General features: G+C 56.5%; 52 protein-coding genes and 1 pseudogene (2 of these 53 cut by a window edge). 25 read left to right on the plus strand and 28 right to left on the minus strand.

Going from position 1 to position 57,671, the window contains the following annotated elements; genetic code table 11:
- The 3 genes from argF to QRN24_RS13530 all read left to right on the plus strand — a co-directional run.
- Positions 1-215, plus strand: the 3' portion of a protein-coding gene (argF, locus tag QRN24_RS13520; RefSeq protein WP_020885389.1) for an ornithine carbamoyltransferase. It extends 790 nt beyond the left edge of the window; the window shows 215 of its 1,005 coding nt (coding positions 791-1,005); its start codon lies off the left edge, out of view; the stop codon is at positions 213-215.
- Between the two features lie 46 nt (positions 216-261).
- Entirely contained in the window at positions 262-1,665 is a 1,404-nt protein-coding gene (locus QRN24_RS13525) for a YfcC family protein (protein WP_020885390.1), read from the plus strand.
- Between the two features lie 80 nt (positions 1,666-1,745).
- Positions 1,746-2,225, plus strand: a complete 480-nt coding sequence (locus tag QRN24_RS13530) for an arginine repressor (protein ID WP_025205741.1) — start codon at positions 1,746-1,748, stop codon at positions 2,223-2,225.
- A gap of 3 nt (positions 2,226-2,228) precedes the next feature.
- On the opposite strand, the pseudogene QRN24_RS22840 reads toward QRN24_RS13530, so the two are convergent.
- Positions 2,229-2,346, minus strand: a pseudogene (locus tag QRN24_RS22840) (hypothetical protein).
- On the opposite strand from QRN24_RS22840, the gene QRN24_RS13535 reads away from it, so the two are divergent.
- The 4 genes from QRN24_RS13535 (at position 2,326) to ridA (ending at position 4,332) form a co-directional block, all read left to right on the plus strand.
- Positions 2,326-2,430 carry a pyrBI operon leader peptide gene (locus tag QRN24_RS13535; protein ID WP_168769597.1) on the plus strand — a complete coding sequence of 35 codons (105 nt, stop codon included), beginning with the start codon at positions 2,326-2,328 and terminating at the stop codon, positions 2,428-2,430. The pseudogene QRN24_RS22840 and the gene QRN24_RS13535 overlap by 21 nt on opposite strands.
- Positions 2,431-2,464: 34 nt before the next feature.
- Positions 2,465-3,397: an aspartate carbamoyltransferase gene (gene pyrB / locus QRN24_RS13540; RefSeq protein ID WP_014168402.1), complete on the plus strand. Its 933-nt coding sequence runs from the start codon at positions 2,465-2,467 to the stop codon at positions 3,395-3,397.
- A gap of 12 nt (positions 3,398-3,409) precedes the next feature.
- Positions 3,410-3,871, plus strand: a complete 462-nt coding sequence (pyrI, locus tag QRN24_RS13545; protein ID WP_025205744.1) for an aspartate carbamoyltransferase regulatory subunit — start codon at positions 3,410-3,412, stop codon at positions 3,869-3,871.
- 74 nt (positions 3,872-3,945) lie between these two features.
- Positions 3,946-4,332: a 2-iminobutanoate/2-iminopropanoate deaminase gene (gene ridA, locus QRN24_RS13550; RefSeq protein ID WP_014168399.1), complete on the plus strand. Its 387-nt coding sequence runs from the start codon at positions 3,946-3,948 to the stop codon at positions 4,330-4,332.
- 66 nt (positions 4,333-4,398) lie between these two features.
- Here ridA and QRN24_RS13555 read toward each other — a convergent pair whose 3' ends face one another.
- Positions 4,399-6,783: a beta-N-acetylhexosaminidase gene (locus QRN24_RS13555; protein ID WP_284942801.1), complete on the minus strand. Its 2,385-nt coding sequence runs from the start codon at positions 6,781-6,783 to the stop codon at positions 4,399-4,401.
- A gap of 149 nt (positions 6,784-6,932) precedes the next feature.
- Entirely contained in the window at positions 6,933-9,641 is a 2,709-nt protein-coding gene (gene mgtA / locus QRN24_RS13560) for a magnesium-translocating P-type ATPase (RefSeq protein WP_284942802.1), read from the minus strand.
- Between the two features lie 392 nt (positions 9,642-10,033).
- Here mgtA and treR point away from each other — a divergent pair, with 392 nt between their 5' ends.
- The 4 genes from treR (at position 10,034) to QRN24_RS13580 (ending at position 15,116) form a co-directional block, all read left to right on the plus strand.
- Entirely contained in the window at positions 10,034-10,981 is a 948-nt protein-coding gene (treR, locus tag QRN24_RS13565; RefSeq protein ID WP_014168396.1) for a trehalose operon repressor TreR, read from the plus strand.
- Between the two features lie 128 nt (positions 10,982-11,109).
- A complete protein-coding gene (gene treB, locus QRN24_RS13570) occupies positions 11,110-12,528 on the plus strand; it encodes a PTS trehalose transporter subunit IIBC (protein WP_020885395.1) in 1,419 nt (472 codons plus the stop codon).
- A 51-nt stretch (positions 12,529-12,579) separates the two neighbouring features.
- Positions 12,580-14,235: an alpha,alpha-phosphotrehalase gene (gene treC, locus QRN24_RS13575; protein ID WP_284942803.1), complete on the plus strand. Its 1,656-nt coding sequence runs from the start codon at positions 12,580-12,582 to the stop codon at positions 14,233-14,235.
- A gap of 134 nt (positions 14,236-14,369) precedes the next feature.
- A complete protein-coding gene (locus QRN24_RS13580) occupies positions 14,370-15,116 on the plus strand; it encodes an oligogalacturonate-specific porin KdgM family protein (RefSeq protein WP_284942804.1) in 747 nt (248 codons plus the stop codon).
- Between the two features lie 8 nt (positions 15,117-15,124).
- Here QRN24_RS13580 and QRN24_RS13585 read toward each other — a convergent pair whose 3' ends face one another.
- Positions 15,125-15,784 (minus strand): MurR/RpiR family transcriptional regulator, encoded by a 660-nt coding sequence (locus QRN24_RS13585; protein WP_014168392.1) that lies wholly within the window; start codon positions 15,782-15,784, stop codon positions 15,125-15,127.
- A 179-nt stretch (positions 15,785-15,963) separates the two neighbouring features.
- Between QRN24_RS13585 and QRN24_RS13590 the strand changes: the two genes are divergently transcribed.
- From QRN24_RS13590 to nrdG, 5 genes are all read left to right on the plus strand, one after another.
- Positions 15,964-17,361, plus strand: a complete 1,398-nt coding sequence (locus QRN24_RS13590; RefSeq protein ID WP_244047618.1) for a PTS fructose transporter subunit IIC — start codon at positions 15,964-15,966, stop codon at positions 17,359-17,361.
- A gap of 10 nt (positions 17,362-17,371) precedes the next feature.
- Positions 17,372-19,969 carry a glycoside hydrolase family 38 N-terminal domain-containing protein gene (locus QRN24_RS13595; RefSeq protein ID WP_284942805.1) on the plus strand — a complete coding sequence of 866 codons (2,598 nt, stop codon included), beginning with the start codon at positions 17,372-17,374 and terminating at the stop codon, positions 19,967-19,969.
- A 1-nt stretch (position 19,970) separates the two neighbouring features.
- Positions 19,971-20,543 (plus strand): PTS sugar transporter subunit IIA, encoded by a 573-nt coding sequence (locus QRN24_RS13600; RefSeq protein WP_284942806.1) that lies wholly within the window; start codon positions 19,971-19,973, stop codon positions 20,541-20,543.
- A gap of 367 nt (positions 20,544-20,910) precedes the next feature.
- Complete coding sequence (gene nrdD, locus QRN24_RS13605; RefSeq protein WP_032679516.1) at positions 20,911-23,049, plus strand: anaerobic ribonucleoside-triphosphate reductase; 2,139 nt, start codon at positions 20,911-20,913, stop codon at positions 23,047-23,049.
- Between the two features lie 138 nt (positions 23,050-23,187).
- The gene (nrdG, locus tag QRN24_RS13610) at positions 23,188-23,652 is read left to right on the plus strand and encodes an anaerobic ribonucleoside-triphosphate reductase-activating protein (protein WP_284942807.1); all 465 of its coding nucleotides are present in this window, start codon (positions 23,188-23,190) and stop codon (positions 23,650-23,652) included.
- A gap of 3 nt (positions 23,653-23,655) precedes the next feature.
- Here nrdG and QRN24_RS13615 read toward each other — a convergent pair whose 3' ends face one another.
- The 14 genes from QRN24_RS13615 to pmbA form a co-directional block, all read right to left on the minus strand.
- Complete coding sequence (locus QRN24_RS13615) at positions 23,656-23,940, minus strand: type II toxin-antitoxin system RelE family toxin (RefSeq protein ID WP_284942808.1); 285 nt, start codon at positions 23,938-23,940, stop codon at positions 23,656-23,658.
- A complete protein-coding gene (locus QRN24_RS13620; RefSeq protein WP_020885404.1) occupies positions 23,930-24,172 on the minus strand; it encodes a type II toxin-antitoxin system RelB/DinJ family antitoxin in 243 nt (80 codons plus the stop codon). Before QRN24_RS13620 ends, QRN24_RS13615 begins: the two co-directional genes overlap by 11 nt.
- 77 nt (positions 24,173-24,249) lie before the next feature.
- A complete protein-coding gene (locus QRN24_RS13625; protein WP_284942809.1) occupies positions 24,250-26,160 on the minus strand; it encodes a BglG family transcription antiterminator in 1,911 nt (636 codons plus the stop codon).
- 19 nt (positions 26,161-26,179) lie between these two features.
- Complete coding sequence (locus tag QRN24_RS13630; protein ID WP_284942810.1) at positions 26,180-27,316, minus strand: lactonase family protein; 1,137 nt, start codon at positions 27,314-27,316, stop codon at positions 26,180-26,182.
- Positions 27,317-27,434: 118 nt separating this feature from the next.
- A complete protein-coding gene (gene dagF / locus QRN24_RS13635; RefSeq protein ID WP_047355607.1) occupies positions 27,435-28,175 on the minus strand; it encodes a 2-dehydro-3-deoxy-phosphogluconate aldolase in 741 nt (246 codons plus the stop codon).
- Positions 28,172-29,290, minus strand: a complete 1,119-nt coding sequence (locus QRN24_RS13640; protein ID WP_104440427.1) for a DgaE family pyridoxal phosphate-dependent ammonia lyase — start codon at positions 29,288-29,290, stop codon at positions 28,172-28,174. The genes dagF and QRN24_RS13640 overlap by 4 nt, the downstream gene beginning before the upstream one ends.
- Positions 29,274-30,407: an amidohydrolase/deacetylase family metallohydrolase gene (locus QRN24_RS13645; protein ID WP_284942811.1), complete on the minus strand. Its 1,134-nt coding sequence runs from the start codon at positions 30,405-30,407 to the stop codon at positions 29,274-29,276. The genes QRN24_RS13640 and QRN24_RS13645 overlap by 17 nt, the downstream gene beginning before the upstream one ends.
- A 42-nt stretch (positions 30,408-30,449) precedes the next feature.
- Positions 30,450-31,091: a DUF4310 family protein gene (locus QRN24_RS13650; RefSeq protein ID WP_014882285.1), complete on the minus strand. Its 642-nt coding sequence runs from the start codon at positions 31,089-31,091 to the stop codon at positions 30,450-30,452.
- 13 nt (positions 31,092-31,104) lie between these two features.
- Complete coding sequence (locus QRN24_RS13655; RefSeq protein ID WP_014168378.1) at positions 31,105-31,881, minus strand: DUF4311 domain-containing protein; 777 nt, start codon at positions 31,879-31,881, stop codon at positions 31,105-31,107.
- A 22-nt stretch (positions 31,882-31,903) separates the two neighbouring features.
- Positions 31,904-32,203 (minus strand): DUF4312 family protein, encoded by a 300-nt coding sequence (locus QRN24_RS13660; RefSeq protein ID WP_006810338.1) that lies wholly within the window; start codon positions 32,201-32,203, stop codon positions 31,904-31,906.
- A gap of 2 nt (positions 32,204-32,205) precedes the next feature.
- Complete coding sequence (locus QRN24_RS13665) at positions 32,206-32,568, minus strand: SFCGS family glycine-rich protein (RefSeq protein WP_003830384.1); 363 nt, start codon at positions 32,566-32,568, stop codon at positions 32,206-32,208.
- A gap of 10 nt (positions 32,569-32,578) precedes the next feature.
- Positions 32,579-32,917, minus strand: a complete 339-nt coding sequence (locus QRN24_RS13670; protein ID WP_014168376.1) for a glycine dehydrogenase — start codon at positions 32,915-32,917, stop codon at positions 32,579-32,581.
- A gap of 318 nt (positions 32,918-33,235) precedes the next feature.
- Positions 33,236-33,622: a cytochrome b562 gene (cybC, locus tag QRN24_RS13675; RefSeq protein ID WP_284942812.1), complete on the minus strand. Its 387-nt coding sequence runs from the start codon at positions 33,620-33,622 to the stop codon at positions 33,236-33,238.
- Positions 33,623-33,663: 41 nt separating this feature from the next.
- Entirely contained in the window at positions 33,664-35,016 is a 1,353-nt protein-coding gene (gene pmbA, locus QRN24_RS13680) for a metalloprotease PmbA (RefSeq protein WP_020882904.1), read from the minus strand.
- Between the two features lie 95 nt (positions 35,017-35,111).
- Between pmbA and yjgA the strand changes: the two genes are divergently transcribed.
- On the plus strand, positions 35,112-35,663 hold the full coding sequence (yjgA, locus tag QRN24_RS13685; RefSeq protein WP_014168373.1) for a ribosome biogenesis factor YjgA: 552 nt from the start codon (positions 35,112-35,114) through the stop codon (positions 35,661-35,663).
- 92 nt (positions 35,664-35,755) lie between these two features.
- On the opposite strand, the gene mpl is transcribed toward yjgA, so the two are convergent.
- Entirely contained in the window at positions 35,756-37,132 is a 1,377-nt protein-coding gene (gene mpl / locus QRN24_RS13690; protein WP_014168372.1) for a UDP-N-acetylmuramate:L-alanyl-gamma-D-glutamyl-meso-diaminopimelate ligase, read from the minus strand.
- A gap of 197 nt (positions 37,133-37,329) precedes the next feature.
- Here mpl and fbp point away from each other — a divergent pair, with 197 nt between their 5' ends.
- Together fbp and QRN24_RS13700 are read left to right on the plus strand one after the other, a co-directional pair.
- A complete protein-coding gene (gene fbp / locus QRN24_RS13695) occupies positions 37,330-38,328 on the plus strand; it encodes a class 1 fructose-bisphosphatase (RefSeq protein ID WP_020882906.1) in 999 nt (332 codons plus the stop codon).
- A gap of 148 nt (positions 38,329-38,476) precedes the next feature.
- Entirely contained in the window at positions 38,477-38,833 is a 357-nt protein-coding gene (locus QRN24_RS13700) for a helix-turn-helix domain-containing protein (RefSeq protein ID WP_025205788.1), read from the plus strand.
- Here QRN24_RS13700 and QRN24_RS13705 read toward each other — a convergent pair.
- The 5 genes from QRN24_RS13705 to ytfQ form a co-directional block, all read right to left on the minus strand.
- Positions 38,805-40,376 (minus strand): methyl-accepting chemotaxis protein, encoded by a 1,572-nt coding sequence (locus QRN24_RS13705; RefSeq protein ID WP_025205790.1) that lies wholly within the window; start codon positions 40,374-40,376, stop codon positions 38,805-38,807. The two genes, QRN24_RS13700 and QRN24_RS13705, sit on opposite strands and share 29 nt — an antisense overlap.
- Positions 40,377-40,469: 93 nt before the next feature.
- Complete coding sequence (gene yjfF / locus QRN24_RS13710; protein WP_020882909.1) at positions 40,470-41,471, minus strand: galactofuranose ABC transporter, permease protein YjfF; 1,002 nt, start codon at positions 41,469-41,471, stop codon at positions 40,470-40,472.
- Positions 41,458-42,483, minus strand: a complete 1,026-nt coding sequence (gene ytfT / locus QRN24_RS13715; RefSeq protein ID WP_025205793.1) for a galactofuranose ABC transporter, ATP-binding protein YtfT — start codon at positions 42,481-42,483, stop codon at positions 41,458-41,460. The genes yjfF and ytfT overlap by 14 nt, the downstream gene beginning before the upstream one ends.
- Positions 42,484-42,493: 10 nt before the next feature.
- Positions 42,494-43,996 (minus strand): galactofuranose ABC transporter, ATP-binding protein YtfR, encoded by a 1,503-nt coding sequence (gene ytfR, locus QRN24_RS13720; protein WP_032681853.1) that lies wholly within the window; start codon positions 43,994-43,996, stop codon positions 42,494-42,496.
- A 124-nt stretch (positions 43,997-44,120) separates the two neighbouring features.
- The gene (gene ytfQ, locus QRN24_RS13725) at positions 44,121-45,077 is read right to left on the minus strand and encodes a galactofuranose ABC transporter substrate-binding protein YtfQ (protein ID WP_020882912.1); all 957 of its coding nucleotides are present in this window, start codon (positions 45,075-45,077) and stop codon (positions 44,121-44,123) included.
- 309 nt (positions 45,078-45,386) lie between these two features.
- On the opposite strand from ytfQ, the gene ppa reads away from it, so the two are divergent.
- Positions 45,387-45,917 carry an inorganic diphosphatase gene (ppa, locus tag QRN24_RS13730; RefSeq protein ID WP_020882913.1) on the plus strand — a complete coding sequence of 177 codons (531 nt, stop codon included), beginning with the start codon at positions 45,387-45,389 and terminating at the stop codon, positions 45,915-45,917.
- A 511-nt stretch (positions 45,918-46,428) separates the two neighbouring features.
- Entirely contained in the window at positions 46,429-46,722 is a 294-nt protein-coding gene (locus QRN24_RS13735; RefSeq protein WP_032669643.1) for a hypothetical protein, read from the plus strand.
- 42 nt (positions 46,723-46,764) lie between these two features.
- On the opposite strand, the gene QRN24_RS13740 is transcribed toward QRN24_RS13735, so the two are convergent.
- The 3 genes from QRN24_RS13740 to tamA are packed head-to-tail and all read right to left on the minus strand — an operon-like array spanning position 46,765 to position 52,618.
- Entirely contained in the window at positions 46,765-47,109 is a 345-nt protein-coding gene (locus tag QRN24_RS13740) for a gamma-glutamylcyclotransferase family protein (RefSeq protein ID WP_014168360.1), read from the minus strand.
- Between the two features lie 2 nt (positions 47,110-47,111).
- The gene (gene tamB / locus QRN24_RS13745; RefSeq protein WP_284942813.1) at positions 47,112-50,888 is read right to left on the minus strand and encodes an autotransporter assembly complex protein TamB; all 3,777 of its coding nucleotides are present in this window, start codon (positions 50,886-50,888) and stop codon (positions 47,112-47,114) included.
- Positions 50,885-52,618, minus strand: coding sequence for an autotransporter assembly complex protein TamA (gene tamA, locus QRN24_RS13750; RefSeq protein ID WP_020882918.1), 1,734 nt, complete (start codon positions 52,616-52,618; stop codon positions 50,885-50,887). The genes tamB and tamA overlap by 4 nt, the downstream gene beginning before the upstream one ends.
- Before the next feature lie 225 nt (positions 52,619-52,843).
- Here tamA and msrA point away from each other — a divergent pair, with 225 nt between their 5' ends.
- Positions 52,844-53,485 (plus strand): peptide-methionine (S)-S-oxide reductase MsrA, encoded by a 642-nt coding sequence (gene msrA / locus QRN24_RS13755; RefSeq protein ID WP_050737587.1) that lies wholly within the window; start codon positions 52,844-52,846, stop codon positions 53,483-53,485.
- Here msrA and QRN24_RS13760 read toward each other — a convergent pair whose 3' ends face one another.
- A complete protein-coding gene (locus QRN24_RS13760) occupies positions 53,486-54,544 on the minus strand; it encodes a LacI family DNA-binding transcriptional regulator (RefSeq protein ID WP_014168356.1) in 1,059 nt (352 codons plus the stop codon).
- Positions 54,545-54,737: 193 nt separating this feature from the next.
- On the opposite strand from QRN24_RS13760, the gene QRN24_RS13765 reads away from it, so the two are divergent.
- The 3 genes in view from QRN24_RS13765 to QRN24_RS13775 are tightly spaced (at most 16 nt apart) and all read left to right on the plus strand, a layout consistent with a single transcriptional unit that may run on beyond the window.
- On the plus strand, positions 54,738-55,889 hold the full coding sequence (locus QRN24_RS13765; protein WP_284942814.1) for a Gfo/Idh/MocA family protein: 1,152 nt from the start codon (positions 54,738-54,740) through the stop codon (positions 55,887-55,889).
- A 16-nt stretch (positions 55,890-55,905) separates the two neighbouring features.
- Positions 55,906-57,084 (plus strand): Gfo/Idh/MocA family protein, encoded by a 1,179-nt coding sequence (locus QRN24_RS13770; RefSeq protein ID WP_196356058.1) that lies wholly within the window; start codon positions 55,906-55,908, stop codon positions 57,082-57,084.
- A gap of 2 nt (positions 57,085-57,086) precedes the next feature.
- Positions 57,087-57,671: the 5' portion of a Gfo/Idh/MocA family protein gene (locus QRN24_RS13775; protein WP_284942815.1), read on the plus strand. The gene runs 483 nt beyond the window's last position; 585 of the gene's 1,068 nt are visible here — the first part of the coding sequence; it begins with the start codon at positions 57,087-57,089; its stop codon lies off the right edge, out of view.

The raw sequence follows: 57,671 nt of genomic DNA on the forward strand, positions 1-57,671 counted from the left end.
CCACCGGCAACCCGAACGTCAAGTTCATGCACTGCCTGCCGGCGTTCCACAACGAACACACCAAAGTCGGCCGTGAAATCGAGATGGCCTACGGCCTGAAAGGGCTGGAGGTGACGGAAGAGGTCTTCGAATCACCGAACTCAATCGTCTTTGACGAAGCAGAGAACCGCATGCACACCATTAAAGCGGTCATGGTGGCGACACTCGGCGACTAATCACCGCCCGGCGCGCCACGGGGTGCGCCGGGTACAGGAGAACATCATGGGCAAGTTCAAGTTTCCCTCCGCTTACACCATTCTCTTTTTTCTGATTGCCGTTGTAGCGGCACTGAGCTGGGTCGTACCTGCCGGTCAGTATCAGATGGCAATGAATGAAACCCTCGGTAAAGAAGTGCCGATTGCCGGAACGTACGCGCACGTGGCGGCGCATCCGCAGGGGCTGGTTTCCGTACTGATGGCCCCCATTGCCGGGCTGTACGATCCCGTTTCCGGCCAGGCCGGAGCGATCGACGTCGCGCTGTTTATTCTGATCATCGGGGGATTTCTCGGGATCGTCACCAAAACCGGGGCGATCGACGCCGGGATCGAGCGCGTAACCACCCGCCTTCGCGGACGTGAAGAGTGGATGATCCCGATCCTGATGGCGCTGTTCGCGGCTGGCGGCACCATTTACGGCATGGCCGAAGAGTCCCTGCCCTTCTATACCCTGCTGGTCCCGGTAATGCTGGCCGCTCGTTTCGATCCGGTTGTCGCCGCATCCACCGTGCTGCTCGGGGCGGGGATCGGCACGCTCGGCTCCACCATCAACCCGTTTGCCACGGTGATCGCCGCTAACGCCGCCGGGATCCCGTTCACCAACGGTATCGCCCTGCGCGTGGCGCTGCTGGTGATCGGCTGGATCATTTGCGTGGCATGGGTGATGCGCTATGCCCGTAAAGTGCGGCTGGATCCGTCATGCTCCATCGTCGCAGACAAGCAGGAAGAGAACCTCGCCCACTTCCTCGGCAATAAAGGCGAGCAGTCGCTGGAATTTACCCCGGTGCGCAAAATCATTCTGCTGATCTTCGCCCTCGCCTTCGCGGTGATGATCTACGGCGTAGCGGTGCTGGGCTGGTGGATGGCGGAGATCTCGGCGGTATTTTTGGCCAGCGCCATTATCGTCGGGCTGATTGCCCGTATGAGCGAAGAGGAGCTGACCTCGACGTTTATCAACGGCGCGCGAGATTTGCTGGGCGTCGCGCTGATTATCGGCATTGCGCGCGGTATCGTAGTCATTATGGATAAGGGCATGATTACCCACACCATTTTGCACAGCGCGGAAGGGCTGGTCAGCGGGTTGTCCACGGTGGCGTTTATCAACGTGATGTACTGGCTTGAGGTCGTGCTGTCGTTTCTTGTGCCTTCTTCGTCCGGCCTGGCCGTTCTGACGATGCCGATCATGGCACCCCTTGCTGATTTCGCTAACGTCAACCGCGACCTGGTGGTTACGGCTTACCAGTCGGCCTCCGGCATCGTTAACCTGGTCACGCCGACCTCAGCGGTTGTGATGGGCGGTCTGGCGATTGCCCGTGTGCCTTACGTGCGTTACCTGAAATGGGTTGCGCCGCTGCTGGCGATCCTGACGGTGGTGATTATGGTGGCGTTAAGCCTGGGTGCCTTGTTGTAATTTGCCGGCTGGCACTGCGCCTGTCCGGCCTACGGACCGGTGCGGTGCCACCGGTTATGTCGGGAACTGATATGGGAAATATGATGGATTACGAAGACTGCTCTCCCAGAGAACAACTGCAGCTAACGGTGTGCCAGCAGCTGATCGCCGAAAAGAGTTATCTCTCCCAGGAAGAAATCCGCCGCGATTTGCAGGAGAGAGGGTTTGACAGCATCAGCCAGTCGACCGTTTCGCGTCTGCTGAAATTGCTCGGTGTCATAAAAATTCGAAATGCCAAAGGGCTAAAGATTTATTCGTTGAATCCTCAGTTGCGCCCTGCCCCCGATGCCGCGCGTACCGTTTCCGAAATGGTGGTGAGCGTGGAGCATAATAGCGAATTTATCCTTGTTCATACCGTGGCCGGATATGGCCGTGCGGTGGCGCGAATTCTGGATTATCACCAGTTACCGGAAATTTTAGGTGTGGTTGCCGGAAGCAGTATCGTCTGGGTCGCACCCCGGGTGGTGAAGCGTACTGCGCTGGTGCATAAACAAATTAATTATTTACTCAGAACGAATTAATATTCATAAAGAACCGTTTGCATTGAGTAAAGTGTGCATTAAACCCCTTGATCCGAAAATCGAGCTGCGTATAATGCCCGACAATTTGCCGGGAGGAAGCATGGTCAAGCGTGTACGACATAACGTCTTACCGCGTCTGAAATCAGACGCTGGCCTGCCGTTTTTCTTCCCGTTGCACAATCTATTCCCAGAGCCCCTCATTTGAGGGGCTTTTTTTTGCCCGGCGTCAGGAGATAAACATGAATCCGCTTTATCAAAAACACATCATTTCCATAAACGACCTCAGCCGCGAAGAGCTGGAACTGGTTCTGGAAACCGCGGCAAAACTGAAGGCAAATCCGCAACCGGAACTGCTGAAGCACAAGGTGATTGCGAGCTGCTTCTTCGAAGCGTCGACCCGCACCCGCCTCTCCTTCGAAACCTCCATGCACCGCCTCGGCGCGAGCGTGGTGGGGTTTTCAGACAGCAGCAACACCTCGCTGGGTAAAAAAGGCGAAACGCTGGCGGATACCATTTCAGTTATCAGTACCTACGTTGACGCGATTGTGATGCGCCACCCGCAGGAAGGCGCGGCGCGTCTGGCGACCGAATTTTCCGGCGGTATTCCGGTGCTGAACGCCGGAGACGGGGCCAACCAGCATCCGACGCAGACCCTGCTGGATCTGTTCACCATTCAGGAAACGCAGGGCCGTCTGGAAAACCTGAACATCGCCATGGTGGGTGACCTGAAATATGGCCGTACCGTTCACTCGCTGACCCAGGCGCTGGCGAAATTTAACGGCAACCACTTCTTCTTCATCGCGCCGGACGCGCTGGCGATGCCGCAGTACATCCTCGACATGCTGGACGAAAAAGGGATCCCGTGGAGTCTGCATGCCAGCATCGAAGAGGTGATGGGCAACGTTGATATTCTGTATATGACCCGCGTGCAAAAAGAGCGTCTGGATCCGTCTGAATACGCCAACGTGAAGGCACAGTTTGTGCTGCGCGCCAGCGACCTCGACGGCGCACGCGAGAATATGAAGGTGCTGCACCCGCTGCCACGTATCGATGAGATCACCACAGACGTGGATAAAACGCCGCACGCCTGGTACTTCCAGCAGGCCGGAAACGGCATCTTCGCCCGCCAGGCGTTACTGGCACTGGTTCTGAATCGCGAATTGGCTCTGTAAGGGGAAATGACAATGACACACGATAACAAACTCCAGGTTGAAGCCATCAAACGTGGCACCGTGATTGACCACATCCCTGCCCAGATCGGCTTTAAGCTGCTGACGCTGTTCAAGCTGACCGAAACCGACCAGCGCATCACCATCGGCCTGAACCTGCCGTCGGGTGAAATGGGCCGCAAAGACCTGATCAAGATTGAAAACACCTTCCTGACCGACGAGCAGGTTAACCAGCTCTCTCTGTACGCGCCGGATGCCACCGTGAACCGCATCGACGAGTACGAAGTGGTCGGTAAATCCCGTCCCAATCTGCCGGATCGCATTGAAAATGTGCTGGTCTGCCCGAACAGCAACTGCATCAGTCATGCTGAGCCGGTTTCGTCCAGTTTTGCAGTGAAAAAACGTGCCGATGACATCGCACTCAAATGCAAATACTGCGAAAAAGAGTTTTCTCATTATGTGGTGCTGGCCAACTAATTGAGGTTGGTAAAGGATCCCGGCCTCCCTATAATGGCCGGGAACATTTAATCAGCTGTTATTCTGGAGAAATCATGACCAAAGTACTCGCGACGGAAAATGCACCAGCGGCTATCGGCCCATACGTTCAGGGCGTTGATCTGGGTAGCATGATTATTACCTCTGGCCAGATCCCGGTGAACCCAAAAACGGGTGAAGTGCCAGAAGACGTGGCGGCGCAGGCGCGCCAGTCGCTGGAAAACGTACAGGCTATCGTGGAGTCTGCGGGTCTGAAAGTGGGCGACATCGTGAAAACCACCGTGTTCGTGAAAGATCTGAACGATTTCGCGACCGTTAACGCCACGTACGAAGCGTTCTTCACTGAGCACAACGCCACTTTCCCTGCACGCTCCTGTGTGGAAGTTGCGCGTCTGCCTAAAGACGTGAAAATTGAAATCGAAGCGATCGCCGTACGTCGCTAAGTTTCAGTCAGGGGGCAGCCGAGGCTGCCTTTGCGCCCGGCAGGCAACGCGCTACCGGGCGTTTTGCTACTGATTCCGCGTCGCCCGTAGTAGCGTCTCCAGCGGATACACCGCCGCAATCACCACTTCATCCTGTATTTTCGCCGCGTTATCCAGCTCGCCCTGAATAGAGGCAATCTCGTTGTCATCCAGCGTCCCCTGACGCGCCACCAGATCCGTCAGCCGCAGGCCAATCGAGGCCAGCTTATCCACCTCCTGAATAACCGGTTTAATCGCCTTCAGTCCGTAGCTGTTTTCGCTTAATGCCAGCGCATCGCTGGTGTTGCTTTGCCAGCGGTTGAAGACGTGGCGCAGCGCGTCGGCGCTTTCCGTGTCTTCCGCGTCGCTGACCAGGCGGTCAGCCCATTTGTTCATCTGGCGCACCGTGGCACTTTCGGCGTTGAGCGCATCAGCAAACCGATTGAGCGGTTCGAACTGATGGTAATTTCCGGCCTGGAACTTAAGATGCTGACGGGTGTAATACTGCGCCGGCTCGATTGCCTGCGCGAGGATTTGCAGCGGAAGGGTATCGGCGTTATTCGCCAGACGCGTGAACTGCACCTGCTGCTGAGTATGCTGCTGCAGCCCGACCGAGACCGTCGACCAGCTGTCCATCGCCTGCAGGCGGGTGTACATATTGTCGACATCGTTAACGTCCTGCGCGGACCATAACCGCTCCGCCACCGCAAAGGTGCGCGGCCACAGGCGGATATCCAGCACCGGTGCGACCACGTTTTCCGCCCACAGCGCGGCTTCCCCGCCGAGCAGGTTCACCTGATGAGCGGCGTCCGGTACCACCGGCGGGATGCCTTTGGGGATATCGTCCAGGCGCTTGCCGCTAATGGGATAGCGGGCATTGCCCACCAGGAAATAGCCGCTCAGCTTATCGTTGTCCACCGACACCACCGGGCGCGTTTCGCCCATCCAGGTATCGACGGTAAACGTCACCTGATTGTCGTCGCGCCACGCAATATCCTGTACCGCACGACGGGATTTCCCGGCGAAATCAATAAATCCACGCCAGCCGGAATCCCCTTTCACCAGGGTGAAGCTCCCCTCCACCGGCTTGCCTTTCAGACGCGGCATGGTGAATGTCCAGCTTTGAGCGCTGTCGGTGTCGCCAATCACATCCTCGCCGTTTAACCCCTGCGGCACAATTTCATTGCGGTAGTGATAGGCAGTGGACTGGGGCTGATCGAGGTAAAAACCGGTCGAGAGAATGCCTTTATAGCCATTTTGCGCCACCTGCCCCAGCGCGTCCTGGCCCTGCCAGGACTGGATCAAGATGCTTTTTGGCAGATCAGGATGAGCAATTTCATCCCAGCCCACCATCTGCCGGTGGTATTTTTCGAGGATATTTTCCAGCTTGCGGTTGAAATAGGCCTGCAGGGCGTGGCTGTCTGCCAGTGTGTTGTCGCGCATAAACTGCTGAATGGCGGCGTTCGCTTTCCACTGGGTGTCATCCACCTCATCGCCGCCGATATGCAGATACGGATCGGGGAAGATCGCCGCCAGTTCACTGACCATCGCCTCCGCAAACTGATAGGTCGCCGCTTTTGTCGGATCCAGGACCGGTTTCAGCACGCCCCAGTGGCGCGCCATCTCATACGGTCCCGGGGCGCTCATCAGTTCCGGGTAGGCCACGGCAATCGCCGAGGCGTGGCCCGGCATGTCGATCTCCGGCACCACGCGGATGCCGCGCTCGGTAGCATAGCGCACAACGTCGCGCATCTGTTCCGGCGTATAAAACAGCCCGTCGCTGGCGAGCTGCGTGAGCTTTGGATAGCGTGTCGAGCTGAAGCGCCAGCCCTGATCGTCGGTCAAATGCCAGTGCAGCACGTTGAGTTTTGCCGCCGCCATACCGTCAATCTGCCGTTTGATATCCGGCAGCGGGATAAAGTGTCGTGCCGAGTCAAGCAGCAGCCCACGCCACGGGAAGCGGGGGGAATCCTCAATAGTGACCCACGGCAGAGAGGTGTTTTCCGCCCCGTTTTGTATCAGCTGCAGCAGGGTTTCCATGGCGCGCAGCGCGCCAAAACGGGTGTTGGCGGTGATATCCACGCCACTGGCATCGACCGTGAGCGTATAGCGCTCATCGCTGTCCGGCAGCGGCTGCGGCTTCACTTTTTTGGTAATGACAATGCGGATAGTGGGCTTGTCCGGTTTAACGACCTGCGGCTGTAGCGTCCAGCCGGTTTGCAGGGCGATGCGCTGGCGCAGACGGTTGACCGCGTCGCCGAGGTCGTCTCCGGTAACGCTGACGGAAAGGGTGTTGTTGAGTACCAGTGCGCCCTGCGTCGCGGGACGTTCAACCTTCGCAGGCCAGGGCATCAGGGGAAGGTCGCCTGCCGGAGCGGCAAACGCTGACGCGCCGAGCATCAGCCCGGCGGTTAAGAGACTGTACCGTAACATGAATGTTCCTTATCTGACGGGCCAAATAAAGGCAAAACATTCAGTTAACATGCGCTCATTTTGTCGTCAAGCGAATGCGCTGACGGAGATCACAGGTTGTTGAATTTGGGAAGAAACGTACCCTCTCCCGTGCCGGGAGAGGGGAGAAATCACTGCCACCCATACCGACGGCTATAGAAGCCTTTGACCATCTGCGTCAGCACCATATAGCCCGCGAGGATCGCCACCAGCCACGGGAAGTAGCTCAGCGGCAGCGCCTGCAGCTGGAGGTAGCTGGCCAGCGGCGAGAACGGCAGTGCAATGCCGAGTGCCATCACGATGCCGGTCATGACAATCAGCGGCCACGCGGCCCGGCTCTGGATGAACGGGATGCGACGCGTACGGATCATATGCACAATCAACGTTTGCGACAGCAGCCCTACCACGAACCAGCCGGACTGGAACAGCGTCTGGTGTTCCGGCGTGTTGGCATGGAACACAAACCACATCAGGCAGAAGGTCAGAATGTCGAAGATGGAGCTGATCGGGCCAAAGAACAGCATAAAGCGCCCCAGATCGGACGGATTCCAGCGCTGCGGCTCCTGGATCTGCTCGTCGTCCACGTTATCAAACGGGATGGCAACCTGAGAGACATCGTACATCAAGTTCTGGATCAGCAGGTGCAGCGGCAGCATCGGCAGGAACGGCAGGAACGCACTCGCCACCAGCACGCTGAAAACGTTACCGAAGTTGGAACTGGCGGTCATCTTGATGTACTTCAGCATGTTGGCGAAGGTACGACGTCCCTCGATAACGCCCTCCTCCAGCACCATCAGGCTCTTTTCCAGCAGAATGATATCCGCCGCTTCACGGGCAATGTCCACCGCACCGTCTACAGAGATACCAATATCCGCCGCACGCAGGGCGGGCGCATCGTTAATGCCGTCGCCCATAAAGCCCACCACATGCCCTTCGCGACGCAGCAGGGTGACAATGCGCTCCTTGTGCATGGGTGTCAGCCGGGCGAACAGCGTGGTGCGCTGCGCAAGCGTCGCCAGCGCATCATCGGAGAGGTGCTCAATATCACTTCCCACAACGACGTCACCCGCATCCAGCCCCACTTCATGACACACTTTGGCGGCCACCAGCTCGCTGTCGCCGGTAAGGATTTTCACGGTGATCCCGCTGGCCTTTAACGCTTTCAGCGCAGGCGCGGTGGTCTCTTTCGGCGGATCGAGGAATGCGATATAACCCTCGAGGATCAGATCGGATTCGTCGATACGCTGATAGTCCCCTTCGCGTGCAGGCAGGAATTTGCTCGCCACCGCCACCACGCGCAGCCCCTGACGATTCAGGTTATCGGTGACGCGCTTGATACGGCGCAGCATGGTTTCATCCAGCGGCACAATGTCGCCGTTATAGCGCACCTGGGTTGAGACATTGAGGATCTCCTGCAATGCGCCTTTGCAGATCAGCTGATGCACGTCCGGATGCTCGCTCACCACCACCGACATGCGGCGGCGCTCGAAGTCGAACGGGATCTCATCCACTTTCTGCCAGCGCCCGGAGAGCGTGCGGGCAGATTCTTCATCCACGCCTTCGAGCACGGCGACGTCGAGCAGGTTTTTCAGCCCGGTCTGGTAGTGGCTGTTCAGCCAGGCGCTGTGCAGCACGCGATCGCTGGTTTTGCCGGCGATATCGGTGTGGTTCTCCAGCACAATTTTGTCCTGGGTCAGCGTGCCGGTTTTATCGGTGCAGAGAATGTCCATCGCGCCAAAGTTTTGAATGGCATCCAGGTGTTTGACGATCACTTTTTGTTTTGACAGTTTGACCGCCCCGCGCGCCAGCGTGGAGGTGACAATCATCGGCAGCATTTCAGGCGTTAACCCCACGGCGACGGAGAGTGCAAACAGCGCCGCTTCCCACCAGTCGCCCTTGGTATAGCCGTTGATCAGCAGCACAATCGGCGTCATCACCATCATAAAGCGGATCAGCAGCATGCTGACGCGGCCAATCCCCTTCTGGAAGGCATTCGGTTCGCTCTCCTGCTCGCTCACGCGCCCGGCTAACTGTCCAAACCAGGTGTTGCCGCCGGTAGCGATGACCATTGCCTGCGCCGTGCCGCTGACCACCGTAGTGCCCATAAAGCAGAGGGTGTCACACTCGAGCGGGTTCATCTGCTGCGGGTCGCGGGTGCGCGCCACTTTTTCTACCGGCAGAGATTCGCCGGTCAGCGAGGCCTGCGCCACGAACAGATCCCGCGCCTGAAGAATACGTAAATCCGCGGGGATCATGTCGCCGGCCGCCAGCTTCACCAGATCGCCCGGCACCAGCTGGTCGATGGGCAGCTCAACCCAGGCGTTCTCCCCGAGATCGTTAATGACGCGCGAGACGGTTGCGGTGTTGCTTACCATCGCTTTCAGGGCGTCTGCCGCGCGGGTAGAGCGGGCCTCCTGAATAAAGTTCAGCAGCGTGGAGATCCCCACCATCAGGGCGATAACCCCGGCGGCAAACAGATCTTCAGTGGCATAGGAGATAATGCCAAGCACGGTCAGCAGCAGGTTGAACGGGTTACGGTAGCAGGTCCACAGATGCACCCACCACGGCGCCGGTTTTTGCGCCGGAATTTGGTTATCGCCATGCACGGCACGGATTTTTTCCACTTCCGCCGCGTTCAGCCCCTCCGGATGCCCGCCAAAGGCACGCCAGACTTCGTTTTCATCCATCGCCGCCACGTTCAGGCAGCGTTGGCTCAGGGAAGCAGGGATCGCTGCAGAGGCCATATTTTTGGCATTTGGCAGCGGGTCGCGCTGAACAAGACGATGTGGCAGGTGGCGGCTCAGCATCGCCTGCAGCTGCCGGGTGATATTTTTAAACATAGTCATTCCCCCGCGCCCGCAAACGCGGACACAGTATTTCCTGCAGGCGTGGCAAGGCCGTACCTGACAGGCACTTAATGTTTTAAGCAGGAACGTGCAGGACGTTGCTGCCTCACATACCGGTGAGACAGCACAAAGGCTGGCTTACCGGAAAGAAAGAACGCTCCCGTTCAGGAGAAGCGTGGGATCGGGATCCATGTCACCTCCGGTAAGTAAAAAAGTAGGGTGCCGCCGCGCAGTATAAGGATTTAACCGTACCGTTTGCGGCGATTCGGGCGGTATTATACTCCCCCGCAAATAAACCGAACGTAAACCAGACTTTGCCCATAGCGAAAACACGCTATAGCATTAGGCTCTACTGACCACGTTGTCATTGTTACAGGGAATACAGCATGCAGAACCGCCTTACGATAAAAGACATCGCGCGTTTAAGCGGCGTGGGGAAATCCACCGTATCGCGCGTGCTCAACAATGAGAGCGGTGTCAGCGAACGCACCCGCGAGCGCGTCGAGGCGGTAATGAATCAGCACGGTTTTTCCCCTTCCCGCTCTGCGCGCGCCATGCGCGGGCAAAGTGACAAAGTGGTTGCCATTATCGTCTCGCGTCTGGATTCCCTGTCCGAAAACCTCGCCGTTCAGACCATGCTGCCCGCCTTTTATGAGCAGGGCTACGACCCGATCATGATGGAGAGCCAGTTCTCCACGCAGCTGGTTGAAGAGCATCTGGGTATGCTCCAGCGGCGCAACATTGACGGCGTGGTGTTGTTCGGATTTACCGGCATCAAAGAGGAGATGCTGAAGCCCTGGCAGGCGTCGATGGTGATGCTGGCGCGCGATGCCCACGGTTTTGCCTCCGTCTGTTACGACGATGAGGGGGCGATTATTACCCTGATGCAGCGTCTTTACGATAAAGGCCATCGCCATATCAGCTACCTCGGCGTACCGCATGCAGACGTTACCACCGGCAAGCGGCGTCACGAGGCCTACCTGACCTTCTGTAAACAGCACAACCTTTCCGCCGTCGCGTCTCTGCCGGGGCTGGGAATGAAACAGGGCTACGAGCAGGTCGCCAGCGTGCTGACCCCGCAGACCACGGCGCTGGTGTGCGCCACCGATACCCTGGCGCTGGGCGCGAGTAAATATCTTCAGGAGCAACGCATAGAGGGACTGCAGATCGCGAGCGTAGGCAGTACGCCGCTGATGAAGTTTCTGCACCCGGAGATTATCACCGTCGATCCAGGCTACGCCGAGTCAGGCAGGCAGGCCGCTGCACAGCTGATCGAGCAGATCAACGGGCGTGCTGAGCCGCGTCAGATCGTGATTCCTGCCCACCTTTCATAACCCCCGTTTATCAGTTTATTGTGATCTTCGCCCGATTTCGGGAACGTTCCCATTTTCGCCGTCACGCTGAAGGAGTAGGCTTGCGCTCAGGTCATTACCCCCCTCACCATCGGTCATGAGGTTTCATGATGAGTAAAGTCAAACAAGAAGATATCGACCAGTTGATTGTCCTGGTAGGCGGCCGTGAAAACATCGCGACCGTCAGCCATTGCATTACCCGCCTGCGCTTCGTGCTGAACGATCCGTCCAAAGCCGATCCGAAAGCCATTGAAGCGCTTTCCATGGTTAAAGGCTGCTTTACCAACGCTGGTCAGTTCCAGGTCGTCATTGGTACCGAAGTGGGCGATTACTATCAGGCTCTGCTGGCGACAACCGGGCACAGTTCAGCCGACAAAGAGCAAGCCAAGAAAGCTGCACGCCAGAATATGAAATGGCACGAGCAGTTAATTTCCCACTTCGCGGAGATTTTCTTCCCGCTGCTCCCGGCGCTGATCAGCGGCGGTCTGATTCTGGGCTTCCGCAACGTTATCGGTGATGTGCCGATGAGCGACGGCAAAACCCTGGCGCAGATGTACCCGGCGCTGAAAACCGTTTACGACTTCCTGTGGCTGATTGGCGAAGCGATCTTCTTCTATCTGCCGGTCGGGATTTGCTGGTCAGCGGTGCGCAAAATGGGCGGCACGCCGATTCTGGGTATCGTGCTGGGCGTCACGCTGGTCTCCCCGCAGTTAATGAACGCTTACTTACTTGGTCAGCAGGTGCCTGAGGTGTGGAACTTCGGTCTGTTCACCATTGCGAAGGTGGGCTATCAGGCACAGGTGATCCCAGCCTTGCTGGCCGGTCTGACGCTGGGCTTTATTGAAACGCGCCTGAAACGCATCGTACCGGATTACCTCTATCTGGTGGTGGTGCCGGTTTGCTCCCTTATTCTGGCCGTCTTCCTCGCCCATGCGTTTATCGGTCCGTTTGGCCGCATGATTGGCGACGGCGTTGCCTTCGCGGTACGTCACCTGATGACCGGCAGCTTCGCGCCGATTGGTGCCATGCTGTTTGGCTTCCTGTACGCCCCGCTGGTGATCACCGGCGTGCACCAGACCACGCTGGCAATTGATATGCAGATGATTCAGAGCCTGGGCGGTACACCGGTCTGGCCTATCATCGCGCTGTCTAACATTGCGCAGGCCTCGGCGGTCACGGGCATTATCCTGGTCAGCCGCAAGCATAACGAGCGTGAGATTTCTGTTCCGGCCGCCATCTCCGCCTACCTCGGCGTCACCGAACCGGCGATGTACGGTATCAACCTGAAATACCGCTTCCCGATGCTGTGCGCGATGATCGGCTCCGGTCTGGCAGGCCTGGTATGCGGTCTGTACGGTGTGATGGCGAACGGGATCGGTGTCGGCGGTCTGCCTGGTATTCTCTCCATCCAGCCCGCATTCTGGCAGGTGTTTTCCCTGGCGATGGTCATCGCGATTGTCGTCCCAATGGCTCTCACCACCGTGGTTTACCAGCGTAAGTACCGTCAGGGCGCGCTGCAGATTGTTTAACTTCATCTTTCGGGGCGCAGTTGCGCCCCTTCGCATTTGCAGGAACGCATTATGAATACCCTTCCTCACTGGTGGCAGAACGGCGTTATCTACCAGATCTATCCAAAGAGTTTTCAGGACACGACGGGCAGCGGCACCGGCGATTTACGCGGCGTCACGCAGCGGCTGGACTACCTGCAAACCCTCGGCATCGACGCCATCTGGCTGACGCCGTTTTATATTTCCCCGCAGGTAGATAACGGGTACGACGTGGCGAATTACACCGCCATCGACCCGGCCTACGGCACGCTGGATGATTTTGACGAGCTGGTCGCGCAGGCCCATCAACGCGGCATTCGTATCGTGCTGGATATGGTGTTCAATCACACCTCAACGCAGCACGCCTGGTTCCGGGAATCGCTGAATAAAGAGAGCCCGTATCGCCAGTTCTACATCTGGCGCGACGGTACGCCGGAACAACTGCCCAATAACTGGCGCTCAAAATTTGGCGGCAACGCCTGGCGCTGGCACGCCGAGAGCGAGCAGTACTATCTGCACCTGTTCGCCCCCGAGCAGGCGGACCTCAACTGGGAAAACCCGCAGGTGCGCGCCGAGCTGAAAAAGGTATGCGAGTTCTGGGCCGACCGTGGCGTGGACGGTTTACGCCTCGATGTGATTAACCTGATTTCTAAAGACCAGGATTTCCCGGATGACGCCGTGGGCGATGGCCGTCGCTTCTATACCGACGGACCGCGCATTCATGAGTATCTTCAGGAGATGAGCCGCGACGTCTTTACCCCGCGAAACCTGATGACGGTAGGTGAGATGTCGTCGACCTCGCTGGAAAACTGTCAGCAATACGCCTCTCTCGACGGGCGCGAGCTGTCGATGACCTTCAACTTCCACCACCTGAAAGTGGATTACCCCGGCGGCGAAAAGTGGACCCTGGCCAGGCCGGACTTCGTGGCGCTGAAAACCCTCTTCCGCCACTGGCAGCAGGGCATGCACAACAAAGCCTGGAACGCGCTGTTCTGGTGTAACCACGATCAGCCGCGCATTGTGTCGCGCTTTGGCGATGAAGGGGAGTACCGTCCCCACGCCGCGAAAATGCTCGGCATGGTGCTGCACGGAATGCAGGGCACCCCGTATATTTACCAGGGCGAAGAGCTGGGTATGACCAACCCACACTTCAGCCGTATAACCGATTACCGCGACGTTGAAAGCCTTAATATGTTCGCTGAACTGCGGGCCAACGGTCGCGCCCCTGAAGAATTGCTGGCTATTCTGGCGAGTAAATCCCGCGATAATGGCCGCACGCCAATGCAGTGGGATGCCACACACAGTGCGGGCTTTACCGAGGGTGAGCCGTGGATTGGCGTTTGCGACAATTACGAGACGGTCAATGCCCGTGCGGCGCTGGACGATACTGATTCGGTGTTTTACACCTACCAGACGCTGATTCGCCTGCGCAAAACCCTGCCGGTGCTGACGTGGGGAGATTATGAAGACCTGCTGCCTGACCACCCTTCCCTGTGGTGCTATCGCCGGCAGTCGCAGGGCCAGACGCTGATGGTGGTGGCAAACCTGAGCCATGAGCGCCAGCAATGGGTTCCCGCGTCAGTACAGGGAGCCTGGCGGGTCGCACTGAGCAACTATGCGGATGCCCCCCCTCAGCCCGACAACCTGCTGTTGCGCCCGTTTGAAGCCATCTGGTGGATACAGGAATAACCCTCAAGAGATACAGCCAGCTGTATCTCTTTTTTTATGTTTAGCGATACGCTAAATGTACGACGATAACTTTTACTTCACGGTGTGCCAAAATAAGAATAGCCCTGCCATTTAAATAACCTCGGCAGGACATTATGAAAAAGACAATTATTAAAGCAACATGTATTAGCGCATTATTATTAAGTACCCAGGGATGGTGCGGAAATACCTCCGTCGATCTTCGCTTTGGTCATAATACGCGCTCAGAAGTAAATGATTCACGTATTAAAGTGATGCATCAGGCTGATAACGGTTTTTACTTCTCCGTCGAAGCGGCGCAAAACCATAACGATACGTTCTTTGGTGATACCGACCGATATAATCCGGACGAAAAAGGGTTAACGGAGGCAGCACAGGAAATCGAAACGCGCTGGCGTTTTGATCTGGGAAATGGGTTCGCCATCGCGCCAGGGATGGTGACCGTCTTTACCGCCAGCAATACGCATTACCGCCCCTTCATCCAGGGCTGGAAAGCGTTCGATAATGGCCTGAACCTGTCTTCCCGCTACCGCTATAACACCGTTAACGATGCGCACAGCGACAAACGCCTGGACGGCAGCGGCTACACCCGCCGCGAATCACACCAGTTCGACCTGTGGTTCGCGTACAACATCGGGAAATTCGGCATGTCCTATAACCCGCGCTTCCGCTGGCAGGATAATGTCGATCAGGGAACCGGGGATGATACCTACTGGGAGCACACCGTAGCGTTCAACTACAAGCTCGACGACGGCTGGACGCCTTACGTCGAACTGGTGTCGCTGGATAAAACCTACCTCACTCAGGATGGCAATCATGAAAATGATTACGCCATTCGTCTGGGTATCGTGAAACAGCTCTGACGGACTGCCTACTCCGTATCGTGCTGCAGAAGCCTGCAGCCGATACGATCGACGGCGCTTAACAGGTCCAGCTGTCCCTCTCGCTGGTATAACGAGACGGCATTCATATCAATCGACAATGGCCAGCACAGCGTAGAAAGCCCGGCCAGCGTCGAACCCTGACGGGTAATCGCAATAATCTTTAGCCCCTTACGCAGCGCGTTACGCGCCATTTCTATCAGCGACTGCGTCTCCCCGGATTTACTGATCAACACCAGCGTGCCCTTCGATACCCGGGTCAACTGGTGCATATCATTCAGAATCAGGTGCGGCAGACTCGCCAGTGACAAAAAACGCGACAGGTAGTTGAGGCTGGTGAGAGATGCCCCGCGTGCATATAAATAGATATGGCTGGAATGGGTCAGTAACCGGGACACGTCCACCACGATATCGTCTGCCTGCGGCCCCATCGCAGGCTCGGCAGGGACAGACGTAAAATGGTCGCGTAAAAACCGATAGCGAAGCTCGGTATAACTTTTATAGCCCATTTTCTTACAGACACGATTAACCGAGGTGGTTGTTGTAAAAGTATCACGCGCAATCTCTTTTGCCGATATATCAGAAATATTGCGCGCGTGGTGCTGGATGTATTCAAATATCAACCGTTCACTTCCCTGAAATGAATTCATTTATTACGTCCTGTTAAAACCTAACAGGATATTAGCAGAATAGCGAAATAGTCTCTGGAAGGCGCTTCACATATTGCAACATAGCGTATGACGATACGTAATTAGTATTAGCAAACCTTAAACACTGTTTTAAGTTCTCTTTATACTTTCGCTATTTTCACACCCAGGGAATTATTACAATGATGAATCAAAAAATTATCGCTGTAACGGCTTGTCCTACAGGGATCGCGCACACGTTTATGGCGGCAAGTAAAATTATTGCATGGGCAAAAGAGCATAATATTGAGGTCAAGGTCGAAACGCAGGGCAGCGACGGCGTAAAAAACAGATTAACGAAACAGGATATTGCCTCCGCCACGGCCATTATTCTTGCAACCGACGTTCCCATTCAGGATGCAGAACGTTTTGAACACGTTCCTCACCTTCAGACCCGCACGCAGGAGCTGATTAAAAATACCGACCGCTACCTGCGTCAGGCGCTGGCCATGCAGAAAAACATTACCGCTGTGGCGGACGAAGACGCCATTCAGCGTTCGGCTTACCAGATTTTTATCGGCCATATCATGGCGGCCATCAGCTATATGTTACCGGTCGTGGTAATGGGCGGCCTGATGATGGCGACGGCCAAAATTACCGGACAGTTTATAAACATTGAGCATTCGCCGTTCAGCGTGCTGGATAAAATGGGCTTTATGACCATCAAGTTCATGTACCCGGTCTTTGCGATGTATCTGGCCTTTTCCATTGCCGGTAAACCGGCGCTGATCCCCGGACTGATCGGCGGCATCATGTCAGATGAGGTCTACAAACGCTTCTTTGATATTGAAGGCTTTATGCCCTCCGGCTTTTTCGGCGCAATTGGCATCGGCTTTTTTGTCGGCTATCTGGTGCGCTGGCTGAATGATGCGATTCACGTCCGACAGCAGCTTACCACCCTTAAAACCATGCTGGTCGTTCCGCTGATCACCGGTATTACGCTGGTGATGGTTATGGAATATCTGATCAACCCGATTTTTGGTTCGCTTAACCAGCTGATGGTGGTCTTTTTTACCTCGGCGGGTGATACCGGACGCGGCTTCTATTCGGCCATGATCGCCGCGGGTACCGCGTTCGATCTCGGCGGCCCGGTCAACAAGGCGGCAGGATCGGTCGCGCTCGGCCTGAACGGCATGAGCGAGACATTTGATTTAACCGCCCGCGAGCTCTCCATCGTGATTCCTTCTATTGGGGTAGGCCTCGCCGCGTTCCTCAATGGGCGTTTTGGCCTGCCGGATGTGTTCAGCCGTGAAGAGAAAACCGTTGGCAGCACTTCGTTATTGCTGGGCTTTATCGGTATTTCAGAAGGCGCTATCCCGTTCATCCTGAAAAACCCACGCCTGATCCCCGTGTTTATGACAGGAGCCGTCGCAGGTGCGCTGGTGGCGATTGCCCTCGGCGTGAAGCAGACGTTGCCCCTGCCGGCTATCTGGGGCTGGCCGCTGGCGACCAATGTGGTCGGGTACCTGGCAAGCGTCTTTATTGGCGCACTGATTTGCGCCCTGGGCGTGCTTTATCTCAGCCCAAAGAACGCCAGATAAGGAGAGCGCAATGAGCCAGATCCACGTCATAGCCCATACCCACTGGGATCAGGAGTGGTATTTCACCCGCCAGGACAGCATGGTGCTGGCGTCATACAACTTTGCGGAGGTCATCGAGACGCTGGAGCAGGACCCGGCCTGGCAGTGCTATCACCTTGACGGGCAGATGGCGGTGGTGGATGACTTTCTCGCCATCAATCCCGATTACCGGCCCCGGCTGGAAAAACTGGTCAGGGAGAAAAGCGTGTTTGTCGGGCCGTGGTTCACCCAGACGGATACCTATAACGTTCACGGCGAATCGATTATCCGCAACCTCAAGTACGGCATTTTCGCCGCTCGGGCGCTGGGGCATGCCATGCAGGTCGGTTATCTGCCGGATACCTTTGGGCATAACGCGCAGATGCCCACGATTTTGCAGGGCTGCAATATCGATAACATCGTTTTCTGGCGCGGTATCGACCACGACACTCAGGCCAAAAACAGCCAGTTTCTCTGGCGCGCGCCCTCAGGTGCAACCATCATCGCCTGTGCAATGGCGCTGGGGTATGGTGCGGCCAAGAACATGCGCGCGGAGGCCAGCCATCTGCACGGCAAGATCTACCCGATGGTGGATCTGCTGCGTTCACGGTCGCAGATTGACGACCTGCTCCTGCCCTGCGGCGGCGATCAGGTGAGCATCGACCCGGCGCTGCCGCATATCCTGCAGGCTGCCAGCGCGCACTCTCCCACGCAGGACCGTTACGTCCTCAGCTCGCTGGAGCAGTACGTCGCTCTGCTGCGCACAAAACGGGAACAACTGGCGTTATGGGAAGGTGAGCTGAAATCGCCGCGCTACACCCGCATTCACAAAACGATCGGGTCTGTGCGTTACGATATCAAAAAGAAAAATGCCGACATCGAGCAGTTTATCCTGCGACAGCTGGAGCCCACCATCGCCATGGCGCGTCATCAGGGCATTCCGGTCACGCTCCCGATCGTGGACACCCTCTGGAAGAAGCTTCTGCGAAGCCATGCCCACGACTCCATGGGCGGCTGCAACAGCGATGCCACTAACCGGGACATTCTTCATCGGCTCGAGCAGACAGAGCAGCTTTGTCACAGCCTGTGGAATCTGGTGGTGAAGTCACTGGCCGCCGCATGCTGTCAGGAGGGTGACCTGCTCATTTTCAACCCGCTGGCCACCCCGACCCGCTGCGTGATCCACACCACCCTGTACAGTCGGGCCGACAATATTACCCTAATGTATCAGGGCCAGCCGCTGCCCTTCGACGTTCTGGAATGCGAGACGTTACCCGGAGGAACGGCCATCTCCCTCACCTGTGAGGGTGAACGCGAAACACACCTTCCGCCTTATTTCCGCTGGCATGTTGTTCTGCAGACGCCTCTCCTGCCGCCGGTGGGCTATATCACCGTCAACCTAAAAGACACGCCGGCTCCGTTTGCCAGGACCTGCGCCGCGAAAGGAGAGGCGATAGAGAATACGGTTTATCGACTGACGCTGGAGGCCGGTACGCTGGTGCTTGAAGACAAGCGCAACGCCAGGCGCATCACGTCGTTATTCAGTCTTGAAGACTGCGCGGATGCCGGAGACAGCTATGATTTCTCGCCGCTCGCGGACGATGAACCGACGCGTTGCGCGCATTTCACGCTGATCGACTGCAGCAAAACCCCTCTTTGCCAAACGATGGTGCTTGAGGCGGTCATGTCGCTGCCGCCGGATCTCGCTGGACGCCGGGAAAATACCCGCACGCCGTTATCAATGCGCATAGTGTGCGAATTACGTCACGACGATCCGAACCTGCATGTTGATAGCTCGCTGGTAAACAGCCACTGCGATCACCGGCTGCGTTTACTGATCAACAGCGATATTTGCACCCGTCACTCCCTCGCCTCGCAGCCGTTCTCAATAATCGCGCGTAAAACGGGGTACGACGATACTCACTGGCAGGAGCGCTATCGCGAGAAGCCCGTGGATATCGAAACCAGCGAGGGCATTATCGCTATCGCACAAGCGGGCAAAGCGCTGGTCGTGAATAGCCGCGGCATGAAAGAGTTTCAGGTTATTGGAAGCGCTCCGGCAGTCATTGCCCTGACCTTATTCAAATCAACCGGCGTACTGGGGCGCAGCGATCTTGACTGGCGACCCGGCCGGGCGTCTGGCATTAACAATACGGTGGTCGACACGCCCGATGCGCAGCTGCTCAAACCGCTGCACTTTTCCTTCACCGTGGCGCTGGCCGATAACGCAGACCATCTGACGCTGCGCCAGCTGGAGAATCAGGCGACGGGTCACCCCTTCACCTATCAACGACAAACGCTGCATACCCTCGATAACCGGCTTGAGCGTTTTTCGCTGCGCCTGCCCGAACGCACGCTGCCGGCAGAATTTTCGTTATTCGCCTTACCGGAACCGCTCGTTCTTTCTGCCCTGCCTCATGCGCAACGATCGCCTGGCACGATCGCCCGCGTGTTCAACGCCGGGACGCAGCCTGTCCCTGTTCCGGCTGGCCTGGCAGAGCGTCCCCAGCTCAATTATCTGGAAGAACACGTGCCATCGGTGACGATGATCCCCCCTTCTGCGACCTGTGATTTTTTGATTGAGGCTTAACATGAACTTGCTTGAACTCACGCACCCCGAACTGGTGTTTATTAACCCACCCTGCCGCACGCCTGAAGCGCTGATCCGCTGGCTCTCCGAACCGCTTGTCGGGCGAAACGTCATCACCGATAAAGACGCCTTTATCCAGAGCGTCTTACACCGCGAAAGTGAAGGTCCCACCGCGCTGGGCGAAGCGCTGGCCGTTCCGCACGGTAAATCAGACGCGGTGCAGCAGGCGGCGTTTTGCCTGGCGCTTTTTGATGAGCCGGTTATCTGGCCGGGGCTGGAAGGCAATGAAGCGGTCAGGATGGTTTTTCTGCTCGCCATTCCGCACGCCGAGGCCGGCAGTACGCATATGCATCTGCTGACGACGCTGACCAGTTCGCTGGCGGAAGAGCGGGTGCGTAACGCGCTTCTGGCGGCGCGCACCGGCGAAGAAGCGCTGTCCGCGTTGCGCAGAGAAACGCCACAAAACGCGGACGCCGAACCCGAGCGCTCACTTGTTATCCCGCTGATACTGGTGAGTATTGCGGCGGCAGCCTTTCTCCAGGCCGGACTGAACTGGGCATGCGGGGTGAGTTAACCGACTGGCGCTCGGCACATGCTGCTGAGCGCTTGTTTTTGTTGAATAATTAATCAGAATTTTCCCTCTCGTCTTTACAAACGCTGGAGTGCCCGTCGTTTGTACTCTCGTCTTTTTACTTTGTTCTGAATCAAATAAATCGCAAACATGTTTGATGCAAATCACTATATGTAGCACTTAAAATGCACGCCGACCCAACATATTGTATTTATCGTCTACTATTCCAACAACAAGACGGCGACTCAGCTCTCCGGAATTGTGGATAACACGCGTTGGGAACGAGGGAAGTCTCTGGCCTGGCTGACAATACGCCCGGTGAACACTTCTCCACCTCTGTGGATAACCTGTTTTTAAAAATGGAGTGATCATGACACCGCATGTGATGAAACGTGATGGCTGTAAAGTGCCGTTTAAATCAGAGCGCATCCAGGAAGCCATTCTGCGTGCAGCTAAAGCAGCGGGTGTCGATGACGCAGATTACTGCGCCACCGTCGCAGAAGTCGTTAGCAGCCAGATGAACGAACGCAGCCAGGTCGATATCAATGAGATCCAGACCGCGGTTGAAAACCAGCTGATGGCGGGCCCCTACAAGCAGTTAGCCCGCGCCTATATCGAATACCGCCACGATCGGGACGTTCAGCGTGAGAAACGCGGTCGTCTTAATCAGGAGATTCGTGGCCTGGTGGAGCAGACCAACTCCGCCCTGCTGAATGAAAATGCCAACAAAGACAGCAAAGTGATCCCCACCCAGCGCGACCTGCTGGCCGGCATTGTTGCCAAACACTATGCCCGTCAGCACCTGCTGCCGCGCGACGTGGTCTCGGCGCATGAGCGCGGTGAGATCCACTACCACGATCTCGATTACTCGCCCTTCTTCCCGATGTTCAACTGCATGCTCATCGACCTGAAAGGCATGCTGACCCACGGTTTTAAAATGGGGAATGCCGAGATTGAGCCGCCAAAATCGATCTCCACGGCCACTGCGGTCACGGCGCAGATTATCGCTCAGGTCGCCAGCCATATTTACGGCGGCACCACCATTAACCGCATTGATGAAGTACTGGCACCGTTCGTCACGGCAAGCTTCAATAAACACCGTCAAACCGCTGAAGAGTGGCAAATCCCGGACGCCGATGGCTACGCGCACTCCCGTACCGAAAAAGAGTGCTACGACGCGTTCCAGTCGCTGGAATACGAGGTGAACACCCTGCATACCGCCAACGGTCAGACGCCGTTTGTGACCTTCGGTTTTGGTCTGGGTACCAGCTGGGAATCACGCCTGATTCAGCAATCTATCCTGCGCAACCGTATCTCCGGGCTTGGTAAAAACCGTAAGACAGCGGTGTTCCCGAAACTGGTGTTCGCTATCCGCGACGGCCTGAACCACAAGTTTGGTGATCCTAACTACGACATCAAACAGCTGGCGCTGGAGTGCGCGAGCAAGCGCATGTACCCGGACATTCTGAACTACGACCAGGTGGTCAAAGTGACCGGCTCGTTTAAAACGCCGATGGGCTGCCGCAGCTTCCTCGGCGTGTATGAAGACGAAAACGGCGAACAGGTTCACGACGGCCGTAATAACCTCGGTGTGATCAGCCTCAACCTGCCGCGTATCGCCCTCGAAGCCAAAGGCGACGAAGCGGCCTTCTGGGCGCTGCTGGACGAACGTCTGCAGCTCGCACGTAAGGCCCTCATGACCCGTATCGCGCGTCTGGAAGGGGTGAAAGCCCGCGTTGCGCCCATCCTGTATATGGAAGGGGCCTGCGGCGTACGCCTGAAGGCGGACGATGACGTGTCGGAGATCTTCAAAAATGGTCGCGCGTCGATTTCTCTGGGCTACATCGGTATTCACGAAACGATCAACGCGCTGTTCGGCAACCAGCACATGTATGACAGCGACGCCCTGCGTGAAAAAGGTGTCGCCATTGTTCAGCGCCTGCGCGATGCGGTTGACCAGTGGAAAGACGAAACCGGCTACGGCTTCAGCCTGTACAGCACCCCGAGTGAAAACCTGTGTGACCGTTTCTGCCGCCTGGATACCGCTGAATTTGGCATTGTCGAAGGGGTAACCGACAAAGGGTACTACACCAACAGCTTCCACCTCGACGTGGAGAAGAAGGTGAACCCTTACGACAAGATCGACTTTGAAGCCGCGTATCCGCCCGTCGCGAACGGTGGCTTCATCTGCTACGGCGAGTATCCGAACATTCAGCACAACCTGAAGGCGCTGGAAGATGTCTGGGATTACAGCTATCAGCACGTACCGTATTACGGGACCAACACCCCGATTGACGAGTGCTACGAGTGTGGCTTTACCGGTGAGTTTGAGTGCACCAGCAAAGGCTTCACCTGCCCGAAATGCGGTAACCACGATGCGGCTCGCGTCTCGGTGACCCGCCGCGTATGTGGCTATCTCGGGAGTCCCGATGCGCGTCCGTTTAACGCCGGTAAGCAGGAAGAGGTTAAGCGACGCGTGAAACATTTGGGGAATGGGCAGATCGGTTAAGGCGTCGGGGGTTTCCCCTCACCCTACCCCTCTCCCTCAGGGAGAGGGAACCGAACGCGCACCTACGTTTCCCCCCTCTCCCGGTGGGAGAGGGCTGGGGTGAGGGCACCCGCGCACACACACTCTGGACATCTTCTTATGCGATATCATCAATACTACCCCGTCGACATCGTCAACGGCCCCGGCACCCGCTGCACTCTGTTTGTCTCAGGCTGCGTCCATGAATGCCCCGGCTGTTACAACAAAAGCACCTGGCGCCTGAATTCAGGCCTGCCGTTCACCGCAGAGATGGAAGAGCGGATCATCCACGATCTCAACGACACGCGCATTCATCGCCAGGGGATTTCACTCTCCGGTGGCGACCCGCTTCACCCGCAAAACGTGCCGGACATTCTGAAGCTGATAAAACGCATTCGCCGCGAATGTGCAGGCAAGGATATCTGGGTCTGGACGGGTTATAAGCTTGAAGAACTGAATGCTGAACAGAGGGAAGTGGTGGATTTGATTAACGTGCTGGTTGACGGCAAGTTTGTGCAGGATTTAAAAGACCCTTCGCTGATCTGGCGCGGCAGCAGCAACCAGGTTGTGCATCATTTGCGGTGATCGCTAAAGCCGTTTGTTTACGTCATGATAAACGGCTGATTTCTCTCTCTTACCGATAGTAATAACACATACCGTCACAACGTTGTCCTGAACCTGATAGACCAAACGATAACCCTGGGATCTGAGTTTTATCTTGTCGCAATCAGGCAGGCCATGCAGGCGAGCCGATTCAACCCAGGGGTTCACCAACACGTTCGCAAGCTTCTTCTTAAACTGATTTTTTACGGTATCACCCAGCCTGGTCCACTCCTTGAACGCCCTCGGATCAAATACGAGTTCATAAGTCATCCAGCCTAACCTTAATTCCTTTTTGCGGATTAGCCAGCCGCTCCCGGACTGTCTGTATGAGTTCATCTTCACTGTCGCTAACAGTGACCGTTTTCACCGGCATACGCCCCGTCTCCGCAACGTACTGAAACAGTAACCGAACGGCTTCCGTTGGCGTGATATTGAGTTTTTCAAGCACGGCATAAGCCTCGTTTTTGAGTTTGTCATCCAGACGGACGTTCAGCGTGGCCATTATGCCTCCAGTGAAATCGAATGTGTAATGCATCTTAGCATTACATTTGCATTACATCGAATTCTGGATAACGTCTCTCAAAACCGGCTCACACTCTCCATCGCCATCGCTTTAAACCCGGCGAAATCATTGCAACTGCACAGCCGTGACATGGCGCGCTCACGCAGGAAAGTCACGAAAATATCGTAAATCGCCATCGCCTCTTCGTACTCACGCTTGCTGATGGCGAGCAGGAAAATCACGTGGGCAGTTTCATCCCCCCAGACAATACCCTGCGGTGCCAGCACGGTGTAAACCACCGTTTTTTGTGCCAGTAGCCCGAGGGAGTGCGGCAGCGCAATGCCGTCGCCCAGCATGGTGCTGACGATGGCCTCTCGCTCAACCACCGAATCCAGAAACTCCGCGCCAACAAACCCCTCTTCTTCGAGCTGCTCGCACAGCTCCCGGAACAGCGTTTGCTGGTCAATCGGCCTGTCGATAATACGAAAATGGGCGGCATCGAAGTATTTATCCAGCATCCACGGGCGGGTTCGGTCCACCAGCACCAGCTTACCTATCTGCTCAAGCTGGTAGTCCGTCGGGAACGGGGCGATCATCACCATCGGTTTAGACTTTTCGCTCACCCGGGCGGTCGAGATAACAAAGTCTTCGCCGATCGGTTCCGCCAGCTCATACTCGCGCAGCGTGAGCGTGCGGGTCACCTCAATCTGCGGATATTTGCGCTGCAGCACCGCTTCAATCATCCGGACCATCGCATTCCCGGCATCGCAAACTAACAGCACCCGCGGCTGGCGTTGGTAGCCGATGTTGTAGTGGCGCTCCAGCCCGACACCGATATGCAGCACCAGGAAACCGATCTCGTTTTCGCTGATTACATACGGCGTGTATTTCCCCCAGCTCGACACTGCCGCGAGGGTCATATCCCACGCCATCGGGTAGTGCTGCTTGATGTTATCCAGAAGCGGATTAGGGATCATGATTTGATAGCGCACGCGGGTGATCATGGTTTTGATGTGGGTGAGCAGATCCGCATGCAGTTGCTCGTCGCTGAGCAGGTTGTAGTTATAGTGGGTATTGATGTAGCGCAGGATGTAATTGACCAGCGCTTCGTCGTCATCGGCATTGATGGCACTGGGGGCAATCTCCTGGATCTGACGTGCCGCGATGTGAACGCAGAGCCAGCTCTCTTCTGAAGGCGAAAGCGCTTTATCCGCCAGCTGTTGAATGGTCACAGCGATGTCTTTCGCCGCCTCACGGACATTCTCGGCCACATCTTCTGCGTGAAATTCCGGCAGCGGATAGCCTTCGCTGATGCGACGCACCGACACCGCACAGTACAGGCGCAGGAACAGCTCGCCCTCGTCAGTCAGACGAATGTGATGCCGCGTCAGCGCATCGTGCAGCACGGGAACCATCTGCTCCGCCACCCCCGCATTGAGCGCAACGTCGGTCACCAGCGGGTTCAGGCTATCCTGCTGTGCCAGCTCCCAGAGCAGATCGGTGAGACAGGCGCGGGTCGCCATCTCGCTGCCAAACAGCTTCATGCCGTGGCGCGGTCGGGTTTCCAGCGTCAGGTTGTAGCGGTGGAACCACTCGCGCACTTCCACCATGTCACTTTGCAGCGTCGCACGGCTGACAAACCACTCATCCGCCAGATCCTCCAGCTTGAGCGAAAACGCGGAGGTAAGAAAACGGACCACCAGATAGTGCACGCGCTCCGGCCCGGTGCGGGGAATGCGCAGCGCGCGCGGGTGTGAGGACTGAAGCTGCTGATAGCGTTCTGCATCGTCAATTTTGAGCTGATAGCCATTGCCGCGGCTGAGAATAAACTGCGCACCGTGGCTCGCCAGCAGCGCGTTCAGGGCGGTGATATCAGCGCGGACGGTTCGCGTGGAGACCGACAGCCGCTGCGCCAGTTCGTCCTGCGGCAGCGTCTCGTTTTGCAACAGATCGAAAAGTTGCGCTAAACGTTGGTTCGGAAATCGCACGGGGTTGTCCTCTTACGGCTTAGGGTGAAATGACCATCTGGGATGGGCTGCCGACCGGGGTATAGTCCGGCTCGGCGCTGAGTTTGCCGTCCTGCGCCACGCGAAAACGGGTAATGTTATCGCTGCGCTGATTCATGACGTACAGCCAGCGCCCCTGTTTGTCGAGCGTCAGGGTGCGCGGGTAATCACCACGCGTCCACACATCATCCTGATGCGTCAGCGTGCCATCCGCTGTTACGGTAAAGTGCCCGATGCTGTTATGCAAACGGTTAGCCACATACAGCTGTTTGCCATCGGCACTGAGTGCCAGCCCGGCGGCAAAGCTGGTGCCTTTATAGCCGTGTGGCAGGGCGGAGAGGGTTTTCCCCTCCTGCAGCCTGCCCCGGGCATCCAGCGTATAGTGCGTGAGCGTGGATGCCTCTTCGTTAATCAGCCATAACGCATCGCCTTTCGGCGTAAAGACGAAATGTCGTGGACCGGCCCCTTTCGAGGAGGCACTGATAAACGGCGGATCGTTCGGGGTCAGCTTGCCTTTTTGATCGTCAAAACGGTACTGGTAGATACGATCCAGACCCAGATCGGTAGAAAAAACGTATTTCCCGCGCGGATCGGCGGCGATCATGTGCGCATGGGGGCCATTGTGATCGCTAATGGCAAAACTGCCTTCCACCGCCGCCGCCGGTTTCGCCGCGCCCGGCTCTCCCCGATCCTGATGCGTGTCCGTGGCCTCCTCCAGACTGCCGTTTGCATTAACGGGCAGAACAGCAATCGAGCCGCTGACGTAGTTCGCCACCAGCAGGTGGTGACCCTTTGGCGTCAGGGAGAGATAGACCGGCCCCGCCCCGCCGGACGCCACCTGATTAAGCTCGCTCAGTTCACCGTTATCGCCCACGCGCAGCGCCTGCACCACGCCCTGCTCCACTTCGCTCGCCAGATAGAGCGTCTTACCATCCTGCGAGACGGTGAGCTGCGCGGCGTTTGGCAGCGTGCTGACCAGCGTTTTATTCGACAGCGCGCCAGTGTGAGGATCGACCGTAAAGCGGTACAGCCCCTCGCCGTTAGGGTTGTAGCTTCCCACCCAGGCGTACTGCGTCTGGGCGATGGCGGTGGTAGCGAGTAACGAGAGTGAAGCGACGAGCAGATTGCGGGTGTGCATGGTGGCTCCTTTGGTTTTGTGCGGTTTTTGCCCCTCACCCTAACCCTCTCCCCAAAGGGGAGAGGGGACGATTACACCCTCTCCTCTTTGGGGAGAGGGCCGGGGTGAGGGGTAAAGACTACTTAGCCAGCTTCTTCGTCATCTCCAGCAACGTACGCACATCTTCCGGACGCGTGTCGCCGCTGGCTTTGTCGATAATCGAGCTGTAGATATGCGGAATGATTTTACTCACGCCCGCATCAAGGGCGATCTGCAGGATCGCTTCATAGTTCTCCAGATCGATCCCACCGGTCGGCTCGAGCCAGAAGTCGTGACGGGCGCAGGCTTCCGCCACCGCGGTGTACTCATCGCGGCACTTCAGACCGCCCATCGGGAAGTATTTGATGGAGCTGCCGCCAAAATCTTTCAGCAGGGCAATCGCGGTTTCAACCGGCACAATGCCGTCCGGCGCCGTGCTGCTCAGCGGACCGGTGGAGATTTTCACCTTGCCAACGGTGCCGGTCGGAGAGACCAGGCCGTTGACCACGGATTCACTCTGCCCCAGCAGCGCACGGCTGGTTGCCACGCCGGTGAACACCTGGTTAACGTGCTGCGGCTGCACCTGACGGGCGATCTCACTGACCATCCCGGACTGGTTCGGATCGCCCGCGCCGAGGCCCACAGAGAGCGCATTATCGATAAGCTGAGCGTAGTCGCGCATATCGGCAACCGCACTGGCGACATCCGGGTAATTTTTGGAGAGCACGCCCACCAGCACGTGGCCTTCCGCCGCCTCGTAAATGGCGCTGGCGTTGGCTTTCGATCCTGCCAGCACGTTCAGGCAGACGCGGTCACGGTAAAAGTTGGGGGTCAGTTTCATGCCTTTTTCTCCTGTCCTAACACTTCACTAATGCGGCGATAAACAATGTTCAGCTGATCGGCATTCACGCTGCGCACGTCCGCTTCGATAATCCCTTCGTTGGCCTTGTAGCCACGGAAGTAAATGGCGTACTCGCCTTGCTTCAGCGCGGTCACCAGGTCGCCGGTGCCAACACCGGTGGTGGCTTCATCAAACTTAATTTCGGTACGGGCGATATCGCGACCGGCGCTATCCCAGACCACGCGTGCCGTCACGCCGTTAAGGGTATTAAGCGCGTCAATAAAGGGCGTCATCTTCGCCACCATCTCTTCGCCGCTCTCTTTGGTCGCCGTCAGGTAGTGTTCGATGGCACAGGTAAGGCCGAGGATCCCCTCTTTACCCACTTTCATTGCGCGGCCAATCCCCGCCGTCTGGCGTTTCACCCACTCAACATACTGCGTTTTGCCGATCACCAGCCCGCTGGTTGGCCCTTCAATCGCTTTCGCACCGCTGTAGATAACCAGATCGGCACCGGAGCGATAGTAAACGTGAAGATCCTCTTCCGCGGCCGCATCCACGATCAGCGGCAGATCGTGCTTACGCGCCACCACCGCCGCCTGCTCTACGCTGAGCATGCTTTTCTGCACGCAGTGGTGAGACTTGATGTAAAGAATGGCCGCGGTACGCGGCGTGATGGCCGCCGCCAGCTGATCGGCGGAGCATTCGTTCGCGTAGCCCGCTTCCACCAGCTTGCCGCCGCCCAGCGCCACCATGGTGCCTACCGGTGCGCCAAAGTTAACGTTATGGCCTTTCGGCAGCACGATTTCGTTGTTCTCAATCGGGGTGACGTGCAGGTTCTCCAGCAGCCAGTCGCTGTCTTTGACCAGCACCGCCGCCACGGACTGGGCGATGCCCGCGGACGCGCAGGAGACCACCGTCGCCCCTTCCACATCCAGCAGCTTCGCGATGTATTCGCCGGTTTTGTTGACCAGATCCTTCATCTCGAAATAGTGATTCATGCCATCCATCGCCGCCTGCACCACGTCCGGGCGCGGCGTGGAGACACCCAGCGCCGTCATACGGCCTGAGGTGTTGATGACTTGCTTTAAGTGATACTTCTCATAAATCGAAGGCATGTTCCGTGCTCCCTTGTTCGGTCATGTAGCCCTTGCCTGCGCGGATGGCGGCAAGCGGCACCAGAATGTGTTCAGCCTGCAGGCTGTCATTTTCAGCATCCACCAGCAGCGTTGGCTGGCGTTTTATCGTGAACAGCGTCAGGTCGGCATCAAGACCTGGCTGAATACGGCCTTTGTGCGTCAGACGCAGCCCGTCGGCGGCGTTCGCGGTGACGCACTCAATCACCTGCGGCAGCGACATGCCGATGGCGAGAAACTTCGACATCACGCTTGCCAGCGCCCCTACCGGGCCGTTAATGCGGTTGCGGCAGTAAATATCCGAGCTGATGGTGTGTGGCAAAATGCCCATTGCAATGGCGCGTCTCGCCACCTCAAAGCTAAAGCTCGCCGTCCCGTGTCCGACGTCCAGGCGCACACCGCGTTTCAGGGCGGAGGTGATGGACGCACGCAGTTCACCGGATGGCGTCAGAATGCGGTTCGGCTTGCCGTTGTAGCAGTGGGTGATGATGTCGCCTGAACTGAGCAGGTCGGCAATTTCATCGAGGTTGGGCGGGTTGTTGCCGATGTGCACCATCAGCGGCAGGTCGCCGTTCTCTTTCTGGATGGCTTTCGCGCGCTCAAGCGGCGTTATGCCGTTTTCGCCGACCACGCTGCTGCTCATGCGCGCTTTCAGGCCAACGATAAAATCCGGGTAGCGCGTAACGGCCTGCTTCACGGCCTTCGCATCAATGTTGGCCATATTGGCCAGTTCGTTCTGGGCAATCAGCCCCACGCGGGAGATGTTCAGTAAGGCATAAACGTCGGTTGAGGCTTTACGGGTGATTTCATAAAAATCGTCCACGTCATCCGCGCCGGTACTGCCGGCATCCACCACCGAGGTCACGCCGGTGGCGATGCCCACGCTGTCCGGTTCGTCGTGATAAATAGGGGAGTTCGGGTAGCAGTGAACGTGGGAGTCAATCCAGCCTGCGCTGACGAACACTTCACCGTTCAACTCTACCGTTTTGCGGGCGGGCGCGGTAATGTCGCCCAGCGCCGCGATTTTTCCGTCCTGAATGGCGATATCGGTCAGGGTATCGTCGGTGAGGCGCGCACGGCGCAGGAGTAAATCAAACATGAGGATCTCCTGATAAGGCGGGCGCCGGGGCGCCCGCGGGCATTAAAGGGCGACCGGGAACAGCCAGCCCAGAATCATTGCACCGAGAATGGCGCCACCGGTAATCGGCTTCTGCCAGATATAGAACAACAGCGCACCTACCAGAGAGCCGACGCCAATAGGAATGGAGGCAGTCATGGCGCTGAGGATAATCAACGGCCCGAGGAAACGACCGGAGGCGTTACCGGCCCCCATCATCACGTCCGCCCCGTAGGTGGAGTTGCTCTGATTGATGGTGAACTTACGCGCCAGGATGATGACGTAGCCAATTGCCAGGCCAATCACCAGGCCGGTGATCAGCGCGGCGATAAAGTTGGTCACCGGGAACATGATGCCCGCGCCCAGCAGCAGCGCCGGAACCCCGAGGCCCACCCCGGTCTGAATCGCCCCGCCGATATCAAGGATACCGACCAGCGACCCTTCGATAATACGGGCGAACAGGAAGCTCGCACCGAACGCCGCCACCGCGCCGTAAACGCCGGTATCCATCCCCGCTTTCAGCATCGCCACGAAGGCCACTTCGTTGAACGCGCCGATGCCGTAGAGGTAGTACATATGCGTCCCGGCGAAAACACCGGAAGAGAGCAGGCCAACGAAGATCGGGAACGACCAGTCGGCATACCAAAAACCTTTATTCTGTTCCATGTCGAGGCTCCTGTTATTTACCGCTGAGCGCGTTGTGGATCATGTCGAGCCAGTTCGGCACGGTCAGATGGAAGGATTCGATCATCTTCATGTCGAAGCCACGGAAGAAACCGCTCAGCACGAACAGCGCCACGATGGCCGCCATCATCACTTTGGTGACGTGGTTCCATCCGCTCTCTTCAACGCCCTTACCGATCAGGATACCCAGCACCAGACCCGGTACGGCGTTACCCATGATCAGCTGCGCCGCGCCGCCGAAAATGGTGGCCCAGAAGCCCGATTTTTTACCCGCATCAATGGCGGCCAGCCAGAAGATCACCGGCATCACGGTGTTGACCAGCAGGTTTGCCGCAGGCACCAGCACCTTCACGGCGGTTACCTGAAGCGCAGCCGGAACAGAAGAGGCGGTGAGGTTAAGGAAGGTGACGACAATCATGCCGATCACGCCGCAGGCAATCGCCATTTTGCGCGGATCGTGCAGCGTTTCGCCGACGTTACGGTTTTTAATCATCAGTGCTGCAGCACCCCAGTTCGGGATGATGCGGTGGTCAACGTCCTGTGTGAATGCCCCTGCGGCCACGGAAGAGGCCCAGGCGTTAAAGAAGAAGCCTAACCCAAAGGAGAAGTGAGATGCCGGATCCCCTTCACAGGAGTTCAGTTCCCCCAACGTACGAAACGCGCCCATACCCTGAGTGGTAGGCGCATGAAACATGCGTGCAGCCCCGGCCCCCACACCGACGCCAACCAGGCCGCCAATGATGAGCGATTTTATTAATATAATTAAGAACATCAGTCTGCCCTTTTATGAATAATCAGCGTTGCGTGACGAAATCCACCTGGTCGAGATTGATGGCAGTCACGTTGACGGTCACATCCAGCTCCACGCTGTAGGTGCGTCTTTCCCGGCGCAAAAAGAAGAACAGAAAAGCTTCTTTACGCACCGCTTCTTGCGCCTGAACGACCTGCACATCCTGTGGCTCAATACGCAGTAAGATATGCGGTGAGGCTTTCATCACCGCGGCCTGAACGTGGTTGAGTGCATCAGCAAAGGCGCGCGCTTTAGCGTCGCCTTTGCCCTTCACTCTCACCGTGGTTGTGAACTGTTCTTTCATGCTTATGCGCCGTGTTTCTTCTGCCACGCCTGAACCAGACGCTCGCCCAGCTCTTCTTTATCCATAAAGCCAAAGCCCAGCACATTGCAGCCTTCATTGATGGCGGTGACGCCTTCATCCACTGAACGCATGCCGTATTTGGCTTTGTAGCCATATTTGGTTTGTGCGGTGATGGCACCCGCGCCGCCGCTGCCGCAGAAGGAGATGCCGAAGGTGGCATTTTCCGCTTTCATCACGTCACCGAGCTTCATGTCTGCCGCCACACCCGGCACGACAACCGCGCGTCCACCGGCTTTTTCAACGCCTGCCGCCACTTTCTGACCTTTACCCAGGCGATCGCCAATCACGACTGTAATCTGTTCCATGTGTTGCTCCTTAAAGGTTGTCTTTCGCGACTTCGAAGTGAACGGAAAGCAGCCAGGCCTCTTCATCAGGAAGGTTGCCAAACTGCGCGACCACTTCACGGGCAAGCCGCATTGAATCGGGAGAAATTTCGTCGAACAGCTCGGCTTCAACCTCCGGCAGCGGCTCGCCGGTCACGGACCGGTGCGCCATCGCGCGAACGTGGGAGGTGAGCATCTGTTCCTGTACTGCGTTGGGGATGATGTTGTGCCGGGCCAGCAGGGCATACACCTGCGCCAGCATGGTGTTAGCGAGCTGCTCTGTTTGCACCGCCTGATCTCCAACGTCGTTCATTACCGCTCCGTTAATCACTCGTCTTACCCCGTTAATGGCTCTGGAATAAAACTAACGTTGGGGGGGAATTGTTTGTAGCGAGTTGTTTTCCACTTCGAAGTGGAAAGGCGAGCACCGGCAGTGATCTGTGCCACATAAATATGCTGAATATAGATAAATCACTGTATTTACGTGATGAATATCACGCTATCTGACGGCAATTAAGGGGGCGTGGGAGCGAAAAAGATTATGGGCAGGCGTGCAAATATGTGAGGTGGATAAGGTTTTCTTATGCCCGGAAAGCAAACATGCGGGGGCGATTAACCGCCCCCGCACGGGGGAAGCGCGTACCGAGAATTAACGATACTTTTTGTGATAGGTATTACGCGTGGTCACAAACTGGTCGGCTGCCGCCTGGGCTTCCTTTACTTTGCCTTCGTTGGCAAGCTTCAGTGCACCGTCAATCTGACCGACCAGCACGTCAAAGCCGTGGCGGTAGTCTTTCATCTCAGCGCTGTCTGCCGCTTTATTTTCCAGCTTTGCCGGCGTGGATTTCTGCGCGTCCAGTGCCGCTTCACGCATTTTGGTCAATGCGCCTTTCATTTCCGCCGCATTGTCCGTTTTCTGCACCACCTTCAGGTTTTCACTGAGGATGCCCATGTCGTCTTCAAGATCGGCAGCAAACGCAGAAGAACCAAGAACCAGCGTTGACGCTGCGACGATCGCTAACAGGTGTTTACGCATTGCTCACTTCCTTTTTTATTATTAAAACGCCTTTACGGGTATTACTGCCCGGCGATTTTCATCTCCGGTAAGAGGACTGAACCACACTGTATATTGCTACGTGTTTCAATATCGTTACCGACAGTAACAATATTGCGCCACATGTCTTTCAGGTTGCCGGCGATGGTAATTTCGCTAACCGGATACTGAATTTCACCGTTCTCAACCCAGAAGCCCGCCGCGCCGCGCGAATAATCGCCGGTAATGCCGCTTACGCCCTGGCCCATTAACTCGGTGACGACCAGACCGGTGCCCATCTCTTTAAGCATCTGCTCAAAGCTCAGGCCCTGACCCGCGATTCGCCAGTTGTGAATGCCGCCCGCGTGACCGGTGCTTTTCAGCCCCAGCTTGCGCGCAGAGTAGTTGGTCAGCAGCCACTGCGTCAGAATGCCGTCTTTGATGATATCGCGGCGCTCGGTGCGCACACCTTCGCTGTCGAACGGCGTCGAGGCCAGCCCTTTCAGCAGGTGCGGATGCTCTTCAATGGTCAGCCATTCCGGCAGGATCTGCTTGCCCAGCGAGTCGAGCAGGAACGTCGATTTACGGTAAACGGAGCCCCCGGCAATCGCCCCCACCAGGTGGCCAAACAGGCCGGTCGCCACTTCATTGGCAAAAATGACCGGGGCTTTCATGGTGGAGAGTTTACGTGGCGACAGACGGGACAGCGTGCGCTGCGCGCATTCTGCGCCAACCCACTCAGGAGACTGCAAATCGCCCAGCGCGCGACCAATGGTGTAGGCGTAATCACGCTCCATATCACCGTTCTCTTCAGCAATAACGCAGCTGGAGAGCGAATGGCGCGTTGAGCAGTAGCCCTGCAGCATCCCGTGGCTGTTACCAAACACTTTGATACCGTAGTGGCTGTTAAAACTTCCGCCTTCGGTATTGGTGATGCGTTTATCGGCCTTCAGAGACGCCTGCTCGGCACGAGCAGCCAGTTCGATCGCTTCGTCCGGCGTCACTTCCGCCGGGTGGAAAAGATCGAGATCCGGGGCATCGAATGCCAGCAGCTCTTTGTCGGCAACGCCGGCGTAAGGATCGGGCGAGGTGTAACGCGCAATATCCAGCGCAGCCTGCACCGTACGGGCAATGGCATCCGGGCTGAGATCGGTCGATGACGCGCTGCCTTTGCGATTCTGGTGATAAACCGTGATCCCCAGGGCGCCATCGCTGTTGAATTCTACATTTTCCACTTCGCCGTAGCGGGTGCTGACGCTGATGCCGGTGGTTTTGCTTACCGCCACTTCGGCGCCATCTGATTTACCTGAAGCGAGCGTCAGCGCGGTGGAGACGGCTTCTTCCAGAATCTTACGCTGCGCTTCAACTTGTGAGGTTACTTTCATCGCAAATGCCATACTGTAAGAGAGAGTTAATTGAAGTCTAACAGAGAACCGTTTTTCAGTGCGCGTCTTAACTGGTAACATTAGCCTCTTTTTTTAAGGAGCCTGACATGACTAAGCAGCCCGAAGACTGGCTCGACGACGTTCCCGGTGATGACATCGAAGACGAAGATGATGAGATCATCTGGGTCAGTAAAAGTGAAATTAAACGTGACGCCGAAGAGTTAAAACAGCTTGGCGCGGAAATGGTAGAACTGGGTAAAAACGCGCTGGATAAACTCCCGCTCGACCAGGATCTGCGCGATGCCATTGAACTGGCACAGAAAATCAAGAAAGAAGGCCGTCGCCGTCAGCTTCAGCTTATCGGTAAAATGCTGCGTCAGCGTGACGTTGAACCGATCCGCCAGGCGCTGGACAAACTGAAAAACCGCCACAACCAGCAGGTTGCGCTGTTCCATAAGCTTGAGCAGATCCGCGATCGTCTGATTGAACAAGGCGATGATGCGGTACCGGAAGTACTGAACCTGTGGCCGGATGCCGATCGCCAGCAGCTGCGTTCGTTGATCCGCAATGCCCAGAAAGAGAAAGAAGCGAACAAGCCGCCGAAGTCTGCACGCCTGATTTTCCAGTATCTTCGTGAGCTGTCTGAAAACGAAGAGTAAGCACAGCATCGTTGAGTGCCCTTAACCCCGCCCCTCTCCCTGTGGGCGAGGGCGAAAAAGCCCGGTAAGCGTGAGCGCTCCCGGGCTTTTTTTTACTCTACGACCGCCTGCGCTTTCTTCGCCAGACCGTCCAGCAGCTTCTGATGGATCCCACCAAAACCGCCGTTGCTCATCACCAGAATGTGATCGCCAGGCTGTGCGGCTTTCACCACCATATCCGCCAGCGCATCCACATCCGCACTCCAGTGCGCAGGCTGAATGCAGGCATCGGCCACTTCGGCCACCTGCCACGGAATATGCTGCGGCTGCAGCAGGAAGACTTCATCGGCACGCCCTAAGGATGGCGCAAGATCGTCTTTGCAGATGCCCATTTTCATGGTGTTCGAACGCGGTTCCAGCACGGCCAGAATGCGGGCGGTCCCGCCGACTTTGCCGCGTAAGGCCGCAAGCGTCGCCAGAATGGCAGTCGGGTGATGCGCAAAGTCGTCATACACCGTGACGCCGTGGGCTTCACCGCGCAGCTCCAGACGACGGCGGGCGTTAATGAACGAGCCTAACGCATCCGCCGCATCCGCAGGCTGAACGCCCACATGACGTGCCGCGGCAATCGCCATCAGGCCGTTGTGCATGTTGTGCTCGCCCACCAGGCCCCACTTCACCTCACCCACTTTCTCACCGTCGAGCAGCACTTCCCACTCGGAGGCATCCGCGTTGAGTTTTTTCGCCTGCCAGTGTCCCTGCTCGCCCACCAGCTCCTGCTCGCTCCAGCATCCCATCGCCAGGGTTTGCTTCAGGTTGATGTCGTTTTCCGGCAGGATGATGCGGCCCTGACCCGGAACGATGCGCACCAGATGGTGGAACTGTTTCTGAATCGCTTTCAGGTCGTCAAAAATATCCGCGTGATCGAACTCAAGGTTGTTGAGGATCAGCGTCCGCGGGCAGTAGTGCACGAACTTGGAGCGCTTGTCGAAGAACGCGCAGTCATACTCGTCGGCTTCGATCACGAAGAACGGGCTGTCACCCAGACGCGCAGAAACATCGAAATTACCCGGTACACCCCCGATTACAAAACCTGGCTTATAACCACAGGCTTCGAGGATCCAGGTCGCCATTCCGGCGGTCGTGGTTTTGCCATGCGTTCCGGCTACGGCAACGACCCAACGGTCGCGCAGCACGAAATCATGCAGCCACTGCGGGCCAGACATGAACGGAATGTTGCGTTCCAGAACCGCCTCAACGCACGGATTACCGCGGGTCATGGCGTTGCCAATGATCACCAGATCCGGCTCAGGATCCAGCTGGCTGGCATCGTATCCCTGAATCAGAGAGATGCCCTGTTTCTCCAGAAGCGTGCTCATCGGCGGATACACATTGGCGTCCGAACCTGTCACTTCATGGCCCAGAGAGCGCGCCAGCATTGCCAGTCCGCCCATGAAAGTGCCACAAATCCCCAATATATGAATGCGCATACGTCACTATCCTTCTTCAATGTGGCGCACATTTTACTCACATGTCAGCGACAGCGAAACGCATTTCAGGTAAATCCGTATATTGCTGGCGCGATTCACCTCTGCGCTAATATTTGAATGTTTGTTAAGATTGTTGGGCTTTAGTCGTTTTAGTGAACATACAATCGCTCTACTCACAAAGATGCAGGGAAAGTGTTATGAAAACGTTAGGTGAATTTATTGTCGAAAAGCAGCACGAGTTTTCTCATGCTACGGGTGAACTCACTGCTTTGCTGTCGGCAATAAAGCTGGGCGCTAAGATCATCCACCGTGATATCAACAAGGCCGGTCTGGTCGATATCCTGGGTGCCAGCGGTGCCGAGAACGTTCAGGGCGAGGTTCAACAGAAACTCGATCTGTTCGCAAATGAAAAACTGAAAGCTGCACTGCGCGCGCGCGACATCGTGGCGGGTATCGCCTCCGAAGAAGAAGATGAAATTGTCGTTTTCGAAGGGTGTGAACACGCTAAATACGTTGTGCTGATGGATCCGCTGGACGGTTCCTCTAACATCGACGTTAACGTTTCTGTCGGTACCATTTTCTCCATCTACCGCCGCGTCACGCCTGTTGGCACGCCGGTGACAGAGGAAGATTTCCTGCAGCCGGGCAGTAACCAGGTGGCGGCCGGTTACGTCGTTTATGGCTCCTCCACCATGCTGGTGTACACCACGGGCTGCGGCGTTCACGCCTTTACTTACGATCCCTCGCTGGGCGTTTTCTGCCTGAGCCAGGAACGTATGCGCTTCCCGGAGAAGGGCAATACCTACTCCATCAACGAAGGCAACTACATCCGATTCCCGAACGGCGTGAAGAAATACATCAAGTTTTGCCAGGAAGAAGATAAAGCCACTCAGCGCCCGTACACGTCCCGCTATATCGGCTCGCTGGTTGCTGACTTCCACCGCAACCTGCTGAAAGGCGGTATCTACCTCTACCCAAGCACGGCAAGCCACCCTGACGGCAAGCTGCGTCTGCTGTATGAATGCAACCCAATGGCGTTCCTGGCCGAACAGGCTGGCGGCAAGGCGAGCGACGGTAAAGAGCGTATTCTGGACATCGTGCCGGAAAGCCTGCACCAGCGTCGTTCGTTCTTTGTCGGCAACACCCATATGGTTGATGACGTTGAACGTTTTATCCGTGAGTATCCGGACGCATAACCCATAACACGGGGAGCCATTCAGGCTCCCCGCTTCATTTATATATTTTACCGTATAAGTGTTTATAAAAAACACGCTTTAATATTCGGTTTTGCTCCTGCATTATTTCCATAACAGTTTGACAAATATTTCCTGGAGCCTAATCGTCATGAAAAATTATTCCCGTGCTAATACCGGCATTGATTTAAATCTTATCCCTGTTTTTATTGAAGTGGTCCGCTGCGGCAGTATGGCAAAAGCCTCCGTACGTCTGGAGATGTCGCGCCCCGCGGTGAGTCTGGCATTAAAACGCTTTAATCAGCTGTTTGACGAGCCGCTATTTTTCCGCAAAGGGTTATATCTTGAGCCGACTGAAAATGCATTAGCATTAACCCAATCTCTGGAAATATTAATGGGCGACATTCACGATAATATTGGCGCATTAAATTCAGCGACACATAAAACCCCGACACAGAATGCGCCGGGGCGGGAAAATATTATGCCGCTGTCTGAGCCGTCAGTTTAAATGATGCCATGGCGTCCATCAGCTGACGCGATTGCTCTTCCAGCGAGCGCGTCGCGGCAGAAGATTGCTGGACCAGCGCCGCATTCTGCTGCGCGGTTTCGTCCATCTGATTCACGGCAATATTCACCTGCTCAATGCCGCGACTCTGCTCCTGGGACGCGGTCGCAATCTCGCGCATCAGTTTGGTCATGCGCAGTACTTCTGTTGCGATCTCATCCATCGTTTCGCCAGCCTGCTGCGCCAGCTCGCTGCCTTCGTTTACGTGGGTCTGAGAATCACTGATAAGCGAACGGATCTCTTTTGCTGCGTCAGCGCTGCGGCTGGCGAGGTTTCGCACTTCACCGGCGACAACGGCAAACCCGCGCCCCTGCTCACCCGCGCGCGCCGCTTCCACCGAGGCGTTCAGCGCCAGAATATTGGTCTGGAAGGCAATGCCGTCAATGACGCTCAGAATATCGGCGATGCGTGCCGAACTGCCGGCGATATCACGCATTTTTTCAATGACGTAGCAGACCATTTCGCTGCCGTGATCGGCGGTGTCAGACACGGATTTCGCCAGCTGGTGCGCCTGCTCGGCGTTGTCTGCATTGAGTTTCACCGTGGCGGTGATCTCTTCCATGCTGGCGGCCGTCTGCTCAAGCGATGTCGCGGTGGATTCCGTGCGCTGGGCAAGATCCATGTTCCCCGCCGTCAGCTCGCGGCTGCCGGTATCAATTTGCGAGCTGGCATCACGTACCCGTAAAACCGAGTTCATCAGAGACTGCCGCATCCCCTCAATGGCCGCGTTCAGGCGGTTAAACTCCTGGCTCGCCGGGTCATTCAGCGTGTGGGTTAAATCGCCCGCCGCCACGTTCTCCAGCTGAGCAATGGAGGCCGAAAGCGGTTTGAGCAGCATGTGACGCAGTACCAGCCACGCCAGCACAATAATGCCAGCCGTCAGCAGCGCGGCCACCACGATCAGGATCAGTACCCGGTTTTTGCTCGACTGCACGGCCTTCACTTCCGCTTTCCCGCGCGCTTCGCTCCATTTCTGAAAGACCTGCATATCATTATCAAACTGCGCCGCCACCGGGATCAGCGTGTTCTCAAGCAGATCGTAATAGCTGTCTGCGCTCTGATCGTTCAGGGCTTTCAGCATCGGGTCGATCCCCTGCTGGTTATAGGTCGCCAGGCTCGCGGCCACCTTATCCAGCAGTTTTTGTCCCTGCTCATCCGCCACCCCGCCGTCGATCACGCCTTTCAGCGTTTTACGGGCCTGGGCAATCTCCTGATTGATGTTTTTCACCGATTTGGCCGCGTCATCCAGCATGCCGATTTCCATCATCCGGACCGCCTGACCCGCTTCATTACGCGCGCGCAGGATCAGGGTATAGCCAGAATTAAGCTGCACCATCTGCTCACCCTGAAGGTGGTTGATGCGCTGGAGTGAAGAAGAACTCTGTGTGAGGGCATAAATGCCAATGCCGCTGACAATCAGCAGCAGAAGGGTCATAACGGCCAGTAAAGAGAGCAAGCCGGTACGAATCGATAGCGTTTTAAGCATGATATTATTTCCGGTAGCGAGATATTTCTGGGCATAAAAAAAGAGTATCGGCCGCTACCGGAAAATGTTTAGACTTTAAGCAAATTCAGCGTGTTATGGCTCTGTTACTGAAGTGTTTACACGGGTAACAGGCGAGCTTTGTCGGTTCTCCCAGAGCACCGTCAGGCCACGCTGCAGGGCGATAAAAATAAACAACAGAATGCCAATGGCGATCTTGGTCCACCATGAACTGAGCGTGCCGTCAAAGTTGATATAGGTCTGGATCAGCCCCTGGATCGCCACGCCGAACAGCGTCCCCAGCACCGTGCCAACGCCGCCGCTGAGCAACGTGCCGCCAATCACCACCGAGGCGATGGCATCAAGTTCCACCCCGACACCTGCCAGGGCATAACCCGCCTGGGTATAAATCGAGAAGACGATCCCCGCCAGCGTCGCCAGTCCGGTCGAGAGCATATAGATGCGGATTGTAGTGCTGCGGGTGGAGATCCCCATCAGGTTTGCCGAGGTGGCACTGCCGCCAATGGCATAGACCTGATTACCAAACCGGGTACGGTGGGCAAGGAAGATCCCCACCACCACCACGCCCAGCATCAGCAACCCCATCGCGCTCAGACGACCGCCGCCGGGGATTTTCCACGCCAGGCTGGAGAGCGTGTCGTAGACAGGATGGTTAATCGGAATCGATTCTTCCGAGACCAGGTAGCTCACGCCGCGCAGGAAGAACATGCCGGCAAGGGTGATAATAAAAGCCGGAATTTTCAGCGCGTCGATCAAAAGCCCCATAAAGGCGCCAAACGCGCAGCCCATCACCAGCACCAGCGGGAAGGCCAGCAGCGGCGAGATCCCCCAGAAACCGATCGCTTTTGCGAGGAATACGCCCGTGAAAGCGATCACCGACCCAACCGAGAGATCGATCCCGCCGGAGAGGATCACAAAGGTCATGCCAACGGCGATAATGCCTAAAAAGGCGTTATCCGTCAGAATGTTGCAAATCACCCGGGTAGAGGCAAAGCCCGGGAATTGCGTCAGGCAGTAGAGATAACCCAGCACAAACACGCCCAGGGTGATCATTAACGGTAAATTACGTTTTATCATGGCCACGGATCCCTTTAATGATGCTGACAAAGCGCGGCGACTGGACGATCAGCACGCAGAGCACGACCACCGCTTTCACCACCTGGTTGAGTTCCGGCTGAAAACCGGAGAGCAGGATCCCGGTATTCATACCCTGAATAATCAGCGCGCCGATCACCGAGAGCAGCAGATTAAACCGCCCGCCCATCAGCGATCCGCCACCGATAACCACCGCCAGGATCGCATCCAGCTCCAGCCATAACCCGGCGTTGTTGGCATCCGCACCACGGATGTCCGCCGCGACGATCACCCCGGCAATGGCGGCGCAAATGCCGCTCAGCACGTAGGTCAGCATAACCATCAGCCGTGTATTAACTCCGGCGTTTCGCGCCGCACGGATGTTAATCCCGACCGCTTCAATGAACATGCCCAGCGCCGTTTTACGGGTAAAGAGCCAGAACACGACTAATGTGACCAGCGCAATAACGATCGGCGTCGGGAAGAAGAACAGCTTACCGCTGCCAAGCCATGCCAGGCCGGGGGAGTTGAAGGTCACAATCTGACCCGAGGTGATAAGCTGTGCCACACCGCGTCCGGCCACCATCAGAATGAGAGTGGCGACAAACGGCTGAATTTTCAGGACCGCCACCAGAATGCCGTTCCACAGTCCGGCCAGCACGCCGGTACCTAATGCAGCCAGCAGCACCACCGGCAGGCTGTGCCCGGCGACGGTCATGGACGCTGCCGTGGCGCCGGCGATGGCCATCACCGCACCGACGGAGAGGTCAATCCCGCCGGTGGCGATCACCAGCGTCATACCAATGGCCAGAAGCGCCACCGGGGCGGCGCGGTTTAAAATGTCTATCGGACTGCCAAACAGCCGGCCATCCTGCACGATAATCTGAAAGAAATGCGGGGCGACCAGGCTATCGATCAGCAGCACCAGCAGCAACGCGATAATTTGCGGCGTGCCGGTAGGCCAGGTGAAGCGGCGCCTGGTTGCACCGGTTTGCGGAAGCGAACGGGGCATCACGATTAACTCCTTACGCCGCGATGGCATTCATGATTGCCGGAACGGACAGTTTATCCAGCGGGATCTCTGCCACCTGCTTACGATCGCGCATGATGATGACGCGATCGGCATACCCCACCAGCTCTTCCAGCTCGGATGAGATAACCAGCAGCGCCAGACCGTCTGCACACAGCGTTTCGATAAGCCGGATAATTTCGGCGTGCGCCCCAACGTCGATACCGCGCGTCGGTTCATCGAGGATCAGGAACTGGGGTTTAGTCAGCAGCCAGCGTGACAGCAATACCTTCTGCTGGTTGCCACCGGAGAGAAATTCAATGGGCTGTTCAGCGCTCGGCGTACGTATACCGAGCTGACGGATAAATCGCTCGGCAATGGCGTTCTGCTCTTTCCGCGGGATGGGGCGTAGCCATCCGCGCTGCGCCTGCAGAGCCAGAATGATATTTTCCCGCACCGAGGCGGCGGCAATTATGCCATCGGTTTTCCTGTCTTCCGGGCAGAAGCCCACGCCCAGGCAGGAGGCCTGATGCGGCGATCGCAGGGTCTGCGGTTTACCTTTGATCAGCGCGCTGCCGCTGTCTGCAGGTTTGATCCCGAAGATCACCTCGGCGGTTTCGGTGCGCCCGGAACCCAGCAGGCCCGCCAGCCCGACAATTTCACCGGGCCGCACGTCTAGATTAAAGGGTGAGATCACCCCTTTTTTGCCAAAATCGCTGAAGGCTGCGACCGGTTTCTCGCTGAGCAACGTGCGGCCTGCACGCTGAAGCGCGTTGGTTTCCAGCTCGCGGCCCAGCATCATTTTGACCAGCTCTATCTGCGGCAGCTCGCGGGTTTCGCGGCAGCCGACAAAGCTGCCGTTGCGCAGCACCGTGATGCGATCGCTGACCTCATACACCTGATCGAGGAAGTGGGTGACGAAGATCAGGCTTACCCCCTGATCGCGCAGCTGGCGCATCAGGGTAAAGAGCATTTCAACTTCCTGGGTATCAAGGCTCGCGGTAGGCTCATCAAGGATCAGCACTTTCGCGGAGAGATCGATCGCCCGGCAAATCGCGACAATTTGCTGCATCGCGACGGAAAAACGGTTCAGCGGTTCGCGAACGTCCAGGGAGAAGCCATAGGATTCCATCAGCCTGGTGGCCCGCGCTTCCATCTCTTTGCGTCGCAGCAGGCCGAAGCGTCTTGGCTCACGGCCGATAAACAGGTTATCCGCCACCGACATATTCGGCAGCAGGTTCACTTCCTGGTAAACCGTCCCAATCCCCAGCTGTTGCGCATGGGCGGTGTTTTTTGGCGAAATGGCGTTGCCTTCTAGCCAGATTGTGCCGCGATCGGCATGGTAAACGCCGGTAAGTGCCTTAATCAGCGTCGATTTTCCCGCACCGTTCTCTCCCAGCAGCGCCATAATCTCACCGCGTCGCAGGCTAAAATCAACATTATCCAGCGCTTTTACACCGGGGAAAAACTTGCTTAAGCCCTCTGTGCGGAGGATTTCCTGGTGTTGTGTGTCGGTCATGTTTCCCCCTCACCCTCGCCCTCTCCCGGTTGGGGAGAGGGAAATTTTCATGCCAGTCTACCCGCCCTTGTACACCCTCTCCCCTCAGGGGAGAGGAGTGGGGTAAGGGGCGAGGGAAAAGGCCTTAGTAGCCCATATTTTTCTTCTTCTCTAACTCTTCTTTCGCGGTGTCAGGCAGGTAGAGCGTCGATTTGGTGATCGTCACTTTTTCAGGCAGGGTGCCGTCTTTCTTGAATTTCTCCAGCGCATCGAATGCCGGGCCAGCCATGTTTGGCGTCAGCTCCACGCTGGCGTTCGCTTCGCCGTCCATCATCGCTTTATAGATATCCGGCACGCCATCGATAGAGCCAGTGAGGATATCTTTGCCCGGCTTCAGCCCCGCTTCTTTGATGGCCTGGATAGCCCCGATCACCATGTCATCGTTGTGGGCGTAAACCATGCAAATGTTCTTGCCGTTGTTTTCAGCCTTGATAAAGCTCTCCATGACCTCTTTACCTTTACTGCGGGTAAAGTCGCCGGACTGAGAGCGGATAATCTTAATGTTTGGCGCTTTGGCGATGGCCTCCGCGAAGCCTTTCTTACGATCGATGGCCACGCTCGCCCCGACGGTCCCCTGCAACTCAACGACGTTACACGGCTTGCCATCCACCTGTTTCACCAGCCAGTCACCAATTAATTGGCCCTCGAGAACGTTGTTGGCGGTGACGGTGGTCATATAGAGAGATTTGTCTTTTACATCAATGGAACGATCGAGCAAAACAACCGGGATCTCAGCGTCTTTCGCTTCCTTCAGGACCGGCTCCCAGCCAGTGGCCACAACCGGCGCAATAAAGATGGCATCAACGCCCTGGGCGATAAATGACCGCACGGCTTTGATCTGGTTTTCCTGTTTTTGCTGCGCATCGGCGATTTTCAGGGTGATACCGCGTTTCTGGGCCTCGCTTTTCGCAACGTTGGTTTCTGCCGCTCGCCAGCCGGATTCAGAGCCGACCTGGGAAAAACCTACGGTTAAAGGGGCGGCCATCGCCATAGACGACATGGCTGCCGAAACTGCTGTGACAAGAAGTAAGCGCTTCCACATATGAACGTCCTCGTAGGGGTGTTTATTGTTGGTTAAAAGATGTTCTGCGAAATGACTATAGCCAATGAAATATGTAACGAATTGCGTTACATCACACTTCAGAAAAGTGAATAAAACGTTAATCACAAGTTTGTAATCGCTTTCATTTCACCATTAAAAAAGCGGCTGAGTTTATGGATTTTCCTGTCATGGAATCGGTCTGAAAAGTGGGGAGAACGTGGAGAGAAGACGAAAACAGGCGGAGACATTCAGCGCCAGTTGGCTATAATACCTGCCACTTGTTTACCATCCATTTTAAAGGACACAGACATGAGCTTACTCAACGTCCCTGCGGGTAAAGAACTGCCAGAAGACATCTACGTAGTTATCGAAATCCCGGCTAACGCAGATCCTATCAAATACGAAGTGGACAAAGAGAGCGGTGCGCTGTTTGTAGACCGTTTCATGTCTACCGCCATGTTCTACCCATGCAACTACGGTTACATCAACCACACCCTGTCTCTGGACGGTGACCCGGTTGACGTACTGGTTCCAACGCCATACCCACTGCAGCCAGGCGCAGTCATTCGCTGCCGTCCTGTTGGCGTGCTGAAAATGACCGACGAATCTGGTGAAGATGCGAAACTGGTCGCTGTTCCGCACACCAAACTGAGCAAAGAGTACGATCACATCAAAGATGTGAACGACCTGCCAGAACTGCTGAAAGCGCAGATCACTCACTTCTTCGAGCACTACAAAGACCTCGAAAAAGGCAAGTGGGTTAAAGTTGACGGCTGGGAAAACGCAGAAGCAGCGAAAGCGGAAATCATCTCCTCTTTCGAACGCGCTGCGAAGAAGTAATTCTTACCGCTGAATAATAAGGCCCCGCGAGTCGGGGCTTTTTTATGCCTTGCGTCTGGCGCGACACTGGCACGCTAAATACGGTATAGCGGGTAACATCTCAAGGAACCAGCAGAATCTATGAGCTTGTGACCCCAGGTTTTGTCCCCGGCAGAGCCGACCTGTTTGAAGAGCTTGCAGGGTATTATGAGAGTGATGGCCTGATATTTACCGATAGAGGTCTTTGATATTATCTAACGCTATTAATAGCCTGCTTTTGCCCTACTCGCTGCGTTAAAACAATTACCGACGAATATACCCGTTTCGTGTCTGCTTCAGGTCTTTATGAAGACAGGTGTGTCTACCCTTTTTGTTGCAATGCACAGCGGGTAGAATAAACGGCATACCCTGAGCTCAGGTGCTACTAATATCACCCATAGCTATTTTTTAATTGAGTTGCTGGCCAGCACACTCCTGACCGTCGCGATCGTGAGCGTTTTACATGCTACGTTTCTTTCTTCAAAGCATAAAGATGGGCTACATAAAGGCGTTTGACTGTTACGGCAAAGACAGCAAATGGCAGTATCTCTGCATCATGACATTCCAGCTCGCCTGGTTTTTGTTTTATTTATGGATCCCCTACCGTAGCGATTATGCCATTTTGCTGTTTTTACTGTTTTTTATTCCCGTCATTTCAAGCAATACGCGGTGCATCAACTACTACGGCTTTTCACGCGCCCTGTGCCTGATATGGCTGGTTGCTCCGTACATCATGCTTTTTGTTCCGCTGTTTTTGACCCGACGCCGAAGCACAGAAGAGAGCTAAGCCCATAAAAAACAACGCCACCTGACGGTGGCGTTGTTTTTTTCAGTACTGGTCTCTGTCTAACCAGTTACCGCTTACAATCCGCTTTAACCCCTCGACCGGACGCTGGTAGACGTACATCCACGCACTTCCATACGGCGTCTGGATCAACTGGCGAGCGTATTCACCGCCCCTGGTGCGCAAGGCATCAAGTTCGGCAAGTGTAGCATTATCAATACGATAAACTTCACCCTGTACTGTTCCTTCCCCAGGAACCGCGCCTGGATAGTGGCCCAGGCTATACAACTGGTAGTTCTCGATATTGTAATTCCCCAGCAGCAGGGCATTGGTCATCCAGTGACTGTTGCCTTGCTTGGTTCGTAAACTGCCGTAGACAAATATTCGCATTGCTAAAACTCAAACTGATAGAGCAGATCAAGTGCCTGGTCTACGCCGGACACTGCTTCCAGATATAGCTTAGGCATAAGGCGATAGCGTAACGTGAGTGTTGCCAGTGAGTCAAAGATCCCCACGCCATATTTTACCTGCAGACCCGGCAGTACATAGCCACTGACCACCACTTGCGAGGAGTCACCCACGCCCTGGGTGTCCAGTGCCAGATTGCTTACGCCGAACGTCTCGCCGATTTTACCCACAACCTGCCCACTTTGTGCAACCCCCAGACCCACTAACATCGAGGTCATCGCTGCACTGTCGCTCTGGCCGCTCTCCAGTCCTTGCCCACGCAGCAGGTAAGACAGGGCTTCCTGTTGCGACATTGCCGGGTCGGAGAAGATCTCCGCCTTCGGTTCATCAGCAGAGCCGGTAACGCGAACACCCGCAATAACGTCGTTTTCGGTGGCTTCCGGGTTACGAATCGCTTCGATATTGAGCAGTGGCTGATCCGGTGGGCCGGAGAACAGCAGCTCACCTTTACGCACAATCAGATCCTGACCATAGGCATGGAAGCGCCCTTCAGGAATATTGATCTGGCCGTTCAGACCCAGACCCTGCTTGTCCTGCGCGACTTTCAGATCCCCTGTCAGTCTCGCCTTCAGCCCAAACGCATCCAGACGCACGTTATTGCCGACGTGAACGGTGAGGTTACTGTTGATCGGAATACCGGCGCTCTTCTGCTCAACGGGTTTGAGATTTTCATTGAGCATGACTTCGTCACTGGAGACGCCCACCGCGCTCTCAGGCACCTCGTGCACCACGATGCGTGCCCACGGTACGTCCACGTTGCCGTCCAGCGTGAAGAGGCTTGGGGTGGCTTCAAAGACAATATCCGGGGATACGTCCAGACGTACCATCGGCGGTACGGTGATCCGCACCTTGCTGCCTTTGGCCGCAACACGGGCCCGCCAGTTATCAAGCTGGCTCCAGTCGGCGTCGCCGCTGAGGTTGATTTGCCCCTGCTGGGTACGCACCACCCCGGCGAGGGTCGAGCTCATGCCGTTGAAGTTTATCGCAATCTGGCTTGGCTGCATATCAAACGGCATAAAGTTGCCGTCGATATCCACGCCGTTAAGCTGCATCTGGCCAAACAGCTGCGGGCTTTGCGCATTGCCCGCCAGGCGCAGGTTCGCGCTGAGCATCCCCTCCGCTTTTTCTCCGCGTGAGAAAATCGGGTTGGCCATCGCCAGGTTGAAATTGCGGATATTAACGTTACCGGCGAGATTACGGCGTCCTTGCGGATCGGTAATCTGCACCTGCCCGTCAAACTGACCGTTGTTGGTCAGACGGATAAGCCACCCCAGCTCCGCGCGGTTGTTATGCAGATCGGCACTCAGGTTGAGGGTATCAAACGCCACCGGCAGCGGTGCGTCGTTCACTTCCTGTATCACCTTCACGTTACGACCAGAGAGCGTCACGCTACCCTGCGGCAGCCCCTCTTTGGTCGTGTCCCACGCGACATCGGCTTTCCCGCTAAAGACGCCGCTGGCCTGAGTCGTCTCCGGCATAAACGGTTTTAGCATCGCCAGGTCGAAGCGATTAAGGTTGATCTGCGCACGCCCTTCAGCCCCCGCATCAATGGTCTGCGGCACGCACAGTTCCGCATTCGGGTTGGTCCAGCAGTGCGGTCCGATACTGATCTTTTGTTCGGCGTTGCGGTAGTCCAGCGCGATAGAGCGGGACAGCGCCAGCGGCCCTACCGGGGTGTTGAAGCGGGTATTGTCCAGCGTCCCTTTCCAGCGCGCCTGTTTGCGATCAAAGCTTCCGGTCAGATGAAGCTGACCGGATACCGGCTCGCCCTGCACCTTAAGCTGGAGATCGTGCTGTTTTTCGTTACCTTTGGCATCCAGAGTAACCAGATTAATGTTCACGTCGGGCTGAGAAATGCGCTCCACGCGCAGGTTCAGGTTACCGCCAATCTGATCGGTGGATTTCACATCCCCTTCGACGCGAACCCGCGCAACGGTCAGCGCCTGCCAGCGCAGGTTGCTGGCGGTGATATCGGCCAGCAGCTGCGGAGCCTCTACCGTGCCGCGCACCTTCACTAACCCTTTCGCCGTACCGCCCAACCCTGGCAGGGCGTTATCCAGATTTGGCGCATCAATGGTGGCATCGAGATTAAGATCTTTCACCCCCAGCTCGCCTTTGATATCCGCCGTGTTACGGCCCAGCGCCACGTGCAGACCCGGGATCACCCACTGCAGATAGCTGTTGCCCTTCAGCGAGCCTTCAACGTTGACCTTATTCTGCTTCACGTTACCGGTAAGCTTGATTTCCGGCACGTCCATCTGCCACGTACCGCCATACAGGCTGCCGCGGGTTTTGATCAGGCCGTCCAGTTTTGATGGCCAGTCCGGCACCTCTTTGGCCGTGTTGATCCCCGTCAGCTTCAGCTCGCCGCGCCAGCTGATCGCCTGCTGCCAGTCGAGCAGCGCGGTGAGTTCCGTTTTGCCTTCCAGCGCCGCGACGGTCAGTTTGTCGAGATTCACCTGCTGCTCGTTCCCTTTAGCATCCAGCGTAATCGTCGCAGGCGGAACACCTTGCCCCTTCACCGCCGTGCGGAACGACAGGGTGTAATCGGTCATTTTGCCGCTCAGCTTGAGCTTCAGGTCATCGGCCTGGAACTGTTTTTCGCCGGTGAACGGCCAGTAGAGTTGCTTACTGACAACCTCAAGGTTGAGCGGCAGCCCCGCTTCCGCCAGCTGCGTTTGCGCGCGCAGATCCATATCCACCGGGCCGGAGAGGTTAACGCCGACATCCAGTTTATCGCGCAGCGCCCCGCCCACTTTGACCTTCACTTTTTCGCCTTTCAGCGGGTCGATGTTGAGCGAACTGTTCAGGGTGATATCCACCGGCCAGTTGTCGCGCAGCAGGGCATTCCCTGACGCGTTAACCGAGCCCTGGTTGGTGTCGATATCCAGCGCGTCGAGCTTCATGTTGCCGTCGATGCTGCTGACTTTAAGCAGCATGTTGAAGACCGTCAGATCGGTATCGCCGGTGAGACGCAGCTGCTCGCCTTTAAACTCTTCGATATTCAGGTTCAGCGGCAGATGAACGTCCGTCATCTCCGGCAGCACAGGTTTAGAGAAGAGATCTTTCAGCGTTTCGCCCAGCGGTTTCTCTTCCGGCTGCGGGTTCTGGATCTTCGGCTCGACAATTTCTTCCTGCGCCACGTCCTCCACTTTCGGCAGCGCAATCAGCAGCCCCTGAAGGGAGGTTGGCGTCAGAGTGAGGTTTTTCTCCTGCCAGCGCAGGCCGGAGGTGAAATCCATTACGGAGACGGTGGTGTCGTCGATTTTAACATTGACGTTATCCAGCGCTACCCGATAGAGGGCAATCGGATACGGTGTGGAGAGATTCAGCGGGCCGCTATCCTCTTCCTCAACGGGGGCCGATTTCGGCATTTTCTTCGAATCTATCGCCACGTTCACGTCTTTCAGCGACAGATCGTTAACGCACAGCTTGCTGTCCCGCAGGCAGCCCAGCTTCACCGCGAGGTGAAATTCCCCCGCGTTTACCGCCACGCCAGGCTGCTCATAGCGGATGTTTTTCAGACGCAGATCGCGCCAGCCGCCTGTCACCTGGCCAATTTCCAGCCCGGGAACCCAGCGGTTAGCCGCGTTAAACAGCAGATGCAGGCCAGACGTCGTTCCGACCAGAAACGCCACCGTACCGAGCAGCAGTACGATAAAAATCAGCACCCCGAGGCTTATCTTCTTCCATAAACTCATAATTCAGGCCCCAGACCGATGTAAAACTGTAAACCGTGTTCTTCTTTATCACCCACCGGCACGGCGAAATCGAGCTTGATTGGCCCGACGGGAGACTGCCAGCGTACGCCCACGCCCGCGCCGGTTTTAAAGTCGCTGCGGCGGATATCGCTTACCGCTTCACCGCCGTCGACAAACATCGCGCCCCACCATTTTCCGCTGACGTTGTACTGGTACTCCAGCGAGCCGGTAGCCAGCTTGGAGGCACCAATCAGCTTGCCGTCATCATCTTTCGGCGCGATGGATTTGTATTTGTAACCGCGAATACTGCGGTCGCCACCGGCGAAGAAGCGCAGATCCGGCGGAACTTTGTCGAAGTCGCCGGTTTCAATCCAGCCGAGGTTGCCGCGCATCACGAAGCGGTGTTTGTCATACAGCGTGCGGATCCAGACGTTTTGCGCCTGAATCACCGAGAAATCCACATCGGAACCCCACATGGTGTTGGAGTAATCGATGGAGTAACGCTGGGAATCGCCCCAGGTTGGCATCAGGCCGCCGCGCGAGCGGGTACGGCTGATCATCACCCCCGGGTAGAGCAGCATAGTGGTGTTGGTGACGTTGGCCTGGGTAAAGTGGTCCAGACTCCAGCGCAGGTTAATGGCGCGCTGCCAGCCGCTGGAGAGGTCCCAGTATCGCGATACCGCAAGCGTGGTGGAATCTGCCTCGGTATCGTTCAGGTCGGTACGCTTAAAACCGCCCTGAACAAGGTAATACTGTTCAAGCGGGTTTTTCAGCAGCGGCATTTTGTAGCTGAAATCGAGCTGCTGTTCCGGCGCTGAGATACTGGCGCTGGTGGTCAGGCTGTGGCCGTATGAGTTCATCCACGGCTTTTTCCACGTGGCTTTCACGCGCGGACCGACGTCGGTCGAATAGCCAACACCGGTCTCAATGGTGTTCTCGGTGCGCGGCGAAACAACGCCATGCAGCGGCAACACCTTGGTTTTGCGCGATTTATCAAACTCTGGCGCGACAACCACCGAGTTAAACCACCCGGTGGCGGAGAGGCGGCGGTTCAGCTCCGCCAGATCACGCGACTGGTAGTAATCGCCCTTTTTGAAAGGCACGAGGTTTTGTAGATACTCTTCACGAATTTGTGAGCCTTCGAAGGTCACATCGCCGAAACGATAACGTTCGCCGCTGTCATAATCGATATCCCAGAAGGCCTGGTGCCTGTCGAGCGCAATGCCCAGCTGGCTTTTGTCGAACTGGCTGTCAAAGTACCCCTTACGCAGGGAAACGCTCGTCAGCTCTTTTTTGAAATGGTCGTAGTCACCGTGGTTCAGCACGGTACCGTTTTTCGGCCGCGTGCTGAGCAGATCCAGGTAATCCCGGTCCGTACGCGCGCCGCCGCGCAGAATGACGTTAGTGCCGCCGATCAACACCGGCTCACCCGGTGAAACGCGGGCAATAAGCACCTGTCGCCCCTTCTTTGGCGGCGGACGGAGATCGAAATCAATGGTGGGTTCGTAATAACCCAGCGCTTTCAGCCCTTCGCGGATCGCATCATCCACGCGCGCGCGAAAACGCCGGTCCGGCGTCACTTCGTCGCTCTCGATGGTCGACAGCTGCGCACGCACGTTTTTTTCCAGCGCCCCGGATAACCCCTCAACCTGCAAACGGACATTCGCCGCGCTGGCAACCCCGCTTGTCAGCAATAAACTGACCAAACATAACTGGCGGATTTTTGTCACGTTTTCTCCTGAATATCCCTTTTTCCACCCTGGAAGCAAATGAAGTGCCGCTCCGCGGCAAAATACGGCCTGTTAGCCAAAAACCCACATCACGGGTTGAAAACGGGTGTAACACCCAAATATTTCTTATGATTAAATCTAGACTCATTCAGCGCATTTATTGTGTTCAATTAAACGCTTCGTGACAACCTTAACCGAAACATCGCAGCCCGGGAGGCCCCCATCGTGAGTTTATTCGACAAAAAGCATCTTGTTTCACAAGCTGATGCATTACCGGGACGCAACACCCCTATGCCTGTGGCGACCTTACACGCCGTGAATGGCCATTCAATGACAAACGTTCCTGATGGAATGGAAATCGCCCTGTTCGCCATGGGCTGCTTCTGGGGCGTAGAACGCCTCTTCTGGCAACTCCCCGGCGTTTACAGCACCGCGGCGGGCTACACGGGGGGGTATACACCAAACCCAACCTACCGCGAAGTGTGCTCTGGCGAGACCGGTCATGCCGAAGCCGTACGCGTGGTGTATGACCCTGCCGTCATTAGCTATGAGCAACTTCTGCAGGTGTTCTGGGAAAACCACGACCCGGCCCAGGGCATGCGTCAGGGTAACGACCACGGCACCCAGTACCGCTCGGCTATCTACCCTCTCACTCCGGAGCAGGAGACGGCCGCCCGCGCAAGCCTGGCGCGCTTCCAGAAAGCGATGCACGATGCCGGTGACAATCGCGAGGTCACCACGGAAATCGCCTCTGCCAAACCGTTCTACTATGCGGAAGACGACCACCAGCAGTACCTGCATAAAAACCCGTACGGCTACTGCGGTATCGGGGGTATCGGCGTCTGCCTGCCGCCACAGCTGGCCTGATTACTGGTCTAGCGCCACGCGAGCCGCGTGGCGCGTGGCATTACTGACCGACCCATAATTCATGACTTTTCCCTGCAACAGCAGGTTAAAAACCGGTGCCTGCGGCCTGTTAAGGCGGGTCTGCAGCAGGTGCACGGCCTCAATCCCCAGTTCGCGGCAGGGCACCGTGACCCCCGTGACCGGTTTTTCCAGCCGGTGCGCTAAATTCCAGGCAAAATCGGTGGTAATCAGAGAGATGTCTTCCGGGACGCGCAGCCCGTGGCGGGTTAATGCCCTCACCACACCTTCGGTCATGCTGGTGCTGTTCGGGAAAATCACCTCAGGCCACTGCGCTCTGTCATGACTCAGCAGCCACTCATCCAGCGCCCGCTCGGCTTCGTCTGCGGTAAACCACTCCGTCACGAGTAAATCACGCTGCGGCTCAAAGGCGACGTGAAAATGGCGATACGCCTCTTTAATGCCATCCAGACGAGCATAAAGCGTATCTCGCCGAAGGCAGGTCAGCGTCAGGACCCGCCGGTGCCCCTGTTCAAAGAGATACTGCATGGCGGTGAAGCCAATCGCCCGGTGATCGGGTGATACCGAATCCAGTACCCGCTCCCGGTCCACGGAATTAATTAAGACGCAGGGTTTATTGAGCGTGCTGGCCAGTTTAAATATGGTGGCATCATCAGTACCAATAATAATTATCGCGTTGATGTTCTTCTGGCTGGCCTTTTCCATAAATAATTTTACATCGGCGTGCTGTTCTTCTAATCCGCAACAGCTGACCCACACATTGTGTGGCGAGCAGGCCTCAGCAATCCCTTTGGTCACCTCCAGATAAAAAATATCGCCGCGCCCCTGAAAGGTTCTTTCCGGAGCAAAAACGGCAATACCGTTAATCAACAGCCGTCCACTGGCCATGGACTCCAGCACGCCCAGCTCTCGGGCGGTGCGAACGATCGCATCCCGGGCTTTATCGCTGGTATATGACTTGCCGCTTAATACCCTCGACACCGTGCTAACGGAATATCCCGTGAGGGCCGCGATCTCCTCCATTTTTAACCTGCCCGGCATAGTGTGACCTCGCTCTCAATCAGTTTTTGCAAATATTTGCAGAAACAGCCTTTTGATTTTAAAACCAAATTTCAGAAAGCCTGGAGATTACTTATTCACCTTGCGAGTATTCTCACAAAAACACATTGTCGCTACGCCTCGCCTTTCCTATTTTCCGGTCATCACTTCTTTTCAACTGAAATTAAGGTGTGACATGGAGAAGGTACGTTTTGGCATTATTGGTATAGGTAATATCGGTACGGTCCACGCACGTTATTTACTCGCGGGTACGGTCAATGACGCCTGCCTGACGGCGGTTTGTGACAATGCACCGGAAAAACACCCGGCCATTCGCCAGCTGGTGGGGGCCATTCCCCTGTTCAGTGATGCCCAGGAGATGATCCAGAGCGGGCTTATCGACGCGGTGATTGTCGCCACGCCCCATTACGAACATCCGCGCCTGTCGATGCTGGCGATGCGTAACGGCATTCATACCCTGTGTGAAAAACCGGCAGGCGTTTATACGGCGCAGGTGCAGGAGATGAACGCCTGCGCGCGCGAGTGCGACGTGGTGTTTGGCATCATGTACAACCAGCGACCAAACCCGCTCTACCGGAAGGTTAAGGATCTTATCGACAGCGGTGAGCTGGGCGAGATCCGCCGTTCTAACTGGATAATCACCAACTGGTACCGCTCGCAGAGCTACTACAACTCCGGCGGCTGGCGCGCGACCTGGAAGGGAGAAGGCGGCGGCGTGTTGCTCAACCAGGATCCGCATCAGCTCGATCTCTGGCAGTGGCTGGTGGGCATGCCGGTCCGCCTGCGCGCGTTTTGCCAGTTCGGCAAACATCGTGACATTGAAGTGGAAGACGAGGTCACCGCCTATGCCGAGTATGCCAATGGGGCTACCGGTGTATTTCTCACTACCGTGGCAGAAACGCCGGGGACAAATCGCCTGGAGATCGTCGGGGATCGCGGCAAAGTGGTCGTCGAAGAGGGGCGGCTTCGCTACTGGCGGCTACGTGAGTCCGAAACCGCGTTTAACGCCCGCTGGCAAAACGGTTTTGGGGAGCCTGAATGCTGGGAGGTCGACATTCCTGTCGCCGCCGAATGCAGCGAACATCATGTCATTACCGCAAACTTCTGCGCCGCCATCCTGCGCGGTGAACCGCTGATTGCGCCGGGCCTGGACGGGATCCACGGCCTGACGCTCTCTAATGCCATGCATCTTTCCACCTGGACTGACGACTGGGTCGAACTGCCGATCAACGAGAAACACTACTTGCGCCTGCTCCAGCAACGCATCAGCACCTCTGTTGCTAAAGAGGCCGTAAACGTGACGCTTGATGCCTCAGGCACCTGGTAACTCCGGAGACGACACGATGCTAAATATCGCCATTGTAGGTACAGGCAATATCTCACATAACCATATTCAGGGTTATTTGCAGTTTGGTCAGCGCTGCCGGATTGTCGCGCTGGTGGATATCTACCCGGAAAAAGCGCACGAGAAAAAAACGCGCTACGGCCTGACGCAGGCCCGCGTGTATGAGAGCCATCAGCAGATGCTGGCATCCGAGCCAGACGTCGATATCGTCGATGTCTGCACCCCGCCGTATGTCCACGCACAGATCAGCATTGATGCACTGGAGGCCGGGTGCCATGTGCTGTGTGAAAAGCCGATGGCCGCCTCGCTTGAGGAGTGCGACGCAATGATTGCGGCTCAGCAGGCCAGCGGCAAAACGCTCTCCATCATTGCGCAAAATCGCTTTACCGATGCCTTCTGGCGCTTAAAAGCAGCGCTGGATTCCGGCCTCGCGGGCAAAATCTGCCATGCGCAGGTGGATTCGTTCTGGTGGCGCGGCCACTGCTATTACGATCTGTGGTGGCGTGGCACCTGGGAAAAAGAGGGGGGCGGCTGCACGCTCAATCACGCGGTTCACCATATCGACGCTATTCAGTGGATGCTCGGGTTTCCATCCGAGGTGGTGGCGATGATGACCAACGTGGCGCATGACAATGCCGAAGTGGAAGACCTCAGCGCCGCAATATTCAAATATCCCAGCGGCGCACTCACGCAGCTTACCGCCTCGGTGGTGCATCACGGCGAAGATCAGACGATCGTCATCCAGGGCGATCGCGCACGCATCTCTGCCCCCTGGCAAGCCTGTGCCAGCGTGAGTGCCGATAACGGTTTTCCTCAGGAAACTCACGACCAGCAGCGGGAAGCACAGCTCAACGCTGTTTTTGCGCAGACACCGGCACTCGCGTGGACGCTGCATACCGGGCAGATTAACGACCTGCTGCTGAGTATTGAACGCGGCACGGCCCCGCTGGTGGATGGATTACAGGGAAAACGCTCGCTGGAGTTGATTACCGCAATTTATAAATCTGCCATCACCCGCACCGTGGTCTCGCTCCCCATTCCACGTGACGATCCGTTTTACCGTACCGGCGGGATTAACACCCTCGCCCCCCGTTTTCATGAGAAATCCGCAAGCGTGGCCAACTTCAGCGAAGTGGGCGCTATCCCCCTGGGTAAAGATCTGGATCGAGGAATCTGAAGATGAATAAACATGACGGAATGAACTACGCGCCAGTCGGCAAACCTCAGCCCGTTGTCCGGGAAGGTGAATTTGTCTTTGCCGCTGCCGCGCTCGACCACGGGCATATTTATGGAATGTGTAACGGGCTGATTGAAGCCGGCGCCACGCTGAAATGGGTTTACGATCCCGATCCGTCCAGAGTGGATAAATTTATCCAGCAGTATCCGCAGGTCAGAGTGGCGGATTCGCTGGAGGCGATCCTCGCCGATAACGAGGTGCGTCTGGTGGCAGGCGCCGCCATCCCCTCTGAGCGCTGTGCGCTGGGGCTGAAATCGATGGCGGCGGGGAAGGATTACTTTACCGACAAAGCGCCGCTCACCACCCTTGAACAGCTGGCAGATGCCAAAGCGATGGTTGAAAAAACCGGTAAGAAATACGCAGTTTACTACAGCGAACGTCTGCATGTTGAGAGTGCTGTCTTTGCCGGTCAACTGGTAAAGCAAGGTGCCATCGGCGACGTGGTACAAACGCTGGGGACAGGCCCACACCGTGAAGGCGAAGGAAGGCCGGATTGGTTTTACGATCGGCGATACTTCGGCGGCATC

Origin of the sequence: Enterobacter sp. MEB024 (assembly GCF_030209635.1) — a bacterium.
GTDB classification, from domain to species: Bacteria; Pseudomonadota; Gammaproteobacteria; order Enterobacterales; family Enterobacteriaceae; genus Enterobacter; species Enterobacter ludwigii.

Coding starts and splice junctions, on each gene's coding strand:
- QRN24_RS13525 (WP_020885390.1), top strand. CDS start 262: ATGGGCAAGTTCAAGTTTCCCTCCGCTTACACCATTCTCTTTTTTCTG.
- QRN24_RS13530 (WP_025205741.1), top strand. CDS start 1,746: ATGATGGATTACGAAGACTGCTCTCCCAGAGAACAACTGCAGCTAACG.
- QRN24_RS13535 (WP_168769597.1), top strand. CDS start 2,326: ATGGTCAAGCGTGTACGACATAACGTCTTACCGCGTCTGAAATCAGAC.
- pyrB (WP_014168402.1), top strand. CDS start 2,465: ATGAATCCGCTTTATCAAAAACACATCATTTCCATAAACGACCTCAGC.
- pyrI (WP_025205744.1), top strand. CDS start 3,410: ATGACACACGATAACAAACTCCAGGTTGAAGCCATCAAACGTGGCACC.
- ridA (WP_014168399.1), top strand. CDS start 3,946: ATGACCAAAGTACTCGCGACGGAAAATGCACCAGCGGCTATCGGCCCA.
- QRN24_RS13555 (WP_284942801.1), bottom strand. CDS start 6,783: ATGTTACGGTACAGTCTCTTAACCGCCGGGCTGATGCTCGGCGCGTCA.
- mgtA (WP_284942802.1), bottom strand. CDS start 9,641: ATGTTTAAAAATATCACCCGGCAGCTGCAGGCGATGCTGAGCCGCCAC.
- treR (WP_014168396.1), top strand. CDS start 10,034: ATGCAGAACCGCCTTACGATAAAAGACATCGCGCGTTTAAGCGGCGTG.
- treB (WP_020885395.1), top strand. CDS start 11,110: ATGAGTAAAGTCAAACAAGAAGATATCGACCAGTTGATTGTCCTGGTA.
- treC (WP_284942803.1), top strand. CDS start 12,580: ATGAATACCCTTCCTCACTGGTGGCAGAACGGCGTTATCTACCAGATC.
- QRN24_RS13580 (WP_284942804.1), top strand. CDS start 14,370: ATGAAAAAGACAATTATTAAAGCAACATGTATTAGCGCATTATTATTA.
- QRN24_RS13585 (WP_014168392.1), bottom strand. CDS start 15,784: ATGAATTCATTTCAGGGAAGTGAACGGTTGATATTTGAATACATCCAG.
- QRN24_RS13590 (WP_244047618.1), top strand. CDS start 15,964: ATGATGAATCAAAAAATTATCGCTGTAACGGCTTGTCCTACAGGGATC.
- QRN24_RS13595 (WP_284942805.1), top strand. CDS start 17,372: ATGAGCCAGATCCACGTCATAGCCCATACCCACTGGGATCAGGAGTGG.
- QRN24_RS13600 (WP_284942806.1), top strand. CDS start 19,971: ATGAACTTGCTTGAACTCACGCACCCCGAACTGGTGTTTATTAACCCA.
- nrdD (WP_032679516.1), top strand. CDS start 20,911: ATGACACCGCATGTGATGAAACGTGATGGCTGTAAAGTGCCGTTTAAA.
- nrdG (WP_284942807.1), top strand. CDS start 23,188: ATGCGATATCATCAATACTACCCCGTCGACATCGTCAACGGCCCCGGC.
- QRN24_RS13615 (WP_284942808.1), bottom strand. CDS start 23,940: ATGACTTATGAACTCGTATTTGATCCGAGGGCGTTCAAGGAGTGGACC.
- QRN24_RS13620 (WP_020885404.1), bottom strand. CDS start 24,172: ATGGCCACGCTGAACGTCCGTCTGGATGACAAACTCAAAAACGAGGCT.
- QRN24_RS13630 (WP_284942810.1), bottom strand. CDS start 27,316: ATGCACACCCGCAATCTGCTCGTCGCTTCACTCTCGTTACTCGCTACC.
- dagF (WP_047355607.1), bottom strand. CDS start 28,175: ATGAAACTGACCCCCAACTTTTACCGTGACCGCGTCTGCCTGAACGTG.
- QRN24_RS13640 (WP_104440427.1), bottom strand. CDS start 29,290: ATGCCTTCGATTTATGAGAAGTATCACTTAAAGCAAGTCATCAACACC.
- QRN24_RS13645 (WP_284942811.1), bottom strand. CDS start 30,407: ATGTTTGATTTACTCCTGCGCCGTGCGCGCCTCACCGACGATACCCTG.
- QRN24_RS13650 (WP_014882285.1), bottom strand. CDS start 31,091: ATGGAACAGAATAAAGGTTTTTGGTATGCCGACTGGTCGTTCCCGATC.
- QRN24_RS13655 (WP_014168378.1), bottom strand. CDS start 31,881: ATGTTCTTAATTATATTAATAAAATCGCTCATCATTGGCGGCCTGGTT.
- QRN24_RS13660 (WP_006810338.1), bottom strand. CDS start 32,203: ATGAAAGAACAGTTCACAACCACGGTGAGAGTGAAGGGCAAAGGCGAC.
- QRN24_RS13665 (WP_003830384.1), bottom strand. CDS start 32,568: ATGGAACAGATTACAGTCGTGATTGGCGATCGCCTGGGTAAAGGTCAG.
- cybC (WP_284942812.1), bottom strand. CDS start 33,622: ATGCGTAAACACCTGTTAGCGATCGTCGCAGCGTCAACGCTGGTTCTT.
- pmbA (WP_020882904.1), bottom strand. CDS start 35,016: ATGGCATTTGCGATGAAAGTAACCTCACAAGTTGAAGCGCAGCGTAAG.
- yjgA (WP_014168373.1), top strand. CDS start 35,112: ATGACTAAGCAGCCCGAAGACTGGCTCGACGACGTTCCCGGTGATGAC.
- mpl (WP_014168372.1), bottom strand. CDS start 37,132: ATGCGCATTCATATATTGGGGATTTGTGGCACTTTCATGGGCGGACTG.
- fbp (WP_020882906.1), top strand. CDS start 37,330: ATGAAAACGTTAGGTGAATTTATTGTCGAAAAGCAGCACGAGTTTTCT.
- QRN24_RS13700 (WP_025205788.1), top strand. CDS start 38,477: ATGAAAAATTATTCCCGTGCTAATACCGGCATTGATTTAAATCTTATC.
- QRN24_RS13705 (WP_025205790.1), bottom strand. CDS start 40,376: ATGCTTAAAACGCTATCGATTCGTACCGGCTTGCTCTCTTTACTGGCC.
- yjfF (WP_020882909.1), bottom strand. CDS start 41,471: ATGATAAAACGTAATTTACCGTTAATGATCACCCTGGGCGTGTTTGTG.
- ytfR (WP_032681853.1), bottom strand. CDS start 43,996: ATGACCGACACACAACACCAGGAAATCCTCCGCACAGAGGGCTTAAGC.
- ytfQ (WP_020882912.1), bottom strand. CDS start 45,077: ATGTGGAAGCGCTTACTTCTTGTCACAGCAGTTTCGGCAGCCATGTCG.
- ppa (WP_020882913.1), top strand. CDS start 45,387: ATGAGCTTACTCAACGTCCCTGCGGGTAAAGAACTGCCAGAAGACATC.
- QRN24_RS13735 (WP_032669643.1), top strand. CDS start 46,429: ATGGGCTACATAAAGGCGTTTGACTGTTACGGCAAAGACAGCAAATGG.
- QRN24_RS13740 (WP_014168360.1), bottom strand. CDS start 47,109: ATGCGAATATTTGTCTACGGCAGTTTACGAACCAAGCAAGGCAACAGT.
- tamB (WP_284942813.1), bottom strand. CDS start 50,888: ATGAGTTTATGGAAGAAGATAAGCCTCGGGGTGCTGATTTTTATCGTA.
- QRN24_RS13760 (WP_014168356.1), bottom strand. CDS start 54,544: ATGCCGGGCAGGTTAAAAATGGAGGAGATCGCGGCCCTCACGGGATAT.
- QRN24_RS13765 (WP_284942814.1), top strand. CDS start 54,738: ATGGAGAAGGTACGTTTTGGCATTATTGGTATAGGTAATATCGGTACG.
- QRN24_RS13770 (WP_196356058.1), top strand. CDS start 55,906: ATGCTAAATATCGCCATTGTAGGTACAGGCAATATCTCACATAACCAT.